Genomic DNA, 57,671 nt, shown 5'->3' on the forward strand with positions numbered 1-57,671 from the left:
TATCGCGAACTTGCTCATATTTTTGCGTAGCCATAAAGTACTCCACCGGACCTTGGCACACATCCCGTGTACCCCAAGCCGCGCCGCCATACTGCTCCAAACCGTGAGGCACGGAGTAGTGAACCAGCATGTTGTGGGTGTACCACCAAGCCAGCGCATTTACTTTGAACAGATCCTCTGCACTCTGACCTTCGCCACGGGACAAACGGAACCCGTTCATCACACCTGCGAAGAACTCGCGGTATGCCTGCACTTCCTCTTCAAACGTAAGACTTGAACCTGCTACCACTCCGCTGTCCGCTTGGCCTTCCAATACCCCTTGTACCTTCAGCGTCCATTCAGCACTTGCTTCCAGACTAAGCGTAACCAGTGATGCGGAACCACTGCGGATACCACTTGCCAGCAACGTTTCGTCCCCTACATTCACAGCTGCGCCATCCACCAACATGCGGTATTGCAGATCTGGGTACGTCCCTGCACTAATCGCTTGTGGATCAGCCTTGAAGATCAAAGTATCGCCATCCTGCGTCATATGCAGTGGATACTCGTATTCATTCACATTCATCGTAATCTGGTTTGTTACCAGGTAACGGTATGCTGTGCCACTTGTGGAGCGTACGTTCATGCTCACTTCGGTAGTATGTGCCCCTGTATAGTTCGTCACGATGATCGTATCGGATTCCGTTTTGTAGATCCAACGTACATAGTTGAAGCCAATCTCGAACAGGGAAGGCATCGTCAGCAGACGATATTGTCCGTCCATTTCCACATAAATGCGTTGTCCCGCCGTTTTCGGCACGTTTAATGCATTGCGAGCATTACTGATCATTTTATTAAAATTGGTGTTACCAATAACGAGTTGTGAGTTAAAAATACCGTACATATACGATGTTGTCGTAATAACCTGTGCTCCAAGTTGCACGTTGCCACCACTCATCAATATGTGACCGTGCGGACGCTCTACGAGCAATTCTTTTGCTTTCAGAACGATATGTTCATAGCTGCCTGTGAAGAAGGATAACAGTTTCTCACCGCTGTGCTCTTCCTGATGACGATCAGGGAACAGATCATGAATCTCATCTTGTGTCAGATCAAGCGTAACCAGTGGTTCACCCAGGAAGGAGGACAGTTTCACCTGTTCCAACGTATCGCCGTTTTCCACAGTCAGAGCCTGTACTTCATTCCATGCTGCTGTAACTTCATCTCCGAATTCCAGTGCAGAGATTCCTTCGGCATGATTAGGCTTCGCTAGTCCATAAAAGACTACCTGTGCTTCTCCGTTCAGATTCAGCAGTTCAGATTGCAGCGCCGTGTAGGCAAATTCATACTGATACGTCTCATTCGCCAGCGTTGGGCGATTCAAGCTCTCTGGTTGATTCGTTTCCTTGTACGACAGACCGAAGAATTGGAATCCATCTGTGGAGTAACCGACTGCTTTGGTCATGGAACCTTGTTGCATATAAGGAAATACGCCGCCCTGAGGCTGGTTTTGACGGGAACACACCACATAACCTTTCGCTTCATCTTCAAACACCGTATGGTCAATGTATTGTGACAGATAAGCTTCATTGCTGCGTACCGCACCTGGATCTGCAAGCCCAACATCCTGTCCGTATACCACGTCTACGTTATGTTGTTGTCCTGTGAGCTTCACATCCCAGAACCATACACCTTGAGGTGTAGCCGTAAATACGACCTGATAGCCAATGCCTTTTTCGCTACCTTCCAGCTGGACTGTTCCCTCCCAGATCAACTGGTTGCTGGATTGTGCCTTGCTTGTAATCACCTTGCTGTTCGAATGTACACCGAGCAACGGGAACGAGCTGATATTCTCTCCCTCATGTACACGCAGATACAGGTTGTTCAATGATCCATCAATCTGGTTGCTGAGCAACTGGTTTAACATCGTTGTACCGGATGTAGCCTGGTATAGGTCGCCACTGTTCAAAAAGGTAAAGGATAACTCTCCGGCACTTAACCGGATCGGTTCATTAATCATCGTTGTCATAAGGTTCACTCCTTGAATTAGTTAAAATCGAAACGTTTCGATAAATCTGAAAAAGAATAGGGGCCTCTTCAAACCGGCTTTTTACAGCCCGTCCGGACGATAACCCCATCATTAAACTTTCACTTCAGCATGCAGGCAGTTCTTTGTTGTTCAGACTCGGTCTAAACCGAACGTACAGAGCTTCGCTCGATCATATTAATCGTTAACGTATATGAAGGGTCAACCGCTTCGCCATTGAGCATCTGGAATAACAGATGTCCGGCGAGCGACCCGGCTTCATGCTTCGGCTGGCGTATCGTTGTCAGCGGTGGATGCACATATTCGGACAACTGAATATCATCAAAACCGATCACAGAAATATCATTCGGCACCGATACACCACGCTCTTCCAATGCTTTCAAGCCACCAATCGCCATCTCATCGTTACCGTAAAATACCGCTGAGGGAAGCTCGCCCTGCATGATCATCATTTTGGTTGCACTGTATCCGCCCTCACGTACAAAATTACCGTTCAGACGCCATTTGGACTTTTCTTCAAGCCCCGCTTCCCGCATCGCTCGCAGATACCCTTGGTAACGGAGCGCGTTGTCATACGAGTTGGATGGACCACTGATATAAGCAATCTTCTGATGTCCTGCCTGAATCAGGTGGCGGGTAGCAAGGTAACCGCCCTGCTCTCCATCCACCAGCACGTTGACCAGGTGGTCGCTCGACAGTTGACGATCCATCACAATGATCGGAAAACGATGACCGGCAGATTCCACCAGAATATCATCATGGATGTTATGCGCCAGAATGATGGCTCCATCTACTCTTTTTTCACGCAAAAATCGCACTGCCGTTGAATCCCGTCCACCCATGGAGCTGCACGCAATCAGGTCATACCCGTTCGCGAGGGCTACATCCTGTACACTACGGATCAATTCCGAGTAATATGGGCCCGACAGATCGGTCAAGATCAAAGCTATCGTGTTTGTCCGGCTCCGTTTCAGGTCCATGGCAAAGCCGTTCTTGCGGTAATTCAGTTCTCGTGCTGCCTCAAGCACTTTAGCCTTGGTCTTGGCACTAACCTTGCTATCCCCGCTCAGCGCATAGGAAGCAGTCGAGAGTGCTACACCTGCCAGCTTTGCCACATCCTTAATCGTTGCCATTCCACGTTCGCTCCTTCTAAACTAAAACAAATTCAAGGTTATCTACATTCTATACGATACATGGTTAGAACAACCACTAAATCCTTCATTATCGTTTATTAATCTTTATACATATCATAGCGATGGATGTCAATCGAAACGTTTCGAGGTGTTCTCAAAAAAAATCCTCGTTCCCATCCTTATGGGGCCACGGTTGAATGCGTCCCGTTCCAATCCATACCATTAGTGATGGTCATGACACGTCTTTCAATCTGGCGCTCTATAAACAGTTCGTGCCTAATACAATGAAACTGGCAGTAAACGCCAGATTGAAACGTTTCGACATTTTCATTATAGTCGGTGTTGATAGCGATTTCAACCACTTTATCTATTTTTCAAATAAAAAGTTGATTTGTTCAATCTGTCCATCCACGTCACTCCGTTTATAGTATATACTGCATAATAGTCGAGATCCGAGAATTACGCCAGTACACCAGGGGCATGAGACGAATACTGTCCCTGCTGACTTATGTAAGGAGACAGTTATCAAATGAATATTTCCAAGCCTATTTACCATAAAAAATCGCTGTCCCGTCCCATTTCCTTGCAGAAGATTCAGTCCGTACCTGTTGCCCTCTTCAAGCTGTGCCATCTGGTGCAGCTTCACGACCGCGAGGCATTCTCCCGCATAGATGAGATGTGGAGCACTCTTCATGTGTTATACGTCATTACTGCTGGCCAGGCCAGGCTGATCAGTGCAGAGGGTAAACTGACATTAAATGCAGGCTCTGCAGTCGTTCGACAAGCTGGAACCCTGCTTCAGCACGAGAACAAACGCGGCTCCCTGTCGCCAGTACAGGGCATTGCTATTGCTTTTGATTCCACTGAAAATGAACAGCTGTTCTGGCCGTTCGGGATACCAGTTCCCATTGCGAGTCGTACTCTCACCGACAGGGCAGTAGAGCTGGTTCAAGCCAGTACGGCAGGCCGTGATTCCAGCCCCTTTAGGCCACATATGCTTTTCTATGAGTTACTGGATATTTTGCGGGATCATGTGACTCATTATGCTCATGAAGATCACTCCTGGCTTGATGCCGTGCTTAGACATATCCATCAGATGTATACCCATCCGCTGACCCGCGAACAATTGGCTAGGGATGCAAATGTGAGTCCTGAGCATTTTTCACGGGAGTTCAAGAAACATACAGGTCTTACGTTTGTTGAATATGTGACCCGTCTCAGAATCAGGATGGCTCAAGAACATCTGTTGTTCGCGAACCCTACGCTACAGGAAATTGCACAACTGACAGGCTACAGGGACACCTTCTATCTGAGCCGCAAATTCAAACAGATGGTTGGATCAGCACCAACACACTACCGAAAAATGCCCAAGAAGATTGTATCTTTGACTTACAATTATACAGCCTCACTTCTGGCACTGGGCCATACTCCCCACATGGGCGCCGTCGCCAGCTGGATGGAAGAAAAACTGGGGGAACATGATCATGATGGTCATGAACCATTTGAGCGACATTCCGAATATGAGCTGGTTAGACATACGGATCTGATTGCACACGCTCAGCCTGATGTCATTATCGGGTATGCACCGCATCCCGCTTCCGATGAACTACGTCTGATCGCACCGACCATTCTGATGCCTTTTGAGGAACTCGATTGGCAGGAGCAGCTTCTTCTTTTGGGTCGAATTACCGGGCTTGAGTCCAATGCACAAGCGTTGTTAGATCAATATCATCAACTTGAGCAAGAAGCCAATCATACGTTGGACCAACAGATGGAAGGAACACGAGGGTCCGCCGTTTGCATGTTTATGATTGGAGATGAAGGGGCTTATATCTATGGTCATGGCTGGGGCAGAGCTTCTCATGTACTGTATCAATCGCTGGGCTTCACTCCACCCTCACGTATGGAGCAGGATGGACAGTTACTTACGGGGTACGTTCATGTTCCGTTGTCCGAGATTCACTTGTATGCCGCAGATCACATGTTTGTCGCCTTCCCTGAGGAACCTGCCGAACGAGAAATGCTGGATAACTTGCTAAATCAGGAATCTTGGGGTACCCTCTCCGCCGTTCGTGAAGGACGTGTATACGAGATTGATGCCGACATGTTCTATGGATTTGATCCCTTGTCCGTTATGGAGCAGTTGCAGCATATCATGCGTCATCTCACATCATAATTGTCCATGCAGTAGTGATCATAGTTGTCCATGTACAAATATCACATCTTCCTCTATGTTATTAATGAGAATAATAATCATTATTGATTATACACAGGGGGAACACAAATATGTTTGCTGCAAAAAAACGCTTTTCCGGCTTGCTGCTTATGCTCGCCATCATTATGATTCTGGCTGCATGTAGCAGCAGAACAGGCTCGACTGCCACTGAACAGACATCGGCAGCGGGAACCGAAACAACAACAGCCTCTTCCGAGACGAACACAGACACGTCGTCCGGTTCAGACAATTCAAACGCTACACGGATCTACAAGTCATTAAGCGGGGATGTTGAGATTCCGGCTGAACCGAAACGAATCGTTACCGATATGTACGTAAGTGATCTGCTCGCACTGGGTGTGAAACCCGTTGGTGCTGTTCAATATTATTTGGAAAACCCGTTCTATGCAGATCAGGTGGAGGGCATCGAAAGTATCGGTGATCGAGCGGCGGTATCCATGGAGAAAGTCATTGCCATGAACCCGGATCTGATCATTACCTACTCTGATCAGGCCAGCGAAATTGAGAGTTATCAAAAAATCGCACCTACCGTAGTGATTCCTTATGGTACATTCACCAATGTATATGATGAAATCCGGGGATTCGGGGAGCTGATGAACAAATCCGAAGAAGCCGAAGCATGGCTGAAAACGTACGATGAACGGATTGAAGCCGCTCGCGCTAAGGTGAAAACAGTCATTAAACCGGAGGAAACCTTCTCCATCCTTGAAGTATCCGACAAGAGTTATTATGGATATGGAGACAATTTTGGTCGAGGAGGACAAGCGGTTTACAGTGCTTTGCAACTTGCCCCACTCGAAATCACCAAAAAAGAACTGATGGGTGATACCCAATGGAAAGAAATTTCGCGTGAAGTTGTTGGTGATTATGCAGGGGATCATATCTTCTTAACCGTTGGAGAGAACACTAAAAATTACCAAGGTGATTCCATCTGGCAATCCCTGCCGGCTGTGAAAAACAATCAGGTGTACGAATTGTTGGAAGACCGTTACTGGTACTTCGACCCGATTGCGATTCAAGGTCAGGCTGAGGAATTCGCCGATATGATCGTAGAACGTGCAGAGCAAAACCGCAAATAACATAAGCATGAATACAGGTGTCCGGACAGGCTAATGATCCTGCTCGGGCATTTGTGTGATATCGAGGAGGACTTACATATGCTTCGCCGTTTTATGTCTTATTATCGTCCTTACAAAAGACTCTTTATCTTGGACTTCTCCTGTGCCATCGCTGCCGCTCTGCTGGAGCTGGCCTTTCCACTTGCCGTGAACCGGGTGGTCGATCAACTGCTTCCGGCTGGCAATTGGTCCATGATCTTAGCGGCGTGTGTCGGGTTGCTCGGCATCTACCTGCTCAGTTCCTTTTTCCATTATGCAGTGACCTATTGGGGCCACAAGCTCGGCATTAACATCGAATCCGATATGCGGCGTGAACTGTTCCAGCGTGTTCAGAAGCAGTCCTTCCGCTTCTTCGATAACAATAAGACCGGGCATCTGGTCTCCCGCATGACCAACGATCTGATGGATATTGGTGAGATTGCGCATCATGGACCCGAGGACCTGTTCATTGCCCTCATGACACTCGCCGGAGCTTTCGGGATTATGTTGGGGATCAACTGGCAGCTCGCTGTGATGACGTTCATCATTGTGCCGCTGATGATCTATCTGTCGCTGTATTTCAGTCGCAAAATGTCCAAGGCGTTCAAGCGCATGTTTGCGGATATCGCCGATTATAATGCACGGGTCGAGAACAATGTGAGCGGCATCCGTGTGGTACAAGCTTTTGCCAATGAAAAACATGAAGTAGGACGTTTCGTCGAGAACAACGAACGTTTCAGACTCACTAAACTGATCACCTACCGCATTATGGCTTGGAACTCTTCACTTAGCTTCATTCTGATGAAATTTGTATCCCTGTTTGTACTGGTATGTGGAACCTGGTTTGTCATTCAAGGCAGTATGACCTACGGGGAATTCATCGCTTTTGTGATGTTATCCAATGTATTCCTTGGACCGATCGAGAAGATTAACTCCGTCATCGAGACGTACCCCAAAGGCATCGCCGGATTCAGACGTTACCTGGAGTTGCTTGAGGCCGTACCGGATGTAGAAGATACACCCCAGGCAAAACCGATTCCGGATGTCAAAGGTGATATTGCTTTCCATAACGTTACCTTTTCTTATGGAGAACACAAACCTACGCTGTCTCAGGTTAATCTGGATATTCAAGCAGGCCAGACGGTTGCTTTGGTTGGACCTTCGGGCGGAGGTAAAACGACGTTATGCAGTCTGATCCCACGTTTCTACGATGTGGATGCAGGACATATCTCCATTGATGGCATTCCGGTGAAGGACATGACACTGGAATCACTGCGCTCCCATATTGGGATTGTGCAGCAGGATATTTTCCTGTTTGATGGAACGATTCGAGAAAATATTGCATACGGCAAACTGAATGCTTCCGATGAAGAAATCTGGCAAGCCATTCGCAGGGCCCAACTGGAAGAGCTGGTACAGTCCCAGCCAGATGGACTCGATACCATGATCGGTGAACGTGGCGTGAAATTGTCCGGCGGACAGAAGCAACGTTTATCCATCGCAAGAATGATCCTGAAAAACCCGCCCATTCTCATTCTGGATGAAGCCACTTCTGCCCTTGATACCGAGACGGAAGCTGCCATTCAACTGGCGTTGTCCGAGCTGGCTCAAGGCCGTACGACATTGGTGATTGCCCATCGACTGGCGACCATTAGACACGCCGATCGTATCGTGGTGGTGGAGAACGGCAGTGTCGCTGAACAAGGAAGCCATGAAGAACTGCTCGCACGTAAAGGCTCGTACAGCCGACTACATCAAGCCCAGTTTGGGTAAATACAACGACAAAACAACCTTCCCTCAAAACTAGAGGTGAAGGTTGTTTTATTCATTTCAGGTATCCTTTTGATTTCCAGAATCGCTTCGCAAATGATTCAGCAGCGTACGGCGGCTCCCCATTCAGTAAGTCCTCATTTGCTTGAATGAGCACTTGGCGTCCACGTTCGAGCAATTGAACGGCATGTAGTAATTGAGAGCCGCCTATATAATGAAGTTCAAGCAACACCGATTCTTCTTCCTCATCCTCGTCCTTCTGAGCCGAGTATTCGATCAACACACTTTCCGAGCCGTCCGCATGTTGGTGCAGGGTATAATAGTATTTCTCCACCTGCGTCTCCCCTTGAGCATCCACATACTCTCTTCCAATACGTAGCATAGCTGGCTGGGGAACACCATCAGACATCTGACCTGCTTGTCGAAATGCATAATATAACTCTCCAATCCACAGCCCGTGCCGATCATCATCATAATAATCGTCATATGGCTCCACGACAGGCAGTGCTAATAAATCGTGGATCAGTTGGTGCGAAATTAAGGAACGGGCATACTGATAATTCGATACAGACTGCAACAAGGTGCTCCATCCTTGCTCGCTTAACTGCTGAATATCAGCAGGTGAGTTCTCCGAAAATACGTTCCATTCCGACTTCTCATTGTTTAGATAACGATATGCTCCTGAGATCATCCAGACAGGTTCACCCGGTTGTACGAGATGTTTATCAGGAGAGTTGGAACCTTGATCTGATGGCTCCATCTTAAGCAACAATGCACAATTGTGGTCATCCTGAAAATACAGACTGCGGAAATACCCCTCCGTATACTCATCTCCATAGACCGATACTCGGCAAAATTGCTCGTCCAACCAAAATTCATAGCTGTTCAGTAACTCATCCTCCTCTCTTACAGGCAACAAAGATGGATGAGTAAGACGCTCTATGTTCTCAGCGGTAATTCGATGATCTTCGAACCAATCCGGCACATCTGGCTCTGATTCATCAGCATGAATGTACTTTCGGTTGATTACAGGTTGTCCTTGCTGCAGCCTCTTTAACATTTCTTCTCGCCAAGGAAACGGCTCTGTATCTTCATCAATCACACATTCAGGAACCAATAACGCCAACATGTCAAAGCCCCGCCATGGTCCGAGATCCTCCCATTCTTCAAGCTGACGCTTCACATTACGCTGTCCTTGAACCTGAATCGTATATTGATCGGTACTTACCAGCAATCCACCTTCTACATTCCCTCTCACTGTCAATTCTCCATGGTTATAATCCCCCCAGAACATATCCTCCACATAGAGATTACCTGTAATATATATTTCCTGCCCACCCACGATCATATAGGGCGTTATGAGATTCCCAAGTACAACCAGATTTGAACTGGCCGCGTCGGAACTTGTATTTCCAATATAACGATCCACTGTCAGATTTCCTTCAACCAAGATCAAAAAAGGTCCTTCATCCAACAACAGTTCACTGATATGAAGATCACCAGAATGTAACCATACTTCCTCGGCTTCAAATTCACCGTTGTGCGCTTCATTCTGAGTGTACATCCAGCTCTCCTGAGGCAACTTCGTTTTCATATCGGCAAAAGACACCTTGTGACCTATCTGATGTATGGACATGTCCTGACACTCCTCATCCATTAATATATGGATAGAATCTATCTAATCTACAGATAGGACAACTACCCATTTTCATTATACTAGAGGAAATATACACCATTCCATAACAAAAACCCTCACCCGAGTAGAATGAAGGTTGAGCTTGTGAACGACAACAGCCCCAAGTCCATTAAATACATATATGATCTAGTCCATTCTTATAACTTCCCACCCAGAATGGCGTTCGCCCGCTCACGGAAATCCTTCGCCGCCTGCTCAGGCGTAATTTTGCCAAACAACAAGAGATCGTACAACTCACGTAACACCGCAGTGACCTCTGGCGCACCTACAGGATCAGGCGGGTCCATCTGAGTGCTGTTATCCGCAACCCAATCAATATAGTCAAACACCTGCGCCAGTTCCGGTTCAACCACCAGTTTCATCCGCTCTTTGACACTGGATGAGACAGGCACCCCCCGCTCTCCTTTGAGCAGCAGATTGGCATCCAAATCATTCACAAAAAAGTTGATGAACTTGGCAGCTTCCTCCTTATGCCTGGAATTGCCCGCCATGGAGAAAAACATGCCTGGTTTCAAGTACAACCCATCCTGGCTATTTGGCCCAGGCATCGGGGATATGGTTAAGGGTTTGCCATAACGCTGAGCGGTACTGATAAATTGGTTGGAATACCCCCAGCTAAACAAAGCCTCTCCCAGATAAAACGGGTCGTTGTCGGGTTTGCCAATGTCGGATGTCCAGATATCCGGTGCAAAAATAAGCTTTTTCTCCGCGAGCTGCTGCATCCTGCCAAAGTAATCAATAAACAGTCCATCATCCTCATAACCCAACCTCTCGCCATCCTCGGCGTACAGCTTGGAACCGTACTGTCTCAAGTAATACGCGAAAAACTGTTCCGGCGTGAAATAGGTTCCCAAATAGATGCCTTTCCCCAGCAATTGCTCGCCCATCCGGTCAAAATCCGCCCATGTCCACGTATCCGTTGGCAATTCAATATCATTGGCCTTCAACACTTCCGGATCATAGATACTGAGCATGGCGTTAACCCCCAAACTGAGACCATAGGTTTTTCCATTCAGGCTACCACTCTCCAGCTGTTCCTTCTCAATATATGTCGTGTCGATTAGCCCACTCTGCATGTACGGTGTCATATCCTCCAACAGTTGCAGCGAACTGTACTGGGACAGATAGGAGATGTCCATCTGGATAATGTCGGGCAACGCATTGCCTGCTGCATGTGGGGCAAGTTTTCTCCAGTATTCGTTGAAACTGCTATATTCGTATTCAATGTTTACATGTGGATTCAACTTCTCATACAGGTTAATAACAGCTATCGTTGCATTGTTGCGGAACTCCCCGCCCCACCATGCGATTCGCAGCGTTATCGGCTCTTCGTCCACAATCATGCCTGGCCTTTGATCCAACTGGTTCACGCAGCCAGGAAGAGTCAGCATAAGACAGATCATGCCTATGGTTCGCCATAATCTTCTCATAGCCTCTCCTCCTTACCTGGTGATGGGGGTGGCAGCAGCACCGTTACTCTCGTTCCAAGCCCCGGCTTGCTCTCCAGCAAAACATCATATTCTTCGCCAAAAGCCAGACGTACCCGCTCCCTGATATTCAGCAGACCAATACCTGTACCTCTGGTTTTCACTTCTCCGCGCAGCACTTGTTCCACATATTCAGGTTCCATGCCGGGACCGTGATCCTCCACGATAAGGGCCAGCTTGCCACCTGATATCTCGGCATACACTCGAATCAGACATGATCCAACCTGTGGTTCCAGACCATATTGAATGGCATTCTCCAGTAATGGCTGTAGGGTTAACTTGGGAATGGCACACCCCAGATAAGAAGCAGGCACATCCATACGGAAATCCAGCCGCTGCCGGAAACGGTAGGTTTGAATGGTGATATAATGATTGACGATCTCCAGCTCTTCGGCAATAGTAATGATATTTTGCTTGAAGCTGATGGAGGAACGCAGCAAATACCCAAGTGATAGCACCATACTGGAGATTTGCTCCTGTCTGTTCTTTTTGGCGAGCCAATGGATCGAATCCAGCGCATTATACAGAAAGTGGGGATTGATCTGCGCCTGTAGCGCCTTGAACTCCGTTTCTTTAATGACCAACTGGCTTGCATAATTTTCTTTAATCAATGTATTAATATGTGTAATCATCAGTCGATACGTACGCTGTAGTAACCCCAGTTCATCCATGTACTGGTGCGTTGGAATGGACAGATTGGCGTCTATATTCTCCAGATCCCCATACTGAACCTCCTTCATCTGACTGATGAGCTGCCTGATCGGCCTTGTCAGACTTCGTGCGAACACCATACCAAGCGCGAGAACAACCAGAATGGCGATAAGATAAACGACGATCAGTATATTTTTCAACCATATAATGCGTTCAAAAATTTCATCATAAGAGGCCATATTATAATACACCCAGTCGGTGTATGCGGATTTCTTCTGGGAAAGAAATATCTCCCTCCCATTCAGATTTTTGATCTCATATCCCCCACTGCCTGGAAGTGGATTCAGTCCGGCGGACACCGCTTCTGGAAGCTGGCGATAAGGATACACCACATCACTACCTGCTTTTAAAATAATGTCACTGTCCTGGCTATCGATGCCCGCATACTCCTCGACGAGTCGCTCGATATTAATACGCAGAAACAGTATGCCTACTGGTTCCAGGGTCATCGGTTCATAGGCTCGCACTTGACGCACCATAACCAGCATCGGGTCATCGTCATCCGGGTATAACCAGCGCACTGCACCATTGGCCTGCTCCGCAGCCGCAATCATCCGATCATATTTTTCCTGAGATACGGTCAGTGTCTCGCCATATTTATTGACTCTTCCCCTGGAATCAATCAGATGAACGGACTGCACATATCGTGCAGCCCCACTAATATGCTCCCATAGCCGATCCGTGATCTTTTTTCGTTCAATAAAGCTTGAATATGCGCTATCGTCATCCAGCAACGACTTCAAGGCTCTTTGAATCTGCGTATCGGAGATCATGTTTAATGATAACGCTTCCAACTTCTGAAGTTCAACATCCACTGTAGACGAAGAAAGGTTCAGAAGTCGGGACGACTTATCAAACAGCTGTTTGTCATACACCGAGTACGTATAATACAAGGACCCAAACGCGAGGATGATGACAAACGCCATCATGAACATAATCATCAGAAACATTTTCATTTTGATGCTGAGTTTGCGGTAGGCTGTCATGACCAAAGCGCTCCTTTGAACCACGTGATACTACTAGGTATATCACATACAGGAAGGTTTCCCCAAAGTTTTAGCGCTCGATTTCTCACGTATTATTTGGACTGATATCGATCATACGCAGCCTGATGAACCTCAATCGCCCGGTCAATATCCATGCTCTTGATTGTTTCGGCCATCTTGTCAAATTCGGTGATCGGCTTCTGTCCGCTAATAATGGCAGTCATCGTCTCATTCAAATACGTATTCACCTGACTCATGATGGATGTACTTGTGGTCACCTCATCTGTTGACAAACGAATTGGAGGAAGCGTTAATGCTGAGCTTGCTTTCATCCATTCCGCATTTGCCGCACGCTGTCCATCGTCAAATAATAATGCATCCAGATAACGACTATCCTGATTGATTGGACCGTCCATAATGGATAAGGCATAGGAAGCCAGTGCCTGGTCATACGTTAGACCGTTCGGATTATCAATGATGGTATCTGTGAATTTGACACCTTCCCCGTCACGAACATAGCTGTCATTTTCGATACCAAAGTTGAACAGATCACTACCCTCTTCGCTATAGTTGTAGTCCATCCACTGAACAATATATTTTAATTTGTCTTCGTCTGCGGAAGCCGTAATAGCCTCACCATAAGACAACACTTTAGCGTCCAGATTAAATGTCGCATACGAAGTTCCATCCGGAGATACAGGCCATGGTACACCCGTCACGTTAAAGTTCGGATCCGTATCTCTCATCAGATTGAAGTATTTCCCCATGCCGCTGAACACACCACCCTGATATGCGCCTGCCAGATTGCTGGTGACCTTGTAATCGAAAGCTTTACCGTCATTGGTCATGATCTCGGGATCAATCAGCCCTTCTTTGTACCACTTGGCCATGGTCTCCAAGAAATCACGGTAGCCCGGCTGAATCGGTCCAAACTCCACCTTGTCTCCATTCATCTGGAAACCACCAATTACACCAAATGCCGCGGCAAAATCATGGAGCTTGGTCAGGTTACCCGGTCCCCAGTTTCCGGTGAATGGTAGCTCATCTGGCTTGCCGTTGCCGTTAGGGTCCTGTTCCTTAAATGCCTTAAGCACCGTATACCACTCATCAATGTTGGTAGGTACTTTGAGATTTAATTTATCAAGCCAGTCCTGGCGCATAATTAAACCTGAAGTGGCATTCAGCTTCAATGCATCCAGCTTCAGCAGCGGGAACATATAGATCGTTCCATCGTCGAGTGCAATCTGCTTTTTCACATCCGGATCGGATTCAATAATCCGCTTTAAGTTTGGTGCATAACTGTCGATCAATTCATTCAACCGGATGATCCGGCCGTCCTTGATCATTTTTTCCGGTCCGCCAACGGCATCCGCCCAGTTATAATAAATGACATCCGGCAGCTCCTTCGTGGAGATCAGCAGATTGAACTGGTCACGCTGTTGTCCAAGCGGAGGATGTGTGAACTTCACTTTTATGCCTGTCAGCTTCTCCTTTTCCTTATAAGCCGCCATATCGCCAAAATTGTTCAAGGAAGCTGTCAGTTTGGCATCATTGGCGCGCCAGTAATCAATGGTAAATGGCTCACTTGTAATCGGTAGCGGAATCTCGGTCAACGCCTGAACCGCAGGTTCTGTTCCTTCTGCTGGCTCTGCGGTACCTGGTTCATTATCACCCGTACAGCCCGCCAGTAAAGATATGGTAAGTAGCGATGACAACAGGATGGACCCCATTCTTTTTTTCACGTAATTCGCCTCCATAGATTACATTTTTTATTGTTTCACAGCACCGATTAGAGCGCCCTGAACAAAATAACGTTGGATGAACGGATATACCAGCATAATCGGCAGCGTGGAGATAATAATAGTCGCATATTTGATGTTCTCCCCAATGGCAAAGCCGGTATCAGCGCCAGCGCCCATGGCCTCTGTACTGCTGCTGATCAGAATATCACGCATAATAATTTGGATCGGATACAACTCCTGACTACGCAGGTAGAGCATCGGTCCGACATAATCATTCCAATGGTCAACCGCATAATACAGCATCATGACCGCCAGGATCGGTTTCGACAAAGGCAGTACAATTCGGAACAAAATCAGAAAGTCATTGGCACCATCAAGCTTCGCCGATTCGATCAGACTGATCGGAATGCCCTCAAAGTTTGTTTTCATAATGAGGAAATAAAACGTGCTGATGGCACCCGGAATAATAAGCGCAAAACGGGTATCCACCATGCCCAGATTCTGAATCAGCAGAAAAGTCGGAATCATACCCCCGCCGAAGAACATCGTGAACGTAATTAATTTCATCAGCGTTTTTCTGCCCATCAGATCACCGCGTGACAGCCCATATGCAGCCAGTGAAGTCATGAGCAGATTAATGGCGGTACCCACCACAACATAGAACAAGGTGTTCATATATCCCGTATAGATGCGAGTATCCTGAAATACCGACTTGTACGCTCCCAGCTGAAAACCTTCAGGAATGAGCATCAGTGAACGGGAACGCAGCATCTGGTCCGGGTCGCTGATTGAAGAATTGAACACGTACAGCATCGGGTACAAGCATAAAACCATGATCACCAAGAGCAGCAGTGTATTAAATACATCAAAAAGTCGTTCCCCTATAGACTGTTTCATCGCTTCACCTTCCGATTACCATAGACTGGTTGAGTTAAGCTTTCTGCTGATCGCGTTCGCGATAATGAGCAGCGCGAAATTAATGACGCCGTTAAATAGTCCGATGGCGGTTGAATACGTATAGTTCCCCTCCAAAATACCGGATCGATAAACAAAGGTGGATATGACATCCGATGTCTCATAGGTCGGTGCCGTTTGCATCAGCAATATTTTCTGAAAATCCGCGTTCATGACCGCCCCCATACGCAGAATTAACATGATCACAATCGTGGGCATAATGCCCGGCAGTGTAATATGTAACAGCTGTCTCCAGCGGCCTGCACCGTCAATTTTGGAAGCCTCATACAATTGAGGATCAATACCACTGAGCGCTGCCAAAAAGATAATCGAGGCCCAGCCTGCGCCCTGCCATATGTTGGACAGGATGTACATCGGACGGAACATATCTTTTTCCGCCAAAAACATAATCGGCTGCAGATCAAAAAAGTCACGAATGACGTTAAATAACCCACCGTCCAGAGATGAGAACGTTTTCAACATTCCAACCACGACGACAACCGAAATAAAATGCGGCATATAACTGATGGTCTGTACTGCACCTCTGAACCACTTCTTCCGGACTTCATTCAGCAACAGTGCTAGTAGAATCGGAGCCGGGAAACCAAATACAATACTGTAAAAACTCAAAATCAGTGTGTTCTTAATCAGTCGCCAGAAATAATAACTTTCAAAAAACATGGTGAAGTTGTCAAATCCAACCCATTCGCCGGCCAAGATTCCTTTGATCGGGTTGTAGGATTCCTGAAATGCCATCAGTAGCCCGTACATTGGCCCATAGCTGAAAATCAGATAGTAGGCTACCACAGGAACGAGCATCAGATAGACGTATCTGTTGCGGACAAGTTCCTTTTTCACCGAACTCCATTTGCCAGCTGGCTTCAAACGCCCAGGTTCGATCCCCCGGCTTCGATTCAGCTCCATCCACTCAACCTCCACTCGATGTTCATTACTTAACATGACACTTCTAATGATAGAATCGAGCGCCTTTTCTTCCCATGCTCATTTCCGATAAATGGATGTTCAAAACCGAGTTCCGTCCGACAAAAAAAGACCCTGCTGCCGATGAATGGCATACAGGGCCCGATCACAGATTAGATGCAGATCGGATATAAAGATTAGCTATGTGGAAGCGACAGCAACGCTGTCTTAAGGTACTTTTTTATACTCGGAAGGGGAGAAACCCGTGTATTTCTTGAACATTTTGCTGAAATACGGCCAGTTGGCACCAAAGCCTGTCTGTTCGGCAAGCGAGGATACAGTGCAGTTCCCGTCCTGCTCCAGAAGCTCCAACGCTTTACGGATGCGGTAGCTTAACACATAGTTCGTAAATTTCTCACCAGTTTCTTTTTTGAACATTTTGCCGATGTAGTCTGGATTCATGTATATTTCCCCAGCGATGGACTGGAGTGTTAATGTCTCGTCCTTGTAGCGTTTCTCTACCAACTGTTTCACACTGCCTACCATCTGCGATTGTCTGGAGCGATGTTGATCATAGCGGCGCAAGGTGATTTCTTTGGCGACGGCAAGCAGAAACTGTTGAAAAGAATGCAGGGTGCTGGATTCAATCATGCCTGGCAACTGGTCCATATACCTTTTCATCTCGGCAGAACCACTAAGTCGAATCATCTCCATAAACATCTGAATAAGATAGGACTTCGTTTGGGATATATCGTATCGTAAGCTGGCAAGCAGCTGAAACATCCGGTTCAGCTCTGATCCAACTTCCTGCCAGTGTCCCGCCTTGATTGCAGTAACCATCCGCTCCGGATCGTATTCGAATTCAGGAAGAATGCGTTCTCCGGGAGAGTAAATATCCCGTTCCATAATGAGACTGCCCTCACCGAGGTAAAAGCGGTAATTGAGATAAACCAGCGTCTGCATGTACAAATGGCGTGCCTGCGAGAGGTCTCCTGGCTCGCTTAGCGCTATCGTGAGATCATCATGATAATATCGGGTAAATGTGGCGCGAATCTCATCGATATTATGGAACAACTGCGTTTCAGACAACTTGTCCTCCATAATTAATAGCACATGCCTTCCAACCGTGGCACTTAATATTGGATTGTGAAAAATATCTTCGGCAATGTTCTTCACCGCGAACAAGTGCAAATACTCATGATCCCCCTCAATCTCTACCAGCAGCAACCGCACACGCTGATCCTGAAACTGTACATCGAATAATTCCTCGAAATACTTCCATTCCTTGACCCCGTATGTTCTGTTCGTGACTAGCTCTTTCAGAAAATATTCCTTGGCATGTGGCAGTACTCGCTCCAGATTATATTGGATCGACTGCACAAAACGCTCCTGATCGGTTAACTCTCGCTTCTCACTGACCAATTCACTGATAGCCTGTACAAGATGCTCCTCGCTGCAGGGCTTAAGCAAATAGTGCTTCACCCCATACTGCATGGCCGTTTTCGCATATTCGAACTCCGTAAAACCCGTGAGCATGATAAACGAGATATGCTGATACTTCTCTGCCACAGCTTCAACCAGCTGTAACCCATCCATTCCCGGCATGCGGATGTCCGAGATGATGATATCCGGGCGTTGCCGCTCGATTGAAGCAAGCGCTTCCAATCCATCTTGAGCAATGCCAATCAGTTCTGTTCCTAATCGGGACCAGTTCACCACACTGGAGATCCCGTCCGAGATCATAAATTCATCATCAACCAACAAAACCTTGTACATCGTGTGCATCCTCCTGCCTTTAACCAGTTCCATTCTATTATATGGGCATTATGCACAAATAGAGGGGAGGACATTGAATGACATGGAATTGCACCCTAACAAGTCTGATTGTTGAACATTCATGGCTCATCTCATCGGAAAAATCATTCGCTGGCAAGCTATTGGAGTTTGTCTCTGCAAAGACAAAACAACCCTCACCCCGCTACTGGGGTGAAGGTTAGCCTCGCTTCATTTTACAATATCATCAGGGTATGGGTACGGTACAGGAAAAGAAATTACGAAACTGCGTTACGTATCCATCCCATACTCCTTTACCTCACGATTACGGTTCAACACCGCATGCAACACAAAACCAAGTACCGCAATAGCTGCTGTGCCTGTTGCCAGCCACGCTACAGGAATAAGTCCCTGTTTGTCATACATGACCCCCATCGCATAGGGCCCGATAACCCGTCCAACCGCACCGATTCCACCCGATATCCCGATGTAAAAAGGTGCCGCCCTGCCAGCATGCTCCGATATGAAGGCAGGCGTTGCAGGGGAGATCAACATCTCTCCAAACGTGGCAAGTACCATTGCAAGCACCATGCCTGGATAGCTGTACATGGTAATCATCACAATGTAGGCCATGCCATAGAATACCGCACTCGCCGTCATCTGGGCAGTGGAGGTACGGGCCATGGTCCGTTTCACCCAGCTGGTAAAAGGTTGGCCCACAAAGATCAGCACCCCGTTCAGGGTCCAGAGCAGACCGTACATTCTTTTTTCCATACCCTCAGAAATGATATACGGGGACACACCTGTGTTCCAGATGGAGTTGCCAAATAACAGGAAGAGCACGCCCAAGCTCATAAACAGATATAATCGGGTATTACCCAGCAATGCCCAGACGCCCGGCCCATCGGGAACGGTTTTGCGTTTCGTCAGATGCACTTCCCCCTGATCTGGTTCAACCCGCGATAGATAATACCAGAAGAAAATCGCAAACCCGGCTGAGGTCACTCCGTTCAGTACAAAGCTGAGGTGATAGGAAAAGTCAGCCAGGAAACCACTCAGCGCCGTACCAATCGCCACCCCGATATTGTTCGCCACATAGATAATATTGAATAATTCACCGCGTCGCTCCGCAAACCGGAAGCCAATAAAGGCTTGAATCGCTGGCAGCGACAATGAACTGAACAGCCCAATCCAGCCCATGGCACATATAAATACGACCCAATACGCACTAATCCACGGCAACGCAAACAAACCTAACGCATTAAGCGCCAGTGAACCAATGATCAGCTTCTTCACGCCCACCCGATGGTACAACGAACCACCAAGCAATTGTCCAAAGATGCCACCCAGGGACTGAATGAGGATCACAAAACCGGCGTTGGCCATCGTTCGTTCAAGTTCATCAAACACATACATGGTGGTCAGCGGCCACATCAGTGCACTGCCGGTTGCGTTAACCAGACTTGCTAATAAAAATATTCTCACTTCTTTTGGATAGTTATCCAGCCATCTCATCATCTCTAGTTCATTCTCCTTAGTACCTCTGCACATACAAATAGCCATAAAAAATAGACCTTTGCCCTGACGGCATAACCATAACCAGCCAGAGCGAAGGTTTTATGAAGTGTTGCATCTATTGCACTATAATCCTGCTCAAATTCTAGCCTTTGTTCATCTTACCTCAAAAAAATCATGCTGCAAGCACACTCATTGACGCTTCACTTCAACAGTGGTCGAGAAGAAGGTAGCACCGTTACCCATGTCCGACAACCGATTGGACGTCAGTGAATTCGCCCGTTGCTTCTTCCCGTCACCATCCCACCATAAGCCTTGGCTGATGACAGTTCCCGGCAACATGGCTTCACAAAAAAATCATTAAATGACCTTGTATTTAATATTCATGTCAGAAACGTAGATTTGAATTTTAGGCCTAACTCAAACAACGCGCACCGACTGAATATCGATACGCGCTGGAAGCAAAGGTTTTAACTTAAATTCTACTCAACAGGGTATAACTAGTTCATTAAGAAATTTTTTATTATTTTTAACATACATCCCACAGAAATCCCACTAAGGTGCATCATTTTTTTTTAACTTTTTAAACTTTTTGACTTCATGAATTAATCTAATTATAAAAGCAATTTCAAGAGGCATACAAATGATAATTGCCACCACTAAAGAGGCCTCTAACGCCATATAAAATAATATTAAGACACCAATAATATAAACAATGGACATAATGATATCTCTCTTCGCTGCCTCGTATTCGGTTAATTGCTTCATATCATCATTCCTTTATAGCTTCTGGAGTACTACATTATATACCCCGATATCAATTAATTCATCATAAGTTCTTTCATCCCCGCCATCATTCACCTGTGCTGTTTTGCCATTAAACGTAGCTTTTACTATATATCTCTCTGAGGCCAATCCTAGCATACCCTGAGAATAGACTTCCACTTGTGTTAAATATCTAGTTGCATCCATGGCACCAATCATTGAATCAACTGTAACTCCTAGAATCGTGATCCCCATTGCCTTCAAGAAGGTAGTGAACTTACCCTTAGTATAATAAATATCTATTATTGTAATTACCGTTGCTATAGCAGTCCCAGCGGATATATTCAGCTTATAATGCTTATCTTGCAGAACAGATTGCTTTTGATATATAGAACCGTATTGCTTCCAAGCCGTATTATACTTTTGCTTAACAAAGTTAAAACCTGGAGAAGCATTCAAAACAGCGCTTTGTGTTTCTACCGCTCCTGTGATTTGATTATCATATTCATTAGAAAGTGCATTACCATCTGACTCACTAATCATTTCACTTGCTTTTTGTGTAACGACCTCACCATCCGCCGTAGTAGTTACTATTTCGTCAGAACTTATATCGTAAATGGCTTCAGCTACGAGTTTATTGTCTATAAAATGCTTAACAGTACGTATTCCGTTTTCTTCTTTTATATTAAAATCTATTACCTCTCCTGTTTTAGTCTCTTCATAGCTCGCGTCAATATCAATTAACCCGTCCTGCTCAGAATAATTATAGTTCAATTCTTTAATTTGATCATCTTCTACCCCAACATTATCAGCGTAAGTGTTAGCAGAAAAGGTTGAAAGTACTAATGTTAACATCAGTGTCAGAGAAGTAATTAAAGCAATTCTTTTCATTATATACCTCCTTATTAAGTTAAATAGATAACAACAAATAATCCATTTACTGGTTCAAGTATGACATACAGAGGATATAATGGAACCCTTTTTTTGAATATTAATACAAATTAACTACATTATTTCGGGAGATTAGGTCTATTTACTTATATTTAACTTTAGGCAACTAATAAATTAATACACCTGACAAAGAACCTACCGCCCTATCGTATACTATTTTTAACACATTTAAAGTACAGCTTCTTATAAAAATAGGCCTTTACTCTGACAGCATAACAGTCAGTGCAAAGGCCATTGGAGTTGTTCATCTTACCTCAAAAAAATCACGCTGCAAGCACACTCATTGACGCTTCACTTCAACAGTGGCCGAGAAGAAGGTAGCACCGTTACCCATGTCCGACAACCGATTGGACGTCAGTGAATTCGCCCGCTGCTTCTTCCCGTCACCATCCCACCATAAGCCTTGGCTGATGACGGTTCCCGGCAACATAGCTTCACTTACCTTGGCGGTAAGTTCGATGCGTCCACGATCATTCCATACGATCACGGCATCGCCGTCTTCCACCTGTCTGCGAGCGGCGTCCTCCGGGTGCATTTGCAATAGAGGCATCTTCTCCAAACGCTGATGTTTGGCTGAATTGCCAAAGGTGGAGTTCAGGAAATTATGGTTTGGCGGCGACAGGAACATCAATGGATACGTATCGGCAGGTCCAGCCGGATGCTCCCCATCATATCCTTCAACCAGAGCACTATAGGTAGGGAGCGGCGGAAGCCCTCTCTGTTCCATCGTCTCGGAATACAATTCAATTTTGCCTGAAGGTGTGGGCAGCTGATCCAGATATGCAGCATATGGCGTCATATCCAGCTTCACGAATCGATGTTCCTTCAGTCCTTCCAACGTGACCCCATTCATGTAGGGGTTGCCTGTGCCCTGAAGTGCGTCCTCAATCATCTGTTCCGGCGTTTCTCCGAAGATTGCAGGATCGTACCCCATAGCCTGCCCAAGCAGTGAGAACAGTTCCACATTGCTCTTGCTCTCCCCAATCGGTGCAATCACCGGCTCTTGCAGATGAACGTACTGATGCCAATAAGAGGTGTACAGGTCCGTCGCTTCAAATGAAGATGTGGCTGGCAAGACGATATCTGCATATTTCGCCGTATCCGTCATGAACAGATCATGCACAACCGTGAATAGATCTTCCCGTGCAAAACCTCGCTCCACCCGCTCGGTATCCGGTGCCACCACCAGTGGATTGCTGCAGTAGACCATCATCGCCCGGATTGGCTGCTCTGCTTCCAGCAACGCTTCACCAATCCGGTTCATGTTCACCACTCGCGGCTCCGGATTCTGCCGCAGCTCCGGACGTTCGAGCGCATCGCTATTTGTGCTCGCGTAGCTGTTGGTGCGAACGGCACCGCCGCCTTGCTTCAGCCATTGCCCTGTAATAGCAGGCAGACATGCAACGCTACGCACGTTCATTCCCCCATTATCATGGTGCTGGAGGCCATTGCCGATGTGAATATGGGCTGCCTGTGCGTTGCCGTATAGTTCGGCCAGCTCCACAATGGTTTCCTCCGGCACGCCCGTAATGCGTGCAACACGTTCAGGGGTGTAACTGCGGACATGATCACGCAGTGCCTCATGACCCACCGTATACTTTTGCATAAACGCTTCATCCGTTAGTCCCCGTTCGAATAGCACATGCATCAAACCCAGCGCCAGTGCGCTGTCCGTGCCCGGATACAGCGGAATAAACCAGTCGCCCCATTGGGCGGTACGATTGCGATGAACGTCGATGACGACAATCTTGGCGCCTTTCTTACGGGCTTTCTCCGCCAAAACGACCTGGTGCATATTTGTACTGACGATATTGCCGCCCCACACCAGGATGAGATCCGCATGCTCCGTATCTTCCGGCACCGTTCCCCGGTTGGCACCCATCGTATATTTCCAGCCCGTATTTCCAGCAGAGTTACAGATCGTCTGCTCCAGTACACTCGCACCAAGCGCATTGAAGAAACGTCGGTCCATGCCGTCTACGCCGAGAATGCCCATGTTACCGTAAAAGCTGTAGGGCAGGATGCTCTCCGGGCCGTAGGTTTCGGACAATGCAGTGAATTTGGTCGTAATCTCACGAATCGCTTCATCCCAACTGATTCGTTCAAACTTGCCTTCACCTTTGGCTCCTACACGTCTCATCGGATATTGTAGACGCTCGGGGTGATACACCCGCTCAGTCATATTTCTAACTTTATTACAGATGGCACCCTTGGTTATGGGATGATCCGGATTGCCTGCCACCTTCACAATTTTGCCGTTCTCTTTATGTAATAACAGACCACAAGTATCCGGACAGTCGAGCGGGCACACCGCCGCAAATATACCATTCTCCTGATCGATCATCGTAAGGCTCCCCTCTTTAAAAGCTATCCCTATATCATATCTTCTTCGAGGTTATCGCGTAAAGAGAACAGTATGTTTTTGCTTCATATTCGCCGCTATAGCGGCTTTAAATTATTTTCAAAAAAATGTTTTTGAGTTTGATTCAACTTCAGAATTCAGGGGTAAATTAAAAATAAGGCATTAGGCTAGTGTTTCCCCACTTCCTCCTCATGCCATATCATGGACCACTCCCGAAATTCGCCATGAACAGGTTTCGTTCCCCCGAACCTTGTCATGGCGAATTTATTTTGCGTTAAACTCCAACAAAGACCCCATACAAAAAAACGATCCCGCCCTGCTCCGTCACAGCATATTCGCCATGATCCGAGCAAGATCAGAATCGTCTTCACTTCTAATATACGTGTATACATGCCTCGCTGTGCCCGCTATGCTTGTTTGCTCAACATCACTCTAGCCTCCGTCTCCATAGGTTCGATCGACGTTGCTACCTCCGGTTTCACTTTTGGCTCAGCTTGGCGCAGGTACACCACCCAATAGGCTGCAGCAACAAACAGAGCACCTCCAGTAAGATTCCCGAGCCATACCGGAATGAAATTCATCACATATTGACCCCATGAATAATGTCCTTCAAAGATTGCCGCCGGGATGAGGAACATATTGGCCACAACGTGCTGGAATCCAATCGCCACAAATGCCATCGTTGGAAACCAAATGCCCAGTACCTTGCCACTCATCGTATCCGAAGCATAAGATAACCACACGGCCAGCGCGACCAGCCAGTTACAGCCGATGCCAGAGATGAAAGCTTGCAGGAAGCCGTCATGCAGCTTATGCCCAGCCAAATCCACTACTTTTGCCAGATATACACCCTCTCCGGTCAGACCAAGCACATGTCCAAACGCGTACGCGACAAACAAAGCTCCAACAAAATTACCAATCGTCACTAAGGTTAGATTTTTCAACATACTACCCACAGATAATTTTCGTGCAATCGTTGCAAGTGGAACTGCCATCATGTTGCCCGTCAGCAGCTCGCCACCACCTATGAGTACCAAGATTAATCCAACCGGGAACACTGCTGCTCCAATCAGATTGACCAGACTCCCCCACTCTGCTGGTGCAGAAGCAATTACCCGAATATCCAATAGAAAACCCAGCGCAATAAAAGCCCCTGCCAGAAAACTAAGCACCAGTACAGAAGACACCGGATATTGAGCCTTCTTCTTGCCTGTTTGCGCCGTATATTGTGCAACCTCAAGAGGTGTTTTTGCTGCCATATCATTCATCCTCTCCTTCATTGTTCATCATTGGATAAAACCATCTGAAATTCATTAGTTATGCGTTGAATACCACATCCTAATTGTATCTCGGTCCTAAACATAACTTTGTGCAAATTATCACAATGTTACTTAAAAAGATACTTTAAGAGTGTCTTGGAATAGTTATGACAGCAAGAGTGTAGTAAGCCCTTTTGTAGCTAAAACAAAAAAAAAAGAAGACTGACGATATACTCGCCAGTCTTCTCTTTCCTTTATAATCGTCCGCCTTGTTTCGTAATCTTGGCAGTTATTGTACTCCTCTTATTTACGGACAAGCATGACTTATCTTTGTATGGCGTTTATCATGCCCTCTGTTCAACCATCTATTCTGCTTCCTTACACCATTGCTGGTGCTTTTACTTCTATTGGAGGCAGTGCTTGCAGACCAGCCGTGTTCAGGAAGTTCCATGGTTTGTTGTAATGTGGCTGGAAGAAGAAGTCGATGAAGGCCAGCTCATCTACGGTCATGTTATTTTGGATGCAGACCGAGATCGTATTAATCGATTGGGTCAGATCAACCTGAGACATCACCTGTGCTCCAACGATCCGACGAGTAGCCTGCTCATATACCACTTTAAGCAACAGTTTCTCAGCCGTTGGCATAAACTCCGGACGGTAGCTGTCTTCCAGTACGACAGATTCAACAATCAGGCCTTCGTCAGCCGCAGACATTTCCGTCATCCCTGTACCCGCGATATTTTGCTCATAAATTTTGATACCCGATGTTCCTTGTGTACCCATATACGGTGTCGTAGGACGAACCAGGTTACGGGCTACGAGTGTACCCATCCGCACGGCGTTGGTTGCCAGTGGAATGTAAGATGCTTTGCCTGTTGGGTTGTAATGAATAGCACAGCTGTCACCCGCAGCGAAGACGTCTTTTTGACTCGTTTGCATATATTTATCCACGATGATTGCGCCGTTTGGCAGCATATCCACTTGGCCTTTGAGCAGCTCTGTATTTGGACGGAAACCAATGCACAGAATAACCAGATCGGTTTCGAACTCTCCTTTGGACGTGATCACTTTAGTCACTTTGCCATTTTCACCAGTAAACTTCTGTACCGTTTGACCAAGTGCCAAATTGATGCCGCGTCCAGTCAACGTATCTTCAATCGCATCCGTGAACTCAGGGTCCAAGTATTTATTCAAAATCCGGTCCACACTGTCGATCAGGGTAACTTCCTTGCCGTTCATTTGGAAAGCTTCCACCAGCTCTACGCCGATATATCCTGCACCTACAACAGTGACACGTTTGGCATCTTTGGCTTTTTCAATAATCGTGTTGGAATGATTGTAGTTTTTGCAAAGTAAAATGTTATCCATCTCGATGCCTTCAAGCTTTGGAACGACAGGCCATGACCCCGTTGTCACGATCAGTTTGTCAAACGTATCTTCAAATTCTTCCCCGGTTTGCAGGTTTTTAGCCTGAAGGGTATGGCCCTTGGCATCTACTGCTGTTACTTCATGAAGCATCTTGGTCTCAACACCAAGCTCTGCCAGTTGATTAGGCGAAGAATAGAACAAGCCGTCAGGGTCTTTCACAACCCCACCTACGTAGAGCGCAATGCCACAAGATAGGAAGGAGATATTGTCATTGCGCTCATACACCGTGATGGTAGCATCCGGGTACAATTTGGCGGTATTTACGATGGCTGCGGTTCCTGCGTGTGTACATCCGATAACTGCGATTTTCATTAAAAGTTCCTCCTCGAAATATATAAATGAGTTTGAATATAAGGTTGTTATGGTTGTGAAACATTTCACTTCTTGTTCGAAACTGTGTATGTGATTTATTTCACTTTATACACTCATTATAATGTGATATTTTTCACATTGCAATAGGTTGAGCAAAAAAAGTTTGTCGAAGGAGGTCATTTCCCTGTATTTAAGCCTTTCTTCCCTTCATTGTATTGATTTCATTGTCCCCGGATTTGGGCAGGTTTATGCTATGTAATGGCTTCCGTGATCCCTGTATGAACGCAGTGTGGACGTATAAAGTTATAGGCGTCTCCTGCCTCATGTTTGACTTATACAAAAAATAAATGGCTTCAATTTTCATTACAGAGTTGATTTCATGGATCCAACTCCTACCTGTGAAGAGAATAAATCTGCGTATATAAAATAATCAAAGAAGCCCATCTTTGCTTATGCAAGGACAGGCTTCTCAAACGTTCTTGTATTAACCGAGCAATTTCTCGATATCTGCAATCATTGTCTCCGGAGATTCTTTCGGTTCAACACGACCTACCACTTCACCTTCGCGGTTAACAAGGAACTTGGTGAAGTTCCATTGGATGTCGCTTGTTTCACCTACGCCAGGTTGTTGCTCCTTCAGGTATTGGAACAGGGGATGAGTGCCCTCACCATTCACATCTACCTTGGCAAACACCGGGAAATTCACACCATAGTTAATCTGGCAAAATGATTCCGCTTCCTCACTTGTACCTGGCTCCTGCCCTCCAAACTGGTTACAAGGGAAACCCAGTACAACCAAGCCTTGATCACGATAACGATCATAAAGCTTTTGCAATTCACCGTATTGCGGGGTCAGCCCACACTTGCTGGCTGTATTGGCAATGACCAATACCTTACCTTGATACAGATCCAGTGAGACTTCTTGGTTCGCGGTGGTTACCGCCTGATATGAATATACGGACATGACTGATTCCTCCCATGACATATGTTGGTTTGGGCTGTTGCGAGCACGTTGGCATAACCAACGGACTCACAGCCTGTCCTATTATTATAGACCTGATCCAATGCGATTACCAAATCCCGGGTCTACCCCTTCCCTTTGCTACCATGCGTTGCAAATTCCCCATGAATGCAAAAGAGCCGCGTGCAATAGCGCACAGCGGCTTCATTCTATAATGTAAGGACCACATATGGCCCATTTCGTTAACTTCCTGTCGCTTGGACACGTGGTTCTGCCCGTCCTCCAGCATGAACCATCGCACTGTTCATGACCAGCTGCTCTGGCGTCTTCGATTGCTGGCGTTCGCCTGCAAGAGCGTAAGGCAAGCAGAGCGGTACACCGGAACGCGGATCAATCACGATATCTGCTTCAATGTTGAATACTTCACGAAGTACATCTGAGTTCATAACTTCCACAGGTGAACCATGAGCGATGGCTTTACCTTTTTTGATACCAATCATGTGATGTGCGTAGCGGGAAGCATGATTCAAGTCATGCACAACCATAACAATGGTACGGTTGGCTGTGGCATTCAGTTGCTCCAGTAATTGCAATACTTCGAGCTGGTGAGCCATATCCAGGAACGTAGTCGGCTCGTCCAGGAAAAGGATATCTGTTTCTTGGGCAAGTGCCATGGCAATCCAGGCACGTTGACGCTGTCCACCGGACAGTTGATCAATCGGACGATCATGGAATTCAGTCATGGCTGTCACTTCGATAGCCCATTCAATCATACGTTTGTCTTCCGCACGCATGGAGCCAAATCCTTTTTGATAAGGAAAGCGACCATACGATACCAGTTCAGTAACGGTAAGACCTTCAGGGGCTGTTGGATTCTGTGGCAAAATCGCAAGTTGCTTGGCAACTTCACGCGTGGACTGCTTATGGATGGACTTCCCGTCGAGCAATACATTACCTGCTTTTGGAGCCATAATACGTGCCATCGTTTTCAGGATGGTTGACTTCCCTGAACCATTGGCTCCAACAAGTGCTGTAATTTTTCCTTGGGGAATCTGAATATTCAGATCCTCTACAATTAGTCTTTCCTCATAAGCGATATCCAGCTTGGTCGTCTCCAGACGAAACATGCGATCATCCCTCTCTCATTTATCCCGGTTATGTAATCCGGCTATGACAACAAAAACGAAATTGTAATTCTGTGATTTCCGACGCAAATATCTTCTACACTAAAGATACTGATAATCATTATCATTTGTCAACATAAAAAACCAAATTTTCTTCTCTTTTCGTGCTTTATTTGGTCTTTCTGTAGCAGAAATCCCGCTCTTTCCCCAAGTACACATGAGACCTTTTCTCATTCATTCCGCGCACTTTATCACTTCTGACTGTCTTTCAAACTCTTGAATCGCAAATTTTGTGTCTGAATTGTGAATGTGTGAGTTTTTTTGTGTTTGCTATATCCGCCATATCAAATAAAAAAAGATGACCTTGAAATCTAAAGTTCAAGGTCATCTCACATACGCTCGTTTAATAAGGTATGAAGTCAGCATTTTTCATTATTGGATCAAAAGACACTTAATGAATCTATGCAACACGCTCATATAAAATAACTTACAGCTTCGGCTGAGGCATCAATTGGATTACAGTCATACTGCCCTGCGTACTCTTCACACTGGCAATACTCTCGGCATCCATATTCGCTGGAAGATCGATCTGCAATCCATACGGATAGAGACGATCTACCTCTCCAATAGACATCTGTGCAGGAGTGTTCGCATCCTGTTCATTGGATACAGATGTGTCAGGCGATGTGGAACCAGTAGCTTGATCGGCATCCGTACCTTGATCCGTGTCTCCACTCCCAGCATTAGACGGTGCATTCGTCCCTGTATCCGTTGTTGTATCAGTAGCAGGATCTGAAGTGGAATCACCCGATGTTGAAGGATCGGCCTGCTGATCGCCATCCTCCGTCTGCTCTATGTTTCCCGCTGAAGAACCATCCGTGCTTCCTTCGGAAGTACTTCCTGAGCCACCATCGGAAGGAACTTGGTTATCTGGCTCCTCATTCCGATTAAAACTCTCCCACTTACCTGTAGCATCCAACTCCTGCGTGTTGCCATCTTTCATCGTCAATTGCAGCGGGCCTTGCTCAAACTCAGTGCTTCCCGTATCATTCCTGAAACGGATCACCAGTTGGGCAGGTGATTGCGTACCCTCCTGTTCACTCGCAGGAATCATATAAGCAATCTGCTCCGCGAGCTGCACCTCCGGTTCAGCCGGTATGACAGGCTCCTGGGTAGAAGGAGGGGATGCCGCTGGCGGCTCTACAGAATCTTTCATCCATGCATATGTACCGCCAGCAATACCCAGAACCAGGATCAAGAGGATTAATCCAAACAGATTTTTCCTTTTACCCGTTAGCATCCGCACCAGTGGAGAGGACAATTCCGTCTTCGCACGGTCATAGACCGGCTTCATTGTCTTGCTGGCTCTCACATAATACGGTTTGAAAGCTGACTTCGACTTGAAAGCTTCACGGTCATGGGCTTTGAAATACGCCACGATGGCATCCGCATATCCTTTATGCGCATTGGAACCCCGGACAAACATTCGATGATCTCCTGACCATTCGAAGAATGGATACAGCCCTTCAGCACGACTTGCATTGGTGCGGATGAATTCAATCAGGCCAGGATAATCCAGTCGGTTACTACCGCTTCCTCCCCGATAAAAAGCCATCGGCAAAGCTTCATAAGCCGCTATCCCCGGATGAGCCTGCAGCTCTCCGGCAAGCCAGCGACGCGTCCAGCGTTGAAGTTCATTGCGTTCTGCCAGGGAAAGTGCCTCCAATGCCTCTTCTTCATTCCCCTCGCCACTAAGCCACACTCTCGCAGCCAGCATCATGTTCGTTCGAGCAGATACATCAGAGCCCTGACGTGCCGCCCAATCCCGAACCTCATTGCCATGCTGTAAAATATCAATGCTTAATAGCTGTTCACGGTTAACCCGTTCCAGATCCAGATCCTGAATCATAAACAGGTTAATGACATAAGCCAGCTTGTCTGCAAGGCGGGTTAACTCTTCCTGATATGCCGGATCTTGACTGGCAGACGGAGATCCCCCTTTGCGATTAGGACGGGCTGTAGCTTCAGATTGACCAATTCGTGCCGTAATGCCTGTATCATAGGTGACATCAGCGGATACCCGATCCAGTATGTTAACACGCTGGAGGGCTTCATTCGCAGACTGTACCGGATTAGGCGCAGAACATAACCGTTCACGCAGCTCATTGGCTGTCCGCTCCTGCAAGAAGCTGTAGTGGATCGCAGATGGATGGGACGTAACCCATCTTCGGATCACTTCCACAACGTTCGCTGCCGATTCCGTGCGTTTCAGCTGATTGTCCAGATAAGGCTCGAACAACAGCTTAGTGAGCGATTCATTGGCCAGCACTTTATCAAAGAAAGCCCGATTCAGCTGCGGATCCCGATCCAGCACAGCATACAATTCCTGCACAGCACGCATACGCTTCTGGGCGCGGGCATTATTCACACCGTAGATAAAATAGTCCACTATCCGGGATTGCACCACGGGCGCGGCAACACTGAAATATTCGCCAATGCGAGCTGCGACGTCTTCTTCGGGTACGTTCTCACGCTTCACGCTGTCCAGTTCCCTGCTGAGCAAGGTCAGGAACAGCTCGTTCAGACGGGAACGTTGCTGTAATCCACCATCCGGCTTCAAATAGGTCAGCAAGCCACTCAGGACATGACTTTTGTTATCCAGATACAGGTCTTCCATGCCTTGTTCAAGACCATAGAACACCGCAAGTTCGCCATAGGCTTCAATGGAAAGTTCCCGCCCAGGTTCCATGCCGGACAACATTTCATCCGCAAACGTATAGAACGCATCCGCCGCCGCAGGTTCCTGCAATAAGGCCCAAGCGAATTCTGCATAAGGTAACTTCGCCACAGATGCATCCGCATGTGTCACTCTGCCTGATACGAGATCAAAGGTGAAATCCTTCTCCGTATTCCGGTCTTTCGGACGTAACGTCCCTCGCTCAACAAACTGGACGTGGATGCCCTTCTTGGCCTGTGGCTCCTTGGCAAACGTCATGAATCCCAGCTGCCGCCGGAATGCGTATGGTAAAGCCGTGTACAGCAAACGTAACAATCCTTTGGCCCCTGCGGTCACTTCCTCTGCGGGAAGGTCCAGCGCAATGTATACTTTTCTGCGTGTCGCTACAGACTGCATTACCGCATAGAGCAGGCGCTTGAACAGCACTTCGTTCATCTTCAAGGTGCTCAGCACTTGGGTGGGTGATCCTACGCCAGCATCGGTCGCCCCACCCTGTCCGCTCCTAGGTGATATAGGCAATTCAGCAAGCGCCGGCAGAACTGTACCTTGTTCGATGTCATAGGACGTGGCGAACACGGCATCCAGCCAGCCGCCTTGTTTCATCTGCTCTTCCGAACGTTCGGGAGACAAGACGTAATTATGTGCAAAAAAGGCACTGCGCAGCCCGGTGAAATCCGCAGACTGGTACACATTTTGCCCAAGAATCGTCTCTCCACTCTCCAGATGAAGCAGGTGAATAGAAGCCGGAAACTTCGTCTCGTCCTTCTCGCTACGGCCTGTTAGCTCCGCTGGAGCATCATAGACACAGTAGGGGTGAAGCACTTTTTTGATAAAAGAAGGGTCCAGTCCCGGCGATGCCGCAACCGTATCAAACCCCTCTGTTGTGCGAAACACCCCGCGCCGCTCTCGGGTATACAACTGTTGTTCAATGGGCGGGGTTACGGAAGAACGCATCATCCCACTCTCCCCTCAATGTACTTCAGCTTGTACAATAGCCATAAGAAGGGTTCATCCACGCGAATCGGACTAACCACACCCTGCAATTTCATATCCACCGGATTGCTGCCCAGCGCAGAGACTGCGAAATAGGCTGTATCCTTGAAGTACACATCCATCGTGCCCTTGAACGGACGATCCACCTTCTCAATAAAACGCCGGATCTCCCCGTCGATATTCTCGAACTCGGTTAAGTCGAACCAATCACGGTGCACCATGTTGCGGAAGACATTACTGTTGGATTTGATATAGTCGCCCTCTTCATCCTTGAGGGAATGCAGCATGTCGCTTTTCGTGAGCACAACGGCCGTTGGAATATTCGTTTTGGCTTTGTCCTGATACGCAATAAAATCTCCGAACATCGTCAGCACCACATCGCGTGGCTCATCGTATCGTGGTGTCCACTCTCCCGGCTCGTTGCCAAGGTTAATGCGGATTTTGTCCCGAATCGAACGAATCTGAAGCGGGTCCACCATAAACAGAATGCCTGCCGAGTTCTTGATGTGTTGCCCGTGAAGTCCGAGATAATCCTGCTCCACCATACCTTCACCCGCAACGTCAAAGAACACCAGTGTCAGCGGCGCTTTATCTTCGTCCTTGAACACAAACTGGAAGATAAACGGCTCCTGCAACTTTTCCTTCTGTGTGGAATCCAGCAGATCGCCCCGTTCAAACAACGGTTCTTCATAATCCGCACGGAACCGGCGGCTAATCTCCGCATTCAATGGCATGCAAGCCGCGTCAAAATGATCGGCCGTATAATGCTGCAATGTATGAATTAATGAAGTCATGTAGACGGATTTCCCCACCTGGGATGCACCGATAATAGAAATGATGTTGCTCGGTGCTTTACCTGCCGTAACAGGTAGCTCGTTATGACATTGCGGACACAACCGGCGACGCGTAACGACACCATACCGATCGTTCAGCCCCATCACGATGTTATCGGAATAAATACGGTGTTCCTCCGGTACATCATGGGGTGCCAATACCGCCTCCATATCAAATACCGTGTCGAGTCCGAACCTTTCGCGATACCGATTCAACTTCGCATCTTCCCCGAGTGCGTAGTCCTCATCATCATCACGGTGATGGGCAGCGCGGAACACCACCTCTTCCGGTGAAAACTTGCTGAAACAATAAGGGCATACAATATCATAAAACAGCGGACGTTCCTCCGGCTGTTGTCTCTTCAAAAACCGACTAAAAAAGCTCATAGCCACTCCCCTCCCCTGATCAGTCAGACTAAGGTGATATACACTTGCACTACGATGACAGAGTAACCTCCCAATCGCTAGTCCAACTATCTAGTCTGATATAAGCCGATAGGCGGCTCCATATTTCGGTCCGTCCGTGAAGAATAATCGCACATAATCATCCTTGGCAACTTCAACGGGCGGCATCTCATTTCTTCCGGGAGCAAAATCACTCACAAAAGGATACACCGTACCATCTTCCTTATTCAGCGGAACCCCGCCCTGTTTGCGAACATAACAGAGGGCTTCCTTTGGAACAGGTACTTCCGCTGTGACGGTGATCAATACACTTTTCCGTTTCTGAAAAAAACCGCTCTTGTAGCGAATGGAAAAGCGGATATCCGCCTTCCCTGCGCTTGCAATCACCATGTTGTCCTCGTCTCGTTGACGGATCAGCACAGGTCCCTCTTCCTGCATCTGACACACATAAACCGTATACTTGATGGCACCAAAACCCGTGATCCGATCCGTGTATCCATTGCTCGCCTTATATTCCTCTCTCGTGTACAGCTTCAGCTTGCCCTGTGCAGGCTCTTCCCCGATATGATCATAGCTCATCATATCCAGCTCCAGCCGTTCCACATACACAGCTTCTACCCGTTCCGGCCAGAGCCAGCGAAGTGTACAACGCCCTTCGTCCACCGCAAGTGTCAGTTTTCGAATCAAGGGTGTCGAAGGGTCTGCATCCGTAAACCGCATTTCCATTGACCTCCCGACGTTAGAATCCTTTGCTGCGTGTATCTCTTGGTCTCTGACCAAACCCTTCGGCAGAAGAAGTTCCGCCGCCAGCTTCACGACGACCCTTGCTCTTCCGCGGCGTGTTCTCCTTAATCGGAACAATCCAGGAGAAGAGGGTCAGTACGCCAGACAAAATGAGCATCGCACCAAGTCGTACGAATGTATCACCCACGTTCGAACCGTCGAGGCCCCATTCCAGCAGAAGCCCTGCCAGTAGACCCGATACCGCACCACCAATACCGAAGCTGAGCGCGAGATGACGGTTATCAAACACAAGTCCGAGTGACACACCCAGTGCTACTCCAATTAGCAGTACGGCAACGACACGGAAAATCGCCAGATAAACGCTATGCTCCATCATACCTGTACGCTCCGTTACCAGCGTCCGTTCATCAATCGTATCGTAGATCTGCTGGAATGCCAGATTCAGACCACCGGAATCCGGTACATCATAGTACATGCCACCCGTTTGCTGGGCAATATTACGCAGCAAATCCGTTCCTGATGGGTCTACCAGACTGAGGCCGACTGTATTAATGGTAATCTGTTCGTTGTTATATTGGGACAAAATATCGGTCGTGTCCGCTTCACTGAAGCCATCGGATAACAAGATGACCACCGTACCGCGTTTCGGGTCCTGTTTGCCCTGAATCTGTTCCATACCTTCCCGCAGCACGGCATCAAAATTGGTGCCGCCCGAAGTCGTGACAATGCCATCGATTTTGCTATAAACCTCATTCTTGGCCGCTTCACTATCCAGCGCAATAAACGGCTGTAACAACTGCGGTTGGTCATCAAACGTAATGACAGCTACCTGTTTGTCACTCTCCATTTGGCTGATCAGTGTCTTGGCGGCTTCAAAACGTCCGTTATCCGGATCTGTCTCGCTCATGCTGCCCGAGTTATCGATCATCAGTACGATGTCCTTCACTTGCTTCACACCGCCCGGATTGATCTGATACAACAATTGCAGGGCGAGTCCAACAACAAATAACAGAGCCAGTGTTGCCGGAACAAGCAATTTCCACGACAGTCCCAGATACCGGAGTTTCCATGAAGCGCCATTCAGCTTGGGTGAGATCATCTCTGCGATCAAACAGAACAATCCAACGCTCAGCGCCAGTACGCCAAAGTATAATCCCATCAGCAACAGACGTGGCATATCCCCAAGCCATTGACGCAGCATGATTTCTCCTGCCGCAAAGCCCACTGCCCCGCCAATCAGGCTGAACAGGACCAGGAGAAGATTGATTTTTCGCTGCATGTCTACATGCATCCTTTCCATACCAGCCGTAAACAGGCTGAGTTAATACAAGATTGATGCTGGGTGTCAGGACACCGCCGGCGTCTTAACGAATGGGTGACAACTTTTCCACCAGACCAGCGGGGTGAAGTTCATAGCCATTCTCCGTGTACGAGTCATAATATACCTTGCCGTTCCGATACACCATGAGATCCTCCAGATGGAAACCGCCCATCAGATTCAGCTTCTCCACGCCACTACTGCGTTCTTCGTACACCACACCCAACTTGTAGATACGTGACGTCTCTTCGGCATGTGCCGCGTAGTCCATGAAAGCACTATGATGGTCACCAAAGAAATACTTCTCTTCATATCGATGTTCCTGCGTATAATCGAACACCCGGACCCGAACAACCGCCTGATCCTCCAGCGTGTGGTACAACCTGCGGAATAGATCATCCCGGGTTAATACGTCTTTATCTCCGTAGGCAATCGTAACGTTAGCACGCTGCAACAGTTCTTCTTCAAATGGCAATCGCAATGGCTCGGCTGTAAGCAGCAACGAGTGACATACCTCCATCAACCGTTTCAGCAGACGATCATCGCCTTCTGTGGCAAGCCGGTTCATGTCTCCCATGTAACGGTCCTCAAACCATACATCCCGTCCGCGTTTGGCTTCCAGGTCGATGATTAGCTCTTCCGTCACTTTGCCGTAGTACTCCATCACGTTCTGGCCGATGTATTCATCCGCAGCGGCGATACTTTGGGCAGCTGTCTCTCGCAGTGTGCGTTCCAGCGCTTCAAGTGTTGCTGTGACGTGGCGACTAAAACGATGAAGTTCTTCCATCTCCGTATCGTAGATGCGCAGCAGATGTAATTCATTTTCCAGTCGCAGTAATTCTACCTTTGGTACATACACTCGCTCCAGCATGCAGTCAATCAGATTGCGTACATTCTGTTTATCACGGAACAACGCTCGTTTGAACGACTGATCTTCCACTCGCTCTTGCTGACGTTGCTCCAGCAGAGCACGTGCCGATTCAAGCTGCATCGATTTATCCCGAATCAGTCCGAGCAGCGCTTCACGTACACTACCAGGCTCACTGTCACTCCAGGCCGCCCACTGGAAGTAACCAACCTCTGGATGCTCCGCGCGGGAATGTTCAGCCTGACGGCGCAGGGAACCGTTAGAGCTGCGCTCGCGCACACGCTCTTCGACAAGACGGACAACGTTATCGCGGAAGTACGCTTCAGCTCCTTGTCCAAACAACGCTCTCTCCGCTTCACGTAGGGAGAGCGGCTTCAGATCAGAGAAACTGACGTTATGCGTCATGATGCCACTCATGCCACTAACCAGATCTTCATTGGGCAGCAAGCCTTCGACTTTGCGTTCCACCGAAGCCGCGTCCAGTCCAAAGAAAGCGAGCTTGTCCTTAATGCTCCAATCCGGCTCTTGCCGCATGCGTGCGAGCAGATATCGATACAGGTGATATAACACCGTCAGGGCAATCGGCTTGTTTGGCCGCCTGATCTCGGCAAAACCCGCACTTGCATAACCATGCTGATCAGAGGTAGTACGAATATTGTTTTTAAAGGATGTATTGTTGTACGTGTTCGCTCCCGTGCTTGAAACGCTACCCGAGTGATCCACATCCTGCTTCCTGTTCTTCAGCAGGCAGATGCGGCAGATGATCTCGGCATTTTCGATCCAGCCACCGGGAACGCCGGTTCCACGCTCATTTTTGTCGGACAACAGATATACCAGATCAAACAACGGTGACGCGGGATGTGTAACCGGAATGGAGATCCCATCCTCCGTCACCAGCAGTTTACCGCTGAACGTGTAGTCCAAGGACTGCATATAATCCAGTTCCCGCAGAAAAGCGAGGCCTGCTGCGCTGGCATACCCGAAAGAATCCACCTGTTCCATCTCGCTGACCAATACATGCAGATCCGTCTGCACCGACTTGAAGGCTTGGGACAAAATGGTCTCCGTCAGCTTGGTGAGCTCTGGCAACAATACATTCAGCGGATCATCCGCCCTGGTTACCACCGTAACGTAAATCCGATCAAATGACGAGTACAACCGTCCATATTCAGCAATTCGGTTACTGACCCGCCGAAGCGTACGATTCAGATCGTAGAGCGCCTGATCCGATTCGTGGAAACTGCGATGTACATCCTTACGCCGTGTTTTGGACGGTCGCTCCGTCTGCCCAGCGGACAAAGGCAAGCGATGACAAGTCACCTGACCATCATCGGACGAGCCACCATTCCTCGTTCCACCCGGATGCTCTTTCTGATCTTCTGTACCAATCTGAACGTAGACCACACCGTCTCCATTATCCCATTTCAGCCGATTGATCTCCTGCACGGCAGACACCGCGGGTGCAACCAGATCACCCACGAAAAGGAACAAAGCCGGGTAATGGATACTGCTGCGTCCATCACCCAAGCTGCCTTGACGCTCCTGCTCTATTGCATACTGCGCTGCATACTTCTCCAGATCACGCTTCAGGGTATTGTTCGAATTGAACTCCATCCCGGCCGCCATCTTACTTCAGCCTTCTGCGAATGTCGTTCAGCTTGGACGACATTGTTCTGTAGAACTGATAGATGTCTTCTCCGTTAGCCAGTTCTACCCGCTCATATTCCAGACGATCACGTGATTCCATGAACAGCGCAGCCAGATCATCCAGCTTTGTCAGCAGTGGGGTGATATCTTCTGAAGCCGTGAGATCGTTATCGCGGCGGGAGGCTTTGCGCAGCAATGTACTGCGATCCTTCTCCGCCAGACCGCGGAAGTTGCCAAACACTTCATACTCGGCAAAGTTACGGCTCTTCATCAGGTTTGCGAACGGCTCCCATGCGTCTTCTTCCGGGTCACGGTCATAGACGTAGAGGGCACCTTTTTTGACGATGGTGTCGGTATATAACGCTTCGATGAAGCGGTCATACCATTGCTCCTCGTCCTGGTACTGGGCAAGAATGCCTTCGAGTTCGGCGACTTTGGCCGAGATGGCATTCATCTTTGCCAGTTCCTCACGTACGCGCGCGATCAGCTGCGGGGAGCGTACCAGGTTTTCTTTGGCCATATCTTCATTAATACTGCCGAAAATATCCTTAACGCCTACACGCGGCAACCCTTCGGATTGCAGACGTTTCAGTTCGATCACCGCCCGCTTCACTTCGCCGAGGTTCGGCGTGGTGGACGTGAGACGCATGTCGTACGCTCCCAGTTTGGCAGACAAATCAAACGCTTCTGTTGTCACAATCGCATACCGGTTGCTTGTATTCTCATCAATCGATTTGGCTGTCACAATGTTGTATCCAAGCGCCTGCTCGAATTCGCTACGTACACGCGCGTTATACTGCTTCACGCGGGCGTTCTCATACACATCTCCCCATGATTTCTCCGGAATCGGCGACGGCAGATAGGTCCAGTTGTTTTTCTCCGTTTGCACCAAGTGGCGACCAATGCCTTCTTTGTCCAAAATGGTACGTTCATAACTTTCCTCATATACCTTAAGCGGTGTATAAACAAAGAGTGGTACCCCGTTGCGGGTATTCAGCCAGAAAATCCGGTTACGCACTTCACTTTCCTTAACGGTAAAATGAGACTTGCCCACCGCATTGTTCTGATAATTGCGAATCCCTTTCAGAATGCCTGGTGCCTGTGCCGGTACCGATACAAATCCCCATGAAGGGAAATGCAGACTGCCTGTACTGTTGCTCAGATTGAACACCGGAACAGCCTCATCATCCAACTTGCCAGCAATGAAACGTTCCACGAATTTCTCGACTGACTCATCCTGACCGTATTTGATCACCAGGAAATCTTCCATGGAACGGGTAATCAGATCACCGAATTTCTCACTCAGGAAGTCGGAGATGGAGCTGACGATATCAATCTCGTTTTCTTTCACCCATTGGCTGGAGTTTTCCAGCAATTCACGAGAGAAGTCACGGATCAGATCATCTGTATCACGCTTATCCAACAGCCCGTCCACCACACTGACGATATCCGGTACACTTACAACGTTCCAGTAATATGTTTTGTTGCCTTTGTGATCGGCTTGTTCTTCGCCACGTGTCAGGAGGTCACCGTTCTTCGTGAATATCGAGCTAAGGGCATTCAGCGTTTCGGTAAATACGTTATAAATGCGGCTGTTTTCCTGGTTCAGCAACTCATACAGATCTTCATAGAACTCGATCATCTGATCGTTGCGTTCCACGTCGGCGTGCAGCCAGTACTCATGAATTTTTGCTTCAATATAAGCATTCTTTTTCTTCTCTTTGGAGACAAAAGCACTCTTCGCATCGCCCAGTTTCTCTTCGGACTGCTCCTGAGCTGCTTCAATATCACGCGGAATGCGGAAGGCATTCTCACGCAGGGTTTCGATGTACGACTGAATCATCTTCAGTACACAGAAACCTTTTTCCGTATAAATCAGACGGGAGACATAAAACGGACCTTGTTCGGGATGCAAAAACATACGCCGGATCTGTTCGGTGAACTGACCCGCAATCTCACCAGGCAGTTGTTTCTTCGCTTTAATATATTCTTCACGAGCACGAGCCAGGAAGTTCTGCTCCAGTTCAGTATCCATATTCACAACCTGTGATTTCACCACGTTGCCATAGGATAAACGCTCGCTGTTCTGATACCCAGGCAGTGGCTCTGGCACGCGCGCTTCAAAGGACTTGACCACACTTTCGAGATCAATACCCAGCTTGCGGGCAAACTTCTCGGTATCCTCCTGGTTTGGTGCTTTGGAGAACATGGTGTTCATTTTATCGAACATGCGATACGCCAGATAAGTGGTCATCTCTTCAATCGGCAGGACAGCCGAAGATGCACCGATGATGTTGTAATCATAGTTAGCCGGGTACACCTTGTTCATCTGTGCAATGTTGGTGCGAATGTTGCTGATATAGTCATGGATCGCAAACTCCTCACCCGACTGCTTCTCCTCACTTGCCATGAAGTTGGTAATGTTCTCGGCCGTGACGTTCATGCAGTAATCGTAGGCGTTCTCCAGCAATTTGCCTTCGGTATTCGTAGCAGAGATTAGATGACACAGGTTAAATGGAGGCAGTGGTGAGTTGACGGTTAAAATATTGCCGTACTTCTGTGTAAACCGCTCACCGCGGCTATCCACGTTCATCCAGTAATCCAGCTCTTTGAGCGCAGCATATCCGTTTTTACGAATGTATTCACGAGTGTGTTCACTCAAGCTTTTGTTGGACAGGTTCACATCTGGCGTGAACAGATATCCCAGCGTATTCACGCGGTCAATCCCGGCAGAGCCGTGATCCCGTTCGATAATGCCGCGCACGATATAGGAAATATCGAGGAAACAGCCGCTGCCTGTGCCGCCGGACAGACCTGTCAGCAGGAACACCATAAGTTTTTTGTTGGTGCCTACGGATAAGGTTTTGATCTTTTTGTCGATAGCCTGTACGACCTGATTAATCTTGGTGAACAGGAGCAGACGTCCAGCCTGACGCACCCCTGCGGCGCCGTTCATGCCGTCCGTAATGCTCAGTTCGGGAGACAGCCAGTCCGTAATATACGGTTCAAGCACGCTGCGGTTCTGTAGAAGTCCGCCAATTTCGGCATTGGACAGCAATACGAATTCATTGATCGGATCAAGTCCGATCCCTTTATACTTTTTGGCACGATCCTGTTCGTTTGTCTCAAAAGCCAGAAACTCCACATTGTCCGGCTTGTCCATTTTTTTCTTGGATACCGGGTCCTGTGGCAGCTTGAAACGACGGTTGATCTGATATTTAAGGCGCAGCAGCGCATCAATTCCCGTTCCTCCCAGACCAATAATCAGAATGGGATTATCAATCGTATCAACTCTGATCTTCTCACTGACAATACCTCCGCCAAGTGATACATCCAGTTGCTGAATATGTTCTCTAACAATCGGTTTCATTCCATGTCCTCCTTAGATTAACGCACGTATGCTTCAATCTATATAATTAAACTAAAGAATATTTACACTTGCCACTCCGTTGACAGAACAACCTTCCGATCGCTGTTATCCCCAGATTTTTTGATTCTCTTTTTCAACGGTGAAAATCTGGGGATAGCCTATGCTTCCGATGTAGCTTTCTTTCAGAAAGCTTTTAGGCGAACGCTTCGCTTCTTCAGGTTTTCTCTGTCCTCTGCGTTCTCGTGTAAATGGATTAGTTCAACTTATATAGCTTACATTCATTTAGCTATAATCCTTCACACCAAATACTCGATCAAAATCGTTTTGTCCGCCTGTTGCAGCGGGATGCTCAGTCGGTCACCGTTCTTCAGTTCAACGCCTGAGCTTGCATCGACTGCACGACCGGATTTCTCCAACGTACCGCCTGCGGTGTTACGGATTATAATTCGATCCCCATTGCTGGGCGTGAATACATATTTTTCGGTTTCCTTCAGCTCAGGGTCCAGTTGCAACAACTGATGCAGATGAAATCTACCGCGGAAGGATACCAGCTTTTTATATTGTGGATATGACTTGTCTCCTGTGTTCTCATCACGAATCTCCACAACCATCTGGCCTACAAATCCCCGGTTTTTGCGTTTCAGCCAGCCCATCAGGAACCATGCTCCAACACCTACGACAATCAGAGCTATAACACCCAGGATGACAGGTAACCAAGGAAACGGCTTATCCTGTTCACCGCCTGACGTTGTTGGTTGAGATCCACTTCCGGCTGCTCCGCTAGCGTTGATCGTGATTGGCTCACTTTCACGGTAGAAGCTGTCTTCTTCCGCACGGATGACTAATTCATAGTTATGATTGTCTGGTACTTCAAACGTTCCGGCAAAACCAGAACCTGTGTTTTCCAGCGGTTGTTCTTCACTTTTGCCTGTATCCACATCTTTCACAACCAGCGTGGCCTTCATATCCTTATACAGGTCATTATCCTGAAGCGGCTGACCGCCATTCTCCAGTTTGGCTGCAAGATCAACCTTGTCTCCTTTGGTATAGGACTTGGTCTTAATTGGGTCCACAACGAGCTGAAGATCATAGTTGAACAACAGGTTGATATCGATGCTGTCTTTCGGAGCCCCTTTTACCCGAAGTTTCCAGTCTCCTTCTTGGGGTTTCAACAGCTTCACGAGTGAATAACTCTTCGACGTCGAGAGCTTGGCTGCGTCCGATTTCAGGTCTACAGCTTGTCCAGAAGGGTCCGTCAATTGCACTTCCACCGGCTTCGAAGACATGATCGAAATGTTTGCTTCCAATACACTGTCATTCGGTACATTCACGGTAACTTCCTGATAACTGCCGTTTCCCGTTACAGAGGGCAGCTTCACCACATTCAGTTTGGCATGATCGGCGAAGATCTCACTCAGAATCTGTGGCAGATCATCCGGCGTATCGGTAATGAATGATTTACCTCCAGTCTGCTGAGCCAGGTCTGCGAGTGCATTCTTGTTCAGCTTGCCATCGGCGTTCAATCCAATCGTATACACCGGAATACCCTGATCCTGTGCTTCCTTCACGGCTTTTGCCAGGTCAGCATCAGATTGTGCCTGTGTACGGCCTTTGGTTTTGTTAAAGTCATTGTTACCATCCGCCAGCAGCACGATCATTGGCGAGTGGGATGGGTCTGCACCATGATTCAGTATGTTCACGGCTTCGGCGACACCAACTGAGACATCGGTATATGGCCCCCGGCCGAGCTGATCAATAAAATCTTTCAGGCTACTCTTGTCCGCATCGGACTGAATCTCCAGCATAGCCTTTTCCCGCTCCACCTGATCGGTATAAGCGACAATCCCTACCTTGTCCCCCTGGACGGGCAGCATATCAATAAACATTTTCATGGCTTCATTACTGATCTTGTCACGGTCACTTGTATTCATCGAATTACTTACATCGGCTACAAGTACCGCATCGATTCCGCTTGTCTGTGCCTGAGCCGCTGCAGCTTGTGGCAGCAACGCTTGAGGTAACAGTAGCGTTAGAATTGCCAGCAGAACCATCGTTCCACTAAGCCAGCGTATTTTGCGTGTCCGCAGCATTGGGTGTACTCCTTCACGTTTGAGATTAAAATGGGAATAGTTTATTATAGGCGTCAAGCCTTAAGGAAATCTTAACAGTCTACTAACAAATTCTGAAAAGCACCCCTATCTTGAGTTACAGTTTTGTAATGACTGACAAAAATCGACGATTTCATGCCTTGAACTGGCACAAAAGTACCAACTATGGAAATATGATATAGTTATTGCCAGCAAACTGCAATATAACAGCGCTTGTTCACCAAGCCATAGAAGGGAACGGATTATGGTTACATACGGATGCCTCGCCATATTGTTTCTTTTTGTCATTATAAAGGTAACTGCACTCCAGCTTCATCGGCGGAAACCAATCTCCCGCGAAGACACGGATCGTACCCTCTACACTATTCTGAATGGTGAGCGTGATTAAGCATGAGTACTAAACTAGTTGTATCCATAAGACCATTTCATCGAACGACCTATGCCTATGAAAAGTTGCAAGTCTGCTCACGTTGTGGACAGTACACCTGCCTGTGGGAAGATGAGTGCACGGCCTGTGGCCGGGGTACCCTCAATTCCGTTCAAGCGAAGGCAACTTCCCGTGTAAAACGCCGGATTGCACGCGACTTGTTCATTACGATATTGTTCGGTGTAGCTGCTACCTATTTCGGTGAGACCATAGATCAGACCATGGCGGCAGCCAGCGTTTCCCTGTTGCTTCTGGCCTTACTGATCTTCATGCAGAAACGTTCATTCGAGGTAGAGCAGCAGCGCGAGTTGAAGCGCACGTTACAACAGGATGAGGAACTCATCCGCCAGGGTATTAACCGCAATTGGGCTCTGGTCGCCGAAGCTCGAAAACAGGATGAAGCACTTGCCTATGAGATGCTCCGCGAGATCGGCTCACTCGTCTACAATGACCGGATTCGACTGCAACAGGTTGCGCTGTTACAATCCTTTGTCCTACGCAGTGATATGGATCTGCAGCTCAAGCCCTTGCTCTTACGCAGCTTCGAGCGGCTGCTGGCTGAATATATTGGTGAGATTGCTCGGCTTAAGCCGGATTTGATCCGTGAAGATGCGATTCGTTATATCGCGACCTATGAAGTGAACATTTTACAGCTCCACAATGGAATTCAGATACTTACAGCCGTAGCTGCTGCTGCCGTGCGCAAGAGCAAATATATTGAGTTATTCCCTAGTCTTATTACCCGCTACGCCCGCTTTATGCCCAAGGATCGCTTCATGAGACTTTATCACACGATTGAACGCTATCCGAGCAAGGCACGAGGGGGATTGGCAGAGTCGGTAGGTCGGGTTTATAACGAGAAATATCGGGATCAATACGCAGATGTTCAGCTGTAGGGATGATATATTGAGAAAGAAAAACGTAGTTTAGTGCAAACTCACTCCCTGTATATAGACGAATGCAATTTTGTCCACCCCTGCATGTGCGTCAGCACCACAGATCAAAGGTTATGCTTCTAATGATATAAGAATTAATCCAAAAACACCCCATCCTTAGGTCTAGGATGAGGTGTTTTGAATTTTATGGAAGTCTGCCACGTGCTATACGCAGTACACGAAAAAAAGGAAAAACTACATGGGGAATACCTAAATGGCATCTTCCATGGATCAAGTAGGCACGCAAACAGGCACTCACAGATGACAAAAAGAATAAGCGGAAATGAGCATCTGTCCTGGTGAAAAAGGGCCGCGACGTGGTTCCGTCGCGACCCTTGATCTGAAGGTTCGGTACATCTGTACCCGATCCCTCTCATATGTGCCATGCCAAACCCTGTGGCATGGCATGGTGCCTGCGCAATTGCGGCTGCATCGCCGCTTGCGCCAAGGCTTTTACCGTCCGCGACGAGAATCGCGACGGTCACCCTTCGCCGGTCCGCGTCCTGCGGATTCCGGACGGCGAGAGCCTTCGCTGCTGCGCCCGGAGGTGCGCTTGTCGGCACTACGGCCAGCCCAGCCGCTGCTAGCTGCACCGCGTCCGCTTTGACCCGCTGCACCACGACTGCTGTCGCTGCTACGCGCGGAACCACGACCTGCGCTGCGCTCGTCGCCACTGCGACCCGCACCGCGTCCACCTTGACCTGCTGCTCCGCGACTGCTGTCGCTGCTGCGGCCACCGCTACGACCACCACTGCGTCCGCCTTCACTGCGGCCACCTTCGCCACCGCGGGAACCACGCCCCCCACGTCCGCCATCTCTGCGATCGTTACGGCCTGCACCGCGACGGGCACTACCAGTTCCGGAAGAGCGTCCGCCTGAACGTTCGTCATCCCCTTGACTGTTGATGGAACGTCTAGCTGCTCCAGTTGAAGCAATTGGACCTTCGCTTGTCCACTGGATACGGGACAGCTTTTGGTCAATACCTTGTTCAATACGTGCAAGTTCCGGTCTGTCGTGCTCTGTTGCAAACGTTACAGCAAGACCTGTACCGCCTGCACGGCCCGTACGACCAATCCGGTGGATATAACTTTCCGCATCATGCGGCATATCGTAGTTAAATACATGCGTAACGCCTTCAACATCAAGTCCACGTGCAGCTACATCTGTAGCAACCAGCACTTGCAGTTTGGCATCGCGGAACGCTTTCATTACGTTCTCACGCTTGGATTGGGACAGATCTCCATGAAGTTCATCACTTGCATAACCTGCTTCACGCAGATCTTGGTTCAGCTTGGATGCACGACGTTTGGTCCGACAGAAAATAATCGCCAAGTATGGGCGATACGTATCAATCATGCCGCGAAGCGCTTCTAATTTACCACGATCCGTACATTCCAGCACTTGCTGGCGAATCTGTTTGATCGGGATAACAGATTGGGAAGATACTTTTACATCTTCCGGATCTTTCATGTAGGTCTTCGCCAGGTTGCGAATGCCCTTAGGCATCGTTGCTGAGAACAGCATTGTCTGACGTTTATGTGGTAGCTCGCTAAGAATCGTCTCCACATCGTCCAGGAAGCCCATGTGCAACATTTGGTCGGCTTCATCCAGCACCAGTTTTTTCACATTATCCAGCTTCAACGTGCCACGGCGCAGGTGATCCAGCAGACGACCCGGTGTACCAATAACGATCTGGGTACCGTTCTGCAATTTACGCAGTTGTTTATCCACATCCTGCCCACCGTATACGGCAAGCACGTGCAGTTTATCGTCGTTTGCCGTGAGCTTCTTCGCTTCTTCCGTAATTTGCAGCGCAAGCTCACGCGTAGGCGCAATAATCAGCGCTTGCGGAGAACGGTCGGATACGTTAATTTTCTGAATAATCGGCAGCAAAAATGCCAGCGTTTTCCCTGTTCCTGTCTGTGCCTCAGCGATAATATCGCGTCCACCCAGCAGTACCGGAATCGAACGCTCCTGTACCGGAGTCGGCACGGCGATGCCCTGATGTTTCAGGATCTCGCACCATTCCGGGCGAATGCCCAGTTGTTCAAAGTTTGCCAATCGTTACACCTCTGTATATTCATTTAGATAAGTCCATTTCATAATGACTCAGTATCAGTATCTGCCATCAAGACTAGTTTTCCTTAGTTCAATCATGATTATGAAATGAATTTTTTAAAAAGCAATCCACTCGTTGCTCTTCTTCTCCATACCCTGTAGTTTACACGTTAGTCAAGCAAAACAAAAGGGGATACAGCGTTACACCCCCAACTTGTAGCACAAAATTTCCAAGATCCGCGTGACTTGTATCGACCAAGTGAGTTTGAGGATGGTTTTGACAGAGAGTGTGAGGTTGGTTTTGACAGAGAGTGTGAGGTTGGTTTTGACAGAGAGTGTGAGGTTGGTTTTGAGAGTAACTATAGGAGCCCCTCTGAGAATGATGATGAGTGGAGTAAGCTAAAGCGCTAGCTCGAAGTATGACCCTGACTCTGTAGAATGGGGTTGAGGATTGAACTGCACATGGTCAGGCGGAGTTTATAGCGGGTTACACTGTCTAATGACACTCCTTGAGAAAGATGTATTGGTTCGTTATGTTCATAATCCTTGGATAGTTTAGAGATTTCGTTGAGATTGAGATAGCTGCTATGATTCTATAAATTGTTGTACAGGATATTCTGAAACAGATCAAAAGGAAGCTATTTTGCAAAAGTTTCAGGAATTGAAAGAGTACCTCACATAACTCCGTACATTGAGATCAAGATTCAAGATTTCTCGTGGTTCAAAAATAGCTCTAACGCTGAACCTCCCACGTACCACTGATTCTAACGAATCCAGGGCACCCTATTACGCCAATTAAAGCCGTTTGGATTTTCTAACGAACTCCAGTCACTTAATTACTCGGAAATACCCGCGAAACGGCATCAGTATAGGTGAAATCAGCAAAATAAGATGTCTGAGATTCGTTAGAATAATGAAAACATGAAATAACCCCATATAAGACGTGCCAGGTTCGTTAGATTCTACACACTCTGAAGGACACAAGCTTGAGCACAATAACATCAGCTACAGTAATAACAACATTTACTAGAACCAGAACACCAACTACAAAAACTAGAACTAGGAACAACAACAACAACCAGCACTACCTATACTTCTACTAGAACTATTACTACAACTTCTACTTCTATTTCTATTTCTATTTCTACTACAACTTCTACTAGAACTACCACTACCACCATTAGAACTACTTCTTCTTCTTCGTTCTTTTTCTGTTCTCTTCTTCACTGTACACACCACACACTCTAATAAAAACAACGACGCCCTCTCCCCAATTTATTTTAGGAAAAAGTGCGCCGCTGATAGAAAGTATCTTTTTATGTTATCTACTACACAGGGCTGTCACATGTCTGCTCACCACTACTTTAGGACAGTAGCCCTCATAACTTCATTACTTGTTTAGATCCTTAATTCCAGATTTACTAAACCGTTCATTTTTCACCTTGTCCGCGTAACTATAGTCAGACATTGCACCTTTGGACAACAACCTTCGTTGCAAACAAGCTACGAACCATGCCCTCCAGCTGTAGCAAATCCACTCCGTTCAAGAATACGGGAGCTTTCCTCGTTTAACCCGCGCAGGTGCACGGTTTTGCCAAGCTTCGCGTATTTGAACTTCACTTTGCCAATAGCCACAACCGCAGTGTTATCCCAGATATGTGACCCTCCGAAATCAATCGTGATCTCCTTCGGATCGGCCTCTGCATCGAACTCATCCACAAAGCGGGACGAAGAACCAAAGAAGAACGGTCCGTGAACCCGATATACCTTCTGCCCTTGCTCTTGGTTCGCCTGTACGCGGATCTTGGTCTGTTTCCAGCCAAAATGCAGCACACTGAGCACAACGCCGACCATGACCCCGATCGACAGATCGTGAGTATAGACCACAATCGCTACCGTCACGATCATGACAAAAGCTTCCGCCCGCGGCACGCGAGTTATATTTTTGATGGAACTCCAGTCGAATGTTCCGATACACACCATAAACATCACACCGACTAGCGCACCCATTGGTACCTGTTTCACCATACCGCTAAACAGCAACAACAGGATCGCGAGAAACGCACCCGCAGTAAACGTAGATAATCTTCCACGTCCGCCAGACTTCACATTAATGACCGACTGCCCAATCATCGCACAACCGCCCATGCCGCCAAACAAACCGTTCACGAAATTCGCAATACCCTGACCACGTACTTCACGGTTCTTGCTGCTCTTGGTCTCGGTCATCTCATCCACGATGGTTGCCGTCAGCAGAGATTCCAGCAATCCAACCAGTGCCATGGTGAATGAATAAGGCAACAGAATCATCAGCGTGTCCCAAGTCCACGCAATATTTGGCAAATGGAACATCGGCAGAGTGCTCGTTATATTTCCCATGTTTCCTACCGTTCTTACGTCCAGATGGAACACCACGGTAATAATCGTCATCACGACGATTGCAATCAGTGGAGCTGGAATGCCTTTGAAAAACCGTGGCAAAATATAAACGATCGCCAGCGTGCCCGCTACCATCGCATACATAATCCAGTTCGCTCCCGTGAAGTGGGTTAACTGCGCCATAAAGATGAGTATAGCCAGTGCGTTAACGAATCCGGTCAGTACCGAATGAGGCACAAACGTAATAAACCGTCCAACCTTAAATATGCCCAGTAGAAACTGGATAATGCCCGTCAAAATCGTCGCTGCAAAAAGATATTCCACGCCATAATCCTTGACGAGTCCAACCATCAGTACCGCCATGGCACCTGTTGCCGCCGAGATCATGCCTGGTCTTCCACCAGCAATCGAGATCACAATCGCAATCGTAATCGAAGCGTATAATCCGACCATCGGATCAACACCTGCAATGATGGAGAACGCAATGGCTTCCGGAATTAACGCCAGCGCTACCGTAATGCCTGCCAGCACGTCTCCGCGAATGTTGCCAAACCATTGTTGTTTTAAAGTATTCATATGTTCTTGCCGTTCCTCCTACGTGTATTCCTTATAATGGACAATCCTGCTGATGAGTAACGGAAGCCGTTCACACTAACCTACTACCCAGGACAGCACAAAACAACGGATTCCTCTCCGCGTCATTCACCTATGCTCATCCCTGAGTTGCATCATTATTTACCATCCATATAACCTTGACGGGTTAATATGCACTCATGTCTTTTCCGTTCCAGTGTGTACCGCTGGTGTTCCATTACTGCCTCAGTTGTCTTACTCGTGCGACATCAGGAGCTGATCCTGACGCCCATAGGTTTTCCCCTCTCAGAAAAACCGGGTCCGTTAATGTACTGACCTATTATTATAGTCACAGGACCGGATATGTACTAATACAGTTAAGACGAAAAAACAGAACCTTTTCTTCTATTATCTTAATCTTTCTATAATTTACTCACCAATTCTCTATTCACAAAAAATAACCCGCAAAGATCCTTTGAAGAAAGTCTCTTTACGGGTATTCTTGTGATGTAATGCTGTTGCTAGAACCTTCCCGATTTGAATATCGAATAGAGCAGGAAAGCCACCATCAAAATCGCCACCAGGAAACCAATCTCAATGACCGGAATATCCCACAGCATCGTGGACTGATGACTGATCGACGAACCGATAATCAGGCCCACCATAATGATACAGAAGGCAAGTAACACAATACTGAAAGACAGCCGATTGCTGATCTGGTCCATTCTGCGCATGAGTGCATCCAGTTCAGGGACACTAATCTCCAGCCTCAGCTTGCCTTTGCTAATAATGGATGATAATTGCCTTAACTGCCCTGGCAGACCAATGACACTCTCGGCCATATCGGCCGCACTGCGGAACAAGCGATTCTTGATTCTTCCAGCGCTAAAACGTTCCTTGATCAGCTTCCGCCCAAAAGGCTCGGCCATATCTACAATGCTCAGGGAAGGATCGAGATGTTCAATTACACCTTCCATCGTTAGCAACGATTTACCGAGCAGCAGAATATCCGCAGGCATGACAACCCGGTGCCTCTGGGCTACGCCGAACAAGTCATTCAACGCCTGACCCACACTAATCTTGGAAAAGGGAATATCGTAATATTTGGTACGCAACTTGTCCAAATCCACATGAAGACCACGCAGGTCCATGTCATCTGGCATCATGCCGAGCTTCTCAATCGCCCGGATCATACTGTCCGTATCTTTGCGCATTAACCCAATAATAAGTGAAGCGAGCTGTTGTTTCATCTCATCACTCAGACTGCCCACCATACCGAAGTCTATAAAAGCAAGACGTCCATCCTTCAATACCATTAGATTGCCTGGATGTGGGTCAGCGTGAAAGAATCCCTGAATAAAGATCTGATTCAATAATGAATCCACCAGCCGCTCGGCAATGTTGTTCAGATCATGGCCGCGTCTGATCAATTCTTCACGATCATTGAGCTTGATACCTTCGATATACTCCATCGTGAGCACACGGGACGAAGTTTGATCCCAGTAAATTGCCGGGATTTTCACCTTGTTGTCCTGTTGGTACTGCTGTGCAATCTTTTCCGTATTGCGGCCTTCTACCGTATAATCCAGCTCGGCCATCAGTGCCTGAGCATATTCTTCGACCATTTGCGGAATCTGATATTGCTTCACCCAGTCCCAGCGCTTCTCGGCCATGGCTGTCAGTTCACGCAAGATATCCAGGTCACGCTGCACAATACGCGATATGCCCGGCCGCTGAATCTTGATGGCTACCGATTCACCGCTTTGAAGTTTGCCCAGATGCACCTGTCCAATGCTGGCCGCAGCTACAGGGGTATCCTCGAACCGGGAAAAGATCTCCTCCAGCGGTGTATCCAATTCCTGTTCCAAAATACCCCGTGCCGTCTCGGAAGAGAACGGCGGGACCTGATCCTGCAACTTCACCAGCTCACGAATGACAGACTCAGGCAACAGATCTGCCCTTGTGCTTGCGAGTTGCCCCAGCTTGACGAAAGCTGGCCCCAGCTCCTGCAGCACAAGCCTGATGCGTTCACTCAGCGTTTTGGTGGTGTGTGCTTCACGCGACATCCACCGTCTGGGCAGAGCCAGCAGCTGGAACAAGCCCAGCTCCTCGACCATATAACCGAAGCCATGACGCACTAGCGCCATGGCAATTTCACGGTATCTGCCGACATGTTTGATTCGCACTGCCATCTACTCGATCTCGTTTCCTTTGAGAGGAGGAGGAACTTCAAGTGGAGCTGGGGATTCATCAGGTTGAAGCTGTGGTGAGTGGCCCAGTTCGGCAAGTTTTTTCTCCAGAACGGCAACGCGCTGTTCCAGACTGGTTACATCACTTTCGGATGCCACACCAGCTTCCTGAAGCACACGCTTGACCTGTTCTTGAATCACTCTCTTGAACTGGCCTTGTTCTTCATCGCCCCGTTCCAGCAGACGTTCAACCAAAGCTTTGGATTCACCGGGCGCAAGTTCCCCGCGCTTGACCAAATCATCCACGGTTTTCTCAATTTTTTCTTTGCTTACGACAGTAAGACCAAGCCCTAACGAGATCGCCTTTTTGAACAAATCGCTCATTTTTGTCATCCTCCTCTTCGTTGATCTCTATATTATACCCCTTATACTCTGCATGCAAAAATGTCAGTCCGATCAGACGTAACGTGCAGCCCATTTGCCTGCTTGCAGAAGTAACTTGCGGTACGTTTCGTGTGCAAAAGACGGTACATGGTGACCCGGCATCAGATAAACAATACGCCCAACACCATATCGATGAGCCCAAACTGCAGGTTTTGGTCCATCTTCGGATTGATATTCCAGCAATATCTTCGTTTCGGCAAAAGAACCAAATTCGAACTGATACGGCTCTTCTTCCATTGTGAAATTCGAAATGCCCTCCGTCACGGGATGACTTTCCGCCGTTACAGTGAATTCAAGCGGTGCATACGCCGGATGATGCAGGAACTTGGCACCGATCATCTGTTTGAGCTCATAACGATTTTGGAGCGAAATGCCGTTATGTATAATGACCAGTCCACCCCCATTACTTACATAGGACAACAAACCTGCTGTCTGCTGTGGAGAGACTTTACCCTTCCAATCGTCCATGTATGAGATACATACATCAAACCCGGTTATATTTTCTTGCAGCAGCATATTCCGATTCTCACTGCACTGCACAGTCATAGTATCATGGAAAATTCGGCTAATCTCCGCATCCACCCCCTGAAGCGGGTGCCAATCCGGATGTGTATAATCGCCAAGTAATAATGCTTTTTTACGATGATCCATTCAATTAATCTCCTTTCTTGTTCACCTCACTGTATAAAACCAACTACCAGGGGAGCTTCTCTCCCTTGTAGTCCACATATGCGGGCTGATCTCCTTTAAACTGTTTATGGCGGTCGATAAGTACTGCGATATGCTGTGCAGATTGCTCGGGCGTGAGATCCGCAGCAACATCCAATTCGCCCCTCATATAACTCTGTACCCAACCGGGATGCACAAGCATCACTTGTCCGCCTTCATCCTTCAGACCATTGTGCACAAGACGGGCCTGCATGTTCAAAGCAGCTTTGGACATACAATAGGCATACCACCCATCCCGACTGCATTGCTCTATACTTCCAGCCTCGGAAGAGATATCAACAATCAGCTTGACCTGTCCTTGAAGAAGGAGGGGTAACAGGGAATGAGTCACACGCAGTGAACCTAAGGTGTTCACATTAAATACTTCAGCCATCTCCGCCATATTCAACGGCCCGCGGATATGATCCGTAATACTTCCTAGTATAGCCGCATTATTGATCAGCATATCCAAATGATTCGTATCCAGCTTCAATGTCTCCGTGAACAGAGCTACCGACAGGTCGTCCGCGATATCCAGTTCGATGGCGCGCAGATGGTCAGGATATCCTTCTGCAAGCATACGAATTCCCTCGGAATCTTCCACGTCCAGACCGGCCGCATACACGAGATACCCTCTCTTCAGCATCTGTGCCGTCAAAGCCAATCCCAATCCCCGGGCAGCTCCCGTTACACATACGGTTCTCATCATAATGTCCCTCCCTCGCATAATGATTCTGTCTTTTATTCATTCCACATATTCATCTGAAAACCTTTAATTCAGAATCGGATCGCCAACTTCACGACCAAAGACTCAGGAGGCAAAAGCGAGATTAGAGCCATTTTGCTTATTGAATTCAGCTATCTATTTGAGCTATAAATAGCTGCTATTATCTCTGCATATATCGCCCCTGCCGATAGGCTAGACAATGCTCCACCCATCTTCGAGCGGCTGCCGGATAAGAGCCCAGATGAACATGCGTATACCCCGCCACGATGTTGCCTGCGGCAAATCCCTCTTGCTTCAAGCCACGCATCCCCTTGGTCTCATACGCATAAGGAATCGTTTCTTCATCACGATAGGTCATTGTCGAATAATGAAATTCATGACCCCGAAGTACTTCACCCTTTTTCAGCAAAAAGGAATCCTGAACGCTACTCGCTTCACGGTAACCAAGCGCAGCGCGCTTCTTCTGCATCTGCACCTGTGCGGGAATAATACCCGCCATATCGAAGGTGACACCCTCACGGTCGGTCAACGTTTCTCCAAGTACCATGTAACCACCACACTCGGCAAATAAAGGCATGTTGGATTGTGCTGCCCGTCGAAGTCCTTCCAAGAAATCTTGGTTACCGGCAATCTCTGCTGCAAACTCCTCTGGAAACCCGCCGCCCAAATAAACGCCATCCACATCCGTTGGAATACTTTCGCCAGCGAGCGGACTGAAGTATTGTAAGCGAGCCCCGGCTGCTTCGAGCAATTCCAGATTATCGGGATAATAGAAATTAAATGCCGCATCGCGCGCAACGGCAATGACAGGCTGTACCGCATATGATACATGTCGATTATTAACGTGGATCACTGAATCGAATTGTGGATCGTAATTCGAGCCTGATTCATCATTAGCCGAATCAGCGTGGGCAGTAGTTGCAGAACTCACTTCTTCTGCATTCAAAGGCGGGGCGCTTGTCGCCAGTTCCAGCAGAAGATCCAGATCGGTGCCCTCCATCAACACATCGGCAGCCCGCTGAAATAAGGGTTCCAGTTCACCGCGCTCAATGGCAGGCACCAGCCCCAGATGCCTCTCGGGGATGGACATGTCTTCATCCCGTTTAAGCCAGCCAACCACAGGAATGCCGCACATCTGCTCAATGGCTTTTTGCACAATGGTATAATGACCCGCACTTCCACACCGGTTGACGATCACTCCGGCAATATTTAATTCAGGCTCCAACTGTTGAAAACCAAGAACAATCGCGGCCGCACTGCGAGCCATGCTGCGTACATCCACGACCAGGATCACAGGAGCCTGGGTCACTAGAGCAATCTCTGCAGTTGAGCCTGTATTGCTGAGAGGATCTTTGCCATCGTAGAGGCCCATTACGCCTTCAATAATGGAAATATCGTGTCCCGCCGATGCCTTCTCGAACGTATCTCTCACATACTCAGGCGATGTCATCCATGCATCCAGATTACGTGACGGTCTCCCCGTGACGGCGGTATGGTATGTCGGATCAATATAGTCCGGGCCGCATTTGAACCCCTGTACACTCAAGCCACGCTGAGCGAGTGCCCTCATTAGCCCCAAGGTTACTGTCGTTTTCCCTGCACCACTTCCGGTGCCTGCAATGATCAGTCGGGGTCTGGCGTTACGATTTGAAATGGTCATCGTCATTTCCACCTTTTCTTCGATATAAGAAAAGCTTCTGATCGAAGCACTATCAAGGATGTACATTCGTGTTTTAGTTGTAACGTATACATTCTATAACTAAACAAAACCGCATCATATAGCGATGCGGTTAAGCTTAATGCACACCCTTTATTCATGAAGCGACGCCAAAAGCTTTTTGTCGAACTGATCTAAAAGCAGGCCACTAATCTCTAATCTTGGCCGCACGCCCTGCTGCAAAGTAACGTCCAAGCTCAACGATGAGTGCTCCCATCTTCTCTTCCTCCGGAATGACCAGTGCCTCAATGCCTTCTTCACGCATAGAGTTTGCTGTTACTTTACCTACAGACGCAGGAATTACACCTTGTCTGAAGGCTGCAAGCAACGGCTCAAGCTTGTCCTGGGAGGCCGCATATTGCGTCAGAAATCTAACCTGCGGTCCACTTGTGAATGCAACAGCATCTACTTCGAACTTTAGAATTTCATTTAATAACTGTTCCAACTCTGCCTCTTCTGGCGGTACATGGCGGTAAGGAAGCACTTGTCTGACGATGGCACCTTGTTCTTCCAACCATGCAACGAGTTTGGGAGCTGTCTCCCCATGAAGCTGCAACATGACCTTTTCACCCTTAAGATCATGGGAGGCAAATTCACGAATGAGCCCGTCCGTGCTACCATCATCATCTCGTACAAGCGGTGTTAACTTGCGCTTTTTGAGCGCATTCACCGTCTTGTATCCCCTTGCCGCAATTGAGGATTCCGATAATACATCCAACAATTGGCCTGCCACTTCCATATCCTCAGCCATTTCAAACAATGCATCCAATCCCATACCCGTAGTTAACACCGCCCAGTCTGGCGGGTCTGAGATCCAGGATACCAGCCCATCTCTGATACTCCGATCATCCAGGAATACGGTCCCCTGTGCCGGTCGCACAAGCGGGATTCCACCCATTTTTTCAACCAGTATGGACATTTCTTTTGATTTTCGTGGTCCTGTCAATGCTACACGCACACCTGCCAAATGTTGAGCCATTCATGTTCCCCCCGTTAGTTCAGCCGAATGTTCATCAGTCTGACTACAGTATACAGGGTACTTCTGTGAAGGGAAACTGTGCTTTCCCTCTTTTTACCCGTTCATCTATAAGGATTTTTGATGGAATGTATCAGGAAGGCTGGAGTTCTCCGCCATGAGAATCTTTCCGTCTTTTCTCTCCGTCCTTCTCCGAATCAGCCGATTTTTGTTCCGGCTCATGCTTCTCTTTCTTTGGCTGGTCTCCCGCTCTCTGTTGGGTAGATTCTTTTTTATCCTTTTTGCGAGGACGAAGGAAAAGAAACA

The 57,671-nt window shown here is 47.8% G+C and carries 41 protein-coding genes (2 of these 41 only partly in view); 6 read left to right on the forward strand and 35 right to left on the reverse strand.

What is annotated here, in order from left to right; all coding sequences use genetic code 11:
- Window positions 1–2,008, reverse strand: partial view of a cellobiose phosphorylase gene (locus MKY95_RS30600; RefSeq protein ID WP_036612703.1) — the 5' portion only. The gene continues 1,385 nt to the left of window position 1, outside the view; 2,008 of the gene's 3,393 nt are visible here — the first part of the coding sequence; its start codon is at window positions 2,006–2,008; its stop codon lies off the left edge, out of view.
- A gap of 161 nt (window positions 2,009–2,169) precedes the next feature.
- The gene (locus tag MKY95_RS30605) at window positions 2,170–3,159 is read right to left on the reverse strand and encodes a LacI family DNA-binding transcriptional regulator (RefSeq protein ID WP_036612705.1); all 990 of its coding nucleotides are present in this window, start codon (window positions 3,157–3,159) and stop codon (window positions 2,170–2,172) included.
- Window positions 3,160–3,688: 529 nt separating this feature from the next.
- Between MKY95_RS30605 and MKY95_RS30610 the strand changes: the two genes are divergently transcribed.
- From MKY95_RS30610 to MKY95_RS30620, 3 genes are all read left to right on the forward strand, one after another.
- Complete coding sequence (locus MKY95_RS30610; RefSeq protein WP_036612707.1) at window positions 3,689–5,335, forward strand: AraC family transcriptional regulator; 1,647 nt, start codon at window positions 3,689–3,691, stop codon at window positions 5,333–5,335.
- Between the two features lie 110 nt (window positions 5,336–5,445).
- A complete protein-coding gene (locus MKY95_RS30615) occupies window positions 5,446–6,474 on the forward strand; it encodes an iron-hydroxamate ABC transporter substrate-binding protein (protein ID WP_036612709.1) in 1,029 nt (342 codons plus the stop codon).
- Between the two features lie 78 nt (window positions 6,475–6,552).
- Window positions 6,553–8,265 (forward strand): ABC transporter ATP-binding protein, encoded by a 1,713-nt coding sequence (locus MKY95_RS30620; RefSeq protein ID WP_036612711.1) that lies wholly within the window; start codon window positions 6,553–6,555, stop codon window positions 8,263–8,265.
- A gap of 52 nt (window positions 8,266–8,317) precedes the next feature.
- Here MKY95_RS30620 and MKY95_RS30625 read toward each other — a convergent pair whose 3' ends face one another.
- The 7 genes from MKY95_RS30625 to MKY95_RS30655 all read right to left on the reverse strand — a co-directional run bounded on the left by MKY95_RS30625 (window position 8,318) and on the right by MKY95_RS30655 (window position 18,535).
- A complete protein-coding gene (locus tag MKY95_RS30625) occupies window positions 8,318–9,898 on the reverse strand; it encodes a hypothetical protein (protein WP_036612713.1) in 1,581 nt (526 codons plus the stop codon).
- 197 nt (window positions 9,899–10,095) lie between these two features.
- Window positions 10,096–11,388, reverse strand: coding sequence for an ABC transporter substrate-binding protein (locus MKY95_RS30630; protein WP_036612715.1), 1,293 nt, complete (start codon window positions 11,386–11,388; stop codon window positions 10,096–10,098).
- Window positions 11,385–13,142 (reverse strand): sensor histidine kinase, encoded by a 1,758-nt coding sequence (locus MKY95_RS30635; protein WP_339195902.1) that lies wholly within the window; start codon window positions 13,140–13,142, stop codon window positions 11,385–11,387. The genes MKY95_RS30630 and MKY95_RS30635 overlap by 4 nt, the downstream gene beginning before the upstream one ends.
- A 92-nt stretch (window positions 13,143–13,234) precedes the next feature.
- The gene (locus MKY95_RS30640; RefSeq protein ID WP_036667807.1) at window positions 13,235–14,884 is read right to left on the reverse strand and encodes an extracellular solute-binding protein; all 1,650 of its coding nucleotides are present in this window, start codon (window positions 14,882–14,884) and stop codon (window positions 13,235–13,237) included.
- Between the two features lie 27 nt (window positions 14,885–14,911).
- The gene (locus MKY95_RS30645) at window positions 14,912–15,781 is read right to left on the reverse strand and encodes a carbohydrate ABC transporter permease (RefSeq protein WP_036667808.1); all 870 of its coding nucleotides are present in this window, start codon (window positions 15,779–15,781) and stop codon (window positions 14,912–14,914) included.
- A 15-nt stretch (window positions 15,782–15,796) separates the two neighbouring features.
- Window positions 15,797–16,762, reverse strand: coding sequence for an ABC transporter permease subunit (locus tag MKY95_RS30650; RefSeq protein ID WP_017691858.1), 966 nt, complete (start codon window positions 16,760–16,762; stop codon window positions 15,797–15,799).
- 225 nt (window positions 16,763–16,987) lie between these two features.
- Window positions 16,988–18,535: a response regulator gene (locus tag MKY95_RS30655; protein WP_047840759.1), complete on the reverse strand. Its 1,548-nt coding sequence runs from the start codon at window positions 18,533–18,535 to the stop codon at window positions 16,988–16,990.
- A gap of 77 nt (window positions 18,536–18,612) precedes the next feature.
- Between MKY95_RS30655 and MKY95_RS30660 the strand changes: the two genes are divergently transcribed.
- Window positions 18,613–18,756, forward strand: a complete 144-nt coding sequence (locus MKY95_RS30660) for a hypothetical protein (RefSeq protein ID WP_156946070.1) — start codon at window positions 18,613–18,615, stop codon at window positions 18,754–18,756.
- 67 nt (window positions 18,757–18,823) lie between these two features.
- Here the strand turns inward: MKY95_RS30660 and MKY95_RS30665 are convergent, their stop codons facing one another.
- From MKY95_RS30665 to MKY95_RS30745, 17 genes are all read right to left on the reverse strand, one after another.
- A complete protein-coding gene (locus MKY95_RS30665; protein ID WP_338709010.1) occupies window positions 18,824–20,047 on the reverse strand; it encodes an MFS transporter in 1,224 nt (407 codons plus the stop codon).
- A gap of 192 nt (window positions 20,048–20,239) precedes the next feature.
- Window positions 20,240–20,389 (reverse strand): hypothetical protein, encoded by a 150-nt coding sequence (locus tag MKY95_RS30670; RefSeq protein WP_179086528.1) that lies wholly within the window; start codon window positions 20,387–20,389, stop codon window positions 20,240–20,242.
- 213 nt (window positions 20,390–20,602) lie between these two features.
- Window positions 20,603–20,815 carry a hypothetical protein gene (locus MKY95_RS30675; RefSeq protein ID WP_036612733.1) on the reverse strand — a complete coding sequence of 71 codons (213 nt, stop codon included), beginning with the start codon at window positions 20,813–20,815 and terminating at the stop codon, window positions 20,603–20,605.
- Between the two features lie 12 nt (window positions 20,816–20,827).
- Entirely contained in the window at window positions 20,828–21,703 is an 876-nt protein-coding gene (locus tag MKY95_RS30680) for a hypothetical protein (RefSeq protein WP_036667811.1), read from the reverse strand.
- Between the two features lie 340 nt (window positions 21,704–22,043).
- Complete coding sequence (locus MKY95_RS30685) at window positions 22,044–24,107, reverse strand: molybdopterin oxidoreductase family protein (RefSeq protein WP_155985096.1); 2,064 nt, start codon at window positions 24,105–24,107, stop codon at window positions 22,044–22,046.
- 185 nt (window positions 24,108–24,292) lie between these two features.
- Window positions 24,293–24,517 carry a hypothetical protein gene (locus tag MKY95_RS30690; protein ID WP_339195908.1) on the reverse strand — a complete coding sequence of 75 codons (225 nt, stop codon included), beginning with the start codon at window positions 24,515–24,517 and terminating at the stop codon, window positions 24,293–24,295.
- A gap of 15 nt (window positions 24,518–24,532) precedes the next feature.
- A complete protein-coding gene (locus MKY95_RS30695) occupies window positions 24,533–25,384 on the reverse strand; it encodes a formate/nitrite transporter family protein (RefSeq protein ID WP_339195910.1) in 852 nt (283 codons plus the stop codon).
- Window positions 25,385–25,762: 378 nt separating this feature from the next.
- Window positions 25,763–27,124, reverse strand: a complete 1,362-nt coding sequence (locus tag MKY95_RS30700; RefSeq protein ID WP_076319272.1) for an FAD-dependent oxidoreductase — start codon at window positions 27,122–27,124, stop codon at window positions 25,763–25,765.
- A gap of 484 nt (window positions 27,125–27,608) precedes the next feature.
- Window positions 27,609–28,088, reverse strand: a complete 480-nt coding sequence (locus MKY95_RS30705; RefSeq protein WP_076253672.1) for a glutathione peroxidase — start codon at window positions 28,086–28,088, stop codon at window positions 27,609–27,611.
- 239 nt (window positions 28,089–28,327) lie between these two features.
- A complete protein-coding gene (locus MKY95_RS30710) occupies window positions 28,328–29,212 on the reverse strand; it encodes an ABC transporter ATP-binding protein (protein ID WP_036612750.1) in 885 nt (294 codons plus the stop codon).
- Between the two features lie 484 nt (window positions 29,213–29,696).
- Window positions 29,697–32,903, reverse strand: coding sequence for a hypothetical protein (locus MKY95_RS30715; RefSeq protein ID WP_143781099.1), 3,207 nt, complete (start codon window positions 32,901–32,903; stop codon window positions 29,697–29,699).
- Window positions 32,900–34,159, reverse strand: a complete 1,260-nt coding sequence (locus MKY95_RS30720) for a hypothetical protein (RefSeq protein ID WP_024632789.1) — start codon at window positions 34,157–34,159, stop codon at window positions 32,900–32,902. The genes MKY95_RS30715 and MKY95_RS30720 overlap by 4 nt, the downstream gene beginning before the upstream one ends.
- A 90-nt stretch (window positions 34,160–34,249) precedes the next feature.
- On the reverse strand, window positions 34,250–34,897 hold the full coding sequence (locus MKY95_RS30725) for a beta-mannanase (RefSeq protein WP_076319274.1): 648 nt from the start codon (window positions 34,895–34,897) through the stop codon (window positions 34,250–34,252).
- Window positions 34,898–34,916: 19 nt separating this feature from the next.
- Entirely contained in the window at window positions 34,917–36,200 is a 1,284-nt protein-coding gene (locus MKY95_RS30730; RefSeq protein WP_076319275.1) for a vWA domain-containing protein, read from the reverse strand.
- Window positions 36,201–36,285: 85 nt separating this feature from the next.
- Window positions 36,286–38,733 (reverse strand): transcription initiation factor TFIID, encoded by a 2,448-nt coding sequence (locus tag MKY95_RS30735; protein WP_083669849.1) that lies wholly within the window; start codon window positions 38,731–38,733, stop codon window positions 36,286–36,288.
- 1 nt (window position 38,734) lies between these two features.
- A complete protein-coding gene (locus tag MKY95_RS30740) occupies window positions 38,735–42,124 on the reverse strand; it encodes a tubulin-like doman-containing protein (protein ID WP_076319276.1) in 3,390 nt (1,129 codons plus the stop codon).
- Between the two features lie 296 nt (window positions 42,125–42,420).
- On the reverse strand, window positions 42,421–44,214 hold the full coding sequence (locus MKY95_RS30745) for a VWA domain-containing protein (RefSeq protein ID WP_076328712.1): 1,794 nt from the start codon (window positions 44,212–44,214) through the stop codon (window positions 42,421–42,423).
- A 262-nt stretch (window positions 44,215–44,476) separates the two neighbouring features.
- On the opposite strand from MKY95_RS30745, the gene MKY95_RS30750 reads away from it, so the two are divergent.
- Together MKY95_RS30750 and MKY95_RS30755 are read left to right on the forward strand one after the other, a co-directional pair.
- Window positions 44,477–44,620: a hypothetical protein gene (locus MKY95_RS30750; RefSeq protein WP_179086527.1), complete on the forward strand. Its 144-nt coding sequence runs from the start codon at window positions 44,477–44,479 to the stop codon at window positions 44,618–44,620.
- A gap of 2 nt (window positions 44,621–44,622) precedes the next feature.
- Window positions 44,623–45,555, forward strand: coding sequence for a hypothetical protein (locus MKY95_RS30755; protein ID WP_127548919.1), 933 nt, complete (start codon window positions 44,623–44,625; stop codon window positions 45,553–45,555).
- 492 nt (window positions 45,556–46,047) lie between these two features.
- Here MKY95_RS30755 and MKY95_RS30760 read toward each other — a convergent pair whose 3' ends face one another.
- The 9 genes from MKY95_RS30760 to MKY95_RS30800 form a co-directional block, all read right to left on the reverse strand.
- Window positions 46,048–47,655: a DEAD/DEAH box helicase gene (locus MKY95_RS30760; RefSeq protein WP_100528323.1), complete on the reverse strand. Its 1,608-nt coding sequence runs from the start codon at window positions 47,653–47,655 to the stop codon at window positions 46,048–46,050.
- 1,500 nt (window positions 47,656–49,155) lie between these two features.
- Window positions 49,156–50,607 carry a SulP family inorganic anion transporter gene (locus tag MKY95_RS30765; RefSeq protein WP_339195916.1) on the reverse strand — a complete coding sequence of 484 codons (1,452 nt, stop codon included), beginning with the start codon at window positions 50,605–50,607 and terminating at the stop codon, window positions 49,156–49,158.
- 518 nt (window positions 50,608–51,125) lie between these two features.
- A complete protein-coding gene (locus MKY95_RS30770; protein ID WP_339195918.1) occupies window positions 51,126–52,796 on the reverse strand; it encodes an AarF/UbiB family protein in 1,671 nt (556 codons plus the stop codon).
- Window positions 52,797–53,177 carry a phasin family protein gene (locus tag MKY95_RS30775; protein WP_036612779.1) on the reverse strand — a complete coding sequence of 127 codons (381 nt, stop codon included), beginning with the start codon at window positions 53,175–53,177 and terminating at the stop codon, window positions 52,797–52,799.
- 72 nt (window positions 53,178–53,249) lie between these two features.
- Entirely contained in the window at window positions 53,250–53,888 is a 639-nt protein-coding gene (locus MKY95_RS30780) for a ThuA domain-containing protein (RefSeq protein WP_074092596.1), read from the reverse strand.
- A 43-nt stretch (window positions 53,889–53,931) separates the two neighbouring features.
- Window positions 53,932–54,654, reverse strand: a complete 723-nt coding sequence (locus tag MKY95_RS30785; RefSeq protein WP_235200797.1) for an SDR family oxidoreductase — start codon at window positions 54,652–54,654, stop codon at window positions 53,932–53,934.
- A gap of 178 nt (window positions 54,655–54,832) precedes the next feature.
- Complete coding sequence (locus tag MKY95_RS30790) at window positions 54,833–56,332, reverse strand: cobyrinate a,c-diamide synthase (RefSeq protein ID WP_339195922.1); 1,500 nt, start codon at window positions 56,330–56,332, stop codon at window positions 54,833–54,835.
- 205 nt (window positions 56,333–56,537) lie between these two features.
- A complete protein-coding gene (locus tag MKY95_RS30795) occupies window positions 56,538–57,368 on the reverse strand; it encodes a uroporphyrinogen-III synthase (RefSeq protein WP_339195924.1) in 831 nt (276 codons plus the stop codon).
- Between the two features lie 130 nt (window positions 57,369–57,498).
- On the reverse strand, window positions 57,499–57,671 hold the 3' end of the coding sequence (locus MKY95_RS30800) for an endospore germination permease (protein WP_339195926.1). Its footprint extends 1,030 nt past the window's final position; only the last 173 of its 1,203 coding nucleotides appear in the window; the start codon falls outside the window, past its right edge; the stop codon is at window positions 57,499–57,501.

The sequence above is a fragment of the Paenibacillus sp. FSL P4-0176 genome (assembly GCF_037975265.1).
Taxonomy (GTDB): Bacteria; Bacillota; Bacilli; order Paenibacillales; family Paenibacillaceae; genus Paenibacillus; species Paenibacillus amylolyticus.

Coding starts and splice junctions, on each gene's coding strand:
- MKY95_RS30605 (WP_036612705.1), bottom strand. CDS start 3,159: ATGGCAACGATTAAGGATGTGGCAAAGCTGGCAGGTGTAGCACTCTCG.
- MKY95_RS30610 (WP_036612707.1), top strand. CDS start 3,689: ATGAATATTTCCAAGCCTATTTACCATAAAAAATCGCTGTCCCGTCCC.
- MKY95_RS30615 (WP_036612709.1), top strand. CDS start 5,446: ATGTTTGCTGCAAAAAAACGCTTTTCCGGCTTGCTGCTTATGCTCGCC.
- MKY95_RS30620 (WP_036612711.1), top strand. CDS start 6,553: ATGCTTCGCCGTTTTATGTCTTATTATCGTCCTTACAAAAGACTCTTT.
- MKY95_RS30625 (WP_036612713.1), bottom strand. CDS start 9,898: ATGTCCATACATCAGATAGGTCACAAGGTGTCTTTTGCCGATATGAAA.
- MKY95_RS30630 (WP_036612715.1), bottom strand. CDS start 11,388: ATGAGAAGATTATGGCGAACCATAGGCATGATCTGTCTTATGCTGACT.
- MKY95_RS30635 (WP_339195902.1), bottom strand. CDS start 13,142: ATGACAGCCTACCGCAAACTCAGCATCAAAATGAAAATGTTTCTGATG.
- MKY95_RS30645 (WP_036667808.1), bottom strand. CDS start 15,781: ATGAAACAGTCTATAGGGGAACGACTTTTTGATGTATTTAATACACTG.
- MKY95_RS30650 (WP_017691858.1), bottom strand. CDS start 16,762: ATGGAGCTGAATCGAAGCCGGGGGATCGAACCTGGGCGTTTGAAGCCA.
- MKY95_RS30655 (WP_047840759.1), bottom strand. CDS start 18,535: ATGTACAAGGTTTTGTTGGTTGATGATGAATTTATGATCTCGGACGGG.
- MKY95_RS30660 (WP_156946070.1), top strand. CDS start 18,613: ATGACATGGAATTGCACCCTAACAAGTCTGATTGTTGAACATTCATGG.
- MKY95_RS30665 (WP_338709010.1), bottom strand. CDS start 20,047: ATGAGATGGCTGGATAACTATCCAAAAGAAGTGAGAATATTTTTATTA.
- MKY95_RS30670 (WP_179086528.1), bottom strand. CDS start 20,389: ATGTTGCCGGGAACTGTCATCAGCCAAGGCTTATGGTGGGATGGTGAC.
- MKY95_RS30675 (WP_036612733.1), bottom strand. CDS start 20,815: ATGAAGCAATTAACCGAATACGAGGCAGCGAAGAGAGATATCATTATG.
- MKY95_RS30680 (WP_036667811.1), bottom strand. CDS start 21,703: ATGAAAAGAATTGCTTTAATTACTTCTCTGACACTGATGTTAACATTA.
- MKY95_RS30685 (WP_155985096.1), bottom strand. CDS start 24,107: ATGATCGATCAGGAGAATGGTATATTTGCGGCGGTGTGCCCGCTCGAC.
- MKY95_RS30690 (WP_339195908.1), bottom strand. CDS start 24,517: ATGTATACACGTATATTAGAAGTGAAGACGATTCTGATCTTGCTCGGA.
- MKY95_RS30695 (WP_339195910.1), bottom strand. CDS start 25,384: ATGGCAGCAAAAACACCTCTTGAGGTTGCACAATATACGGCGCAAACA.
- MKY95_RS30700 (WP_076319272.1), bottom strand. CDS start 27,124: ATGAAAATCGCAGTTATCGGATGTACACACGCAGGAACCGCAGCCATC.
- MKY95_RS30705 (WP_076253672.1), bottom strand. CDS start 28,088: ATGTCCGTATATTCATATCAGGCGGTAACCACCGCGAACCAAGAAGTC.
- MKY95_RS30710 (WP_036612750.1), bottom strand. CDS start 29,212: ATGTTTCGTCTGGAGACGACCAAGCTGGATATCGCTTATGAGGAAAGA.
- MKY95_RS30715 (WP_143781099.1), bottom strand. CDS start 32,903: ATGATGCGTTCTTCCGTAACCCCGCCCATTGAACAACAGTTGTATACC.
- MKY95_RS30720 (WP_024632789.1), bottom strand. CDS start 34,159: ATGAGCTTTTTTAGTCGGTTTTTGAAGAGACAACAGCCGGAGGAACGT.
- MKY95_RS30725 (WP_076319274.1), bottom strand. CDS start 34,897: ATGCGGTTTACGGATGCAGACCCTTCGACACCCTTGATTCGAAAACTG.
- MKY95_RS30730 (WP_076319275.1), bottom strand. CDS start 36,200: ATGCAGCGAAAAATCAATCTTCTCCTGGTCCTGTTCAGCCTGATTGGC.
- MKY95_RS30735 (WP_083669849.1), bottom strand. CDS start 38,733: ATGGCGGCCGGGATGGAGTTCAATTCGAACAATACCCTGAAGCGTGAT.
- MKY95_RS30740 (WP_076319276.1), bottom strand. CDS start 42,124: ATGAAACCGATTGTTAGAGAACATATTCAGCAACTGGATGTATCACTT.
- MKY95_RS30745 (WP_076328712.1), bottom strand. CDS start 44,214: ATGCTGCGGACACGCAAAATACGCTGGCTTAGTGGAACGATGGTTCTG.
- MKY95_RS30750 (WP_179086527.1), top strand. CDS start 44,477: ATGGTTACATACGGATGCCTCGCCATATTGTTTCTTTTTGTCATTATA.
- MKY95_RS30755 (WP_127548919.1), top strand. CDS start 44,623: ATGAGTACTAAACTAGTTGTATCCATAAGACCATTTCATCGAACGACC.
- MKY95_RS30765 (WP_339195916.1), bottom strand. CDS start 50,607: ATGAATACTTTAAAACAACAATGGTTTGGCAACATTCGCGGAGACGTG.
- MKY95_RS30770 (WP_339195918.1), bottom strand. CDS start 52,796: ATGGCAGTGCGAATCAAACATGTCGGCAGATACCGTGAAATTGCCATG.
- MKY95_RS30775 (WP_036612779.1), bottom strand. CDS start 53,177: ATGAGCGATTTGTTCAAAAAGGCGATCTCGTTAGGGCTTGGTCTTACT.
- MKY95_RS30780 (WP_074092596.1), bottom strand. CDS start 53,888: ATGGATCATCGTAAAAAAGCATTATTACTTGGCGATTATACACATCCG.
- MKY95_RS30785 (WP_235200797.1), bottom strand. CDS start 54,654: ATGATGAGAACCGTATGTGTAACGGGAGCTGCCCGGGGATTGGGATTG.
- MKY95_RS30790 (WP_339195922.1), bottom strand. CDS start 56,332: ATGACCATTTCAAATCGTAACGCCAGACCCCGACTGATCATTGCAGGC.
- MKY95_RS30795 (WP_339195924.1), bottom strand. CDS start 57,368: ATGGCTCAACATTTGGCAGGTGTGCGTGTAGCATTGACAGGACCACGA.